The sequence below is a fragment of the Vicinamibacterales bacterium genome (genome assembly GCA_041659285.1).
In the GTDB taxonomy this organism is placed as follows: Bacteria; Acidobacteriota; Vicinamibacteria; order Vicinamibacterales; family UBA2999; genus 12-FULL-67-14b.
The window spans coordinates 57672-115101 of record JBAZYO010000009.1 but is presented as its reverse complement, the minus strand read 5'-3'; the positions used below and the strand labels follow the sequence as shown (position 1 = coordinate 115101).

Sequence of the window (57430 nt, the reverse complement as noted above, 5' to 3'; positions counted from 1 at the left end):
CGAGGATCTGCCGTTCGCGCCGGGAAAGCGGGTCGTTGGTGGTCATGCTAAAAATACCGCAAGTGCTGAATATTTAGCACACCGGCGTATCCAGTGCAACCCTTCGGAACTCCAGACGCAAGGGATGATTGGGGTCAGGCCACGAAAATCGCCCTTCCTCACGGGTCACAAGGGCGATTTTCGTGGCCTGACCCCAATCATCCCTATACTGCTGGCGTGAAACCCCCGATCGACGCGACCCTCGTGTGGCAAGGAGACCTGCGATTCAGCGCGCGCGCCGGCACCACTGAAATCACGCTCGATAGCGACAGCACCGCGGGGCCGTCGCCTGTCCAGGCGCTGGCCATGGCCCTGGCCGGCTGCATGGCCATCGACGTCGCCGACATCGTCACCAAGGGCCGCCATCCCTTCTCGGCTCTTGAAGCGACGATCACAGGGCACCGCCGCGAGGAGCCGCCGCGCCGCTTCACCGGCTTCGACCTGCATTTCAAGATCACCGGCGCCGTGCCGGCGCAGGCGGTGGAGCGCGCCATCCAGTTGTCGCACGACAAGTACTGTTCCGTGTGGCACTCGCTGCGCGAAGACATCCAGTTCGACACCTCGTTCGAGGTCCTGCCCTGAGCACGGCCGACCGCAAGGTCTATCTCGACTGGGCGCGCGGCGTCGCCGTCATCATCATGGTGCTGGCCCATGTCAACGACGCGTGGACGCGCGAGGCCGACCGGCAGGGCGGGCTCTACATGCAGACGGTGTTCGTGGCTGGTCTCGCGGCGCCGCTGTTCCTGTTTCTCGCCGGGCTGTCGTTGTCGATGGCGGCCTCGGTGCGGGCCGCGTCCCTCGCGCACGCCGGCGCCGCGCACCTGGCGCTCAAGCGCGGCGCCCAGGTCTTTGCCCTCGCCTTCCTCTTCCGACTGCAGTCGCAGCTGCTGGGGTGGGGCGCCCTCAGCAATTTCCTCAAGGTGGACATCCTCAACGTGATGGGCCTGGCGATGATCGCCGCGGCGCTGATCTGGCGGGCGTCCGAATCGCGCGCCGCCCGCATGGTGCTGTTTGCCCTGGCGACGACGGCGGTGACGATGGCGACGCCGCTCGTTCGCGAAGCAGGCATGCTGGCGGTCTTGCCCGATCCGATTGAGGCCTACATCCGCCCGCTGCCGGGCCGCACGAACTTTGCGCTGTTCCCGTGGGCCGGCTTCCTGCTGGCGGGGGCGATCGTGGGTGAGGCCATCCACGCGGCGCGGACGCGCCAACAGGAGATCCGGTTGCAGCTCGTGCTGCTGGCCGCGGGCGCCGCCGGCATCGGCCTGGGCTACGCGGCGTCCTTCCAGCCATCGATCTATCCGGTGGCGAACTTCTGGACGAGCTCGCCGACCTTCTTCTTCATCAGGCTGGGTATCTGCACGGCGATGGTGCCCATGGCCCGCGGAATCGATCGCTTCCACGTGTTCATGCGCACGCGGTTCCCGCACATCTTCTCAATCGACACGCCCGGCCGCGTCACGGCGACGCTCGGGCGCTCTTCGCTCTTCGTCTACTGGATTCACGTCGAGATGGTCTACGGCGTGCTGGGCCGGCCGTTCCGGCGGGCGCTGCCGCTGGACGCCTCGCTCACGGCCACGATCGTGCTGTGCCTGATTCTCTACGGCATCGTGCGGGGGAAGGATAGGCTCATGGCCGGCGTGAAACTCACGGGCCCCTTCCGTATCTTCGCGCCGGTCCTCAAGTAGTTCCCGACCGGTAGTTCCCTCCCGTCAGAATGCGAGCAGGTAAGTCATCTTCGCAATCACCGCCCGGCTGATCATCGCGCCGCTCCGCGAGTCGTGCCGTTCGTTGTAGACCAGGTAGATGTCGCTCAGCGGGCGGTGGATGATGTCGAGCCGCACGTTCGAGCTCCACTGGTTGGTGTCGGTGTTGTACTGCACCAGCGCGTTCACGAATACCTTGGTGCTGAAGTAGTAGTTGACGCGGCCGGTCACCAGGTGCGTGACGAACGAGCCGGAGGTCAGGTCGATGTCATTGATCTGATCGCTCAGCGACAGGTTCAGGTGCTGGTTCATCCGGAACGTCCCGCCCAGCGTGTAGTTGCGGCGGTAGCCGTCGTAGAACTCGCCGTTGCCGTAGCGCAGGTTCATCGAGAACGGCGCCGCGCTGTTGGTGTTGGCGAGAATGAAGTTCTCCTTGAACTCATAGCGGCCCGGCTCGACGAAAATGCGCCGCCGGCTGTTGATGGTGAACCGGTCGTCGATCACCTCGACGTTCGGGTTGATGCCCACCTCGATGAACGTGCTGTTCTGCAGCGTGATTGGCCAGTGCCAGTCCATGTAGCGCGATTCGAGCCCGCCGCCGTTGCGCCTGGTGAAGTTCTCGATCTGGAAATGCGGGAAGGTCTCGCGCAGCCAGCGCCGGAAGCGCTTCGGGCGCAGGTGCGCGCCGAGGTAGCCCTCGGCGTTGTCGACGCCGACCCGCGGCACGAAGCCCATCTCGTCGTTGAACCGCGCGCCAATGGTCTGGAACATGCCGCGCGTTTCCCAGACGTTGCCGCGGTAGCCGAAGCTGCTCTTCGAGTAGAAGTCGTCGCCCGAGCCGGGAATGCGCTCGGCCGGCGTCGCGCTCTTGGCCGCGGCGAAGTTCAGCGTGAAGTCGCGGAAGAAGCGGAAGTTGGCGTCGGCGCCGAACCCGCGGTTGTGATCCGAGCCCTGCGGATCCTTGTTCAGCATCATCACGCCGATGTCGGAGTTGGCGAGGATGTCACGCCGCAGCCGCAGCGCCGTGAAGTTGGTGGACGGGCTGAGGTCCTTCTCGCGCTGCTGGATGTTGAGCGCGCCGACCGACCAGCCGCCAGCCCGCCCGGTGATGCGCGAGCCGGCCAGCAACGGGATCGAATCGCCGGTCGGCGACAGGCCAATCTGCCGGCTGAAGAAGAAGATCATGTCCTGCGACGCGTTCTGGCGCCCGCCGTTGGCGCCACCACCGCCGCCGGTGTTGCCGGCGCCGAACTGGAACACGCCCGAGTTCTCCAGGAAGAAGTCGCGCTTCTCCGGGAAGAACAGGCTGAAGCGCGTCAGGTTGACCTGCTGCTCGTCGGCTTCCACCTGCGAGAAGTCGGTGTTGACGGTGAAGTCCCAGGTCAGGCCAGAGGTGACGCCGTACTTCACGTCGAGGCCGGCGTCGTAGTCCTTGTCCACGGCGACGCCCGCCAGCTTGTTCAGGTTGGCCAGGGCGTACGGCTTGACGCGGATGTTGGCGCCCGGCCGCAGGCCCTGGAGGCCTTCGACTGTGCCGGCCATCGACACCCGCGACAGCTGATGGATGCGGCGCAGCGGCGACCAGTAGCTGTTCTCGTTCAGGCGGCGGAGGCGGCGCTGGAAGTTGATGCCCCAGGTCTGCATCGCCTCGGGACCGAACTTCAGCGTCTTGAACGGGATCGCGATCTCCGCGTACCAGCCGTCTTCGCCGATGCGGGTGCCGACGTCCCAGATGCCGTCCCAGTTGGCGTTGTTGTCGCGGCCCTCGTTCGACATCTGCGAGTCCCACTTCGCCCCCATCGGGTTGATGGCGAACTGGTAGCCGTTGCGCTCGTCGTGGAAGGTATCGATCACCACCTGGAAGCCGTCGGCCGACCCGGTGTTGAAGTCCTTGCGCAGTTCGTTGACGATGATCTGGCCGGGCTCGGGGTCCTTGGCGAACACGCCGATGTAGAGCGCGCGGTCGTCGTAGAGCAGCTTCACTTCGGTGTCGAAGGTCGCCGCTTCGCCCTCGCGCGGATCGTTCTGCACGAACCCCGTGGCGAGCGGCGCGCCGGCCCACGACGCCTCGTCCAGCTTGCCGTCGAGCACGATCGGTCCCTGGGCCTGGGCCGCCTGCATGCGCCGATCGCGCCGGGCCGTGTCGTAGTCGATCCCGCCGTTCTGCGACGTCTGCGCGGCGGCGTCCAGGGCCGATGCGAGCAACAGCACCAGGGCGAGCGGCCGAACCAATAGCGTCATCGAAGTCATGGGCAGTAGTCTTGCGGGCGAATAACGGACCAACGTGAACCGTGTATCGTGTCCCGGATCAGCGCCGCCGAGTGTAACCGGTTGTAAACGGGCCGGGCACCGGGCCAGGGGTATTTGGTGAAGGTGCTGCTGACGGATAATCGAGCGCGATGCTCGAGTTGTTCCTGTGGTGGCTGCTGGCGGCGTTCGTTTTCGTGCTTGCCGCCGGCGTCATCGTCTACATCGTCGCGCGCTGGCTGTTCATACGGGTGGCGGAGCGCATGGCGGTCGAGGTGGATCGCCGGGTCGGCGCGGCCGCGACGCGCGCGTTCACGCACCTGGCCAACTATGCGAACGCGACCGGCATTCCGGCAGACGAGGTCAACCGCTTCTTCGGCGCGCACATCGATCGAGTCGCGCGTCTCATGGACAGCGCCATCAGGCTGCCCATCCTTGGTCCGATCGGGCTCGATGCCGTCATCGGGCTGGTGCCGGTGGTCGGCGACCTGGCGGGCACCGCCGTCTCGTTGACCCTCATCGCTCGCAGCCTTCGCTACGGTCCGCCCGCCGCGCTGGTGTCGAAGATGCTGGCTAACGTGGTCGTCGATCTCGTGCTCGGCTCGATTCCATTCGCGGGTGTCCTGGCGGACATCTGGTTCAAGTCCAACGATCGCAACGCCGCGCTGATGCGCGAATTCCTCTCCAGTCACGGCTAGCCCAGGTGATCGCAGAATCGCGCCGGTATCGCGGCGCTCCTGCGTCAGCGGACTATTGCGGTGCGGCCGTCACCGCCGGCTTCGCTCCGGCACCGTTTGCCGGCATGTCATTCCAGAACAGCAACCCGTTGAACACCATCCCGTGTTCGCCGAACGTCTGCCAGCGGTAGATCGGGTTGTTCGCGTACAGGATCACGCGGCCCTTGCCGGACGGCGCGTCCACGACCATGGGCCGGTTCCGCGTCTGATCCGGGTTGCGCATCAGCCCGCTGAGCACGCCGGCCTCGCCGCCGATGAAGCGCGCGAGCACCTGCGGCCGCTCGGGCGAGGAGCCGGCAAACTGCTCGAACCCTGCCGGGGGTCCCGCCTGCAGCAGCGGACCACCTGCATAGCGCACGGCCAGCGTCTTCTGCGGATAGCCGAACATCACCGGATGATTCGGCATCAGGATCTCGCTGTTCACGTACGGGCCGGGCGCGTAGAAACCGGGCGCCGGGCTCTGCGCGTCCACGCCCTTGGCCAGGCCGAATTCGGCGGGGAAGTAGCTTGCCACGCCTAGCGTCATCAGCACGCCGCCCTCGTCCACGAACTTCTGGAGCTCGGCCGCGCCCGCCAGGCCCATGCCGCCGCGCACGTCGTCGGTCTCGGCGTAGAAGCCCATCGTCTTGAACTGGTCGTTCTTCCTGTAGGGCAGCGGCTTCGACAGTTTCGGCTGCTCGTAGACGATCGACTTGCCGCCGCTGGTCTGGTGCGGCATCACGATTACGTCATACTTCGCGCGCAGGTTCGCGCCGGCCTGCACGTGGTCCTTGTGAATGAGGTCGAACGGGATCTCCCACCGATCGAAAGCGAGGCGCACCCAGCCCACCTTCTCGGTGTTTGCCCATGTCGTGTACATCGCGATGCGCGGGAGATCGACGTCCACCGTCTGCACGTCGGTCGGACCCGACTGCAGCGCCACGGCCGACAGGCCGAGCGCCTCGATCTCCTTGCGCGCGCGGTCGGAGCCGGGTATCAGGAACGATCCCGCCGGAAATTCGTCGCCGCCGACCTTGAACGCGGCCTTCGCCGCCTTGATCGCCGTGTCTTTCAGCCGGTAGCGCAGCGTGATCAGGTTCAACGAGCCGTTGTGCCGGACGATGTACACCGGGTCGTTGGAGCCGATGGCGCCGTTGTGATCAGCCAGTACGCCGAGGGTCGTGACATCAGCCGTCAGCAACGTGGCCGGCGCGTCGAGGATCGACTTGTCCTCGATGGTCTTCACCTCGATGTTGTTGGCCATCCCCATCGTCCACGCGCTGTCGTCGTAGGTGGTCAGCGAGGGATCGGGATAGTTCTGCTTCTCGAGCAGCGTCTTGGCCAGCGGGCCGTACGGCTGGTTCAGCTTCACGAGGTAAGAGCCGGCAGGGAAGGTGCCTTCCTTGACCTTGATCTCCGCGGTGGCGCGATGGACTTCGATGGCCTGCCGGCGGATGAGGTTTGCGACGCGGTCCACTTGCGTCTGGTCACGCTGGCCCGCGGGAATGACGAACGCATGGGGCGGCTTGTCGGCGCCCTTCGCCATCGCGTTCGCCGACTTCTTGTAGTAGTTCTCCACGACCATGGTCGGGAACTTGGACGTGAGCTCCAGCGCGGTGAGCACGCCGGTCTGGGCGTAGTTGATGGAGTTGCGGATCGACCAGTCCACTTCGCCGGCCGGCGCCGGCATGGGCCGGAACCACTGCCGTGTCGTCTGCGCGCCCGACAGCCGCGCCTTCTTCGTGTTGGCGCCGCCCTGGTTGAAGATCTCGTACATCCGCAGCATGCCGTTGTGGTTGGCGGCGGCGTAGCCGAGGTACCCCGGCGACCACATGTCGACGAACCCGAAGTGCCACACGCCGGGCATGCCGTAGCCGGTCATCTTGTTGACTTCGTAGTTGGCGAAGAACGGGAGTTCCGTGTAGAGAATCGGGTCGAGGTTGGCATTCTGCGGCGGCTGTCCGCTGAACGTGTACATCAGCGTCTGCGCTTCGTGGAGGTCGTGCCAGATCGGCGGCACCCAGTTCAGATACCAGTTGAGATGCGCCCGCAGCGAGTCCACGCCGTAGTTGATGTCGCGGTTGTTGTCGTGGAAGACGTACTTGCCCCAGTATGGCGACCCGCCGTAGTTTTCGCCGCCGTCGTACAGTTCGTCCACCTTGTAGGCGTAGTACCAGTCCACGTAGCGGTCGCGTCCATCCACGTCGGTGGCGCCCGTGATGCTGACGATCACGTTGTCGCGGATCTGCTGGATGTAGGGCTCTTCGCTCACCGCGAGCCGGTACGCCAGTTCCATCACGGCTTCAGGCGGATTGGTCTCGGCGCTGTGGAGCCCGGCACTGACGTGGTAGTGCGGCTTGGTGGTGGCGATGAGCTGCTGCACCTGGGCCGGCGTTAACCCACGGGGGTCGGCCAGTTTGCGCGTGTTCAGGCGATTGGTCTCGAGGTTCTTGATGTTGGCTTCCGACGAGACGTACACCACCATGATGTCGCGGCCTTCTTCGGTCTTGGCCACCACTTCGGTCTTGAACCGGCCGGGCAGGGCCTTTTCGATCGCGCGGAAGTAGCGCTGCTGGTCGGCCACATAGGTCAGCTTCTTCTCGGTGCCGATCTGGTATCCCAGGATCTCCTTCGGCGTCGGCACACCCGCCCGCTTGGGCAGATGATCGACCAGCGGCGACAGAAACTCCGGCTTGGTTGTCGCTTTTTTCACAAACTCGGCGAAATCGGTATCGTTTGAGGTGACCGGGGCGGCCGGTGCCCGCCTGCCCTGGGCGGCCGGTGCCCGCCTGCCCTGGGCGGCCTCAGAGGGTTCGGCGGAAGGAGAGGCGCCAACGGCCAAGGCGAAGAGGATAAGAAGGCCGAAAGCGCGATTTCGGTGCCTTAGGGCGATCATTTTTATAAACCCTTCATATTCAAGTACTTACGGGAATACATCTGACCGATTCCGACCGAAATGCCCACAATATTGGGCAAAAGCCATTGAGCGGGCGCGGACGCGATTATAGAATCTGCCTCTTTGGACAGACTCTTATGATCAGCGTAGCCGCTATCCGGATGCAGCAGTTCGGCGTGCAATTCTATCAGGCGTCCCTGACAGCCAGTGACATCGACAAGCTCGTGCGTTTCGAGGTGTTGAGCTATCAGGATCAGGGGCAGGCAGGCGTTCGCGGCAAGAAAAAGGGTGCGCAGTCCAAGATCAACTGGGACCTGCTCGAGCGCCGCATTGCCTCGAATGAAAAGGCGTACCAGCGCCAGATTATCCGCAAGAAGATCGACGAACTGGTCCAGTACTACGAGCAGTGCCGGCAGGCCCGCGATCTGCCGTCCATTCCCGGCGCCGTGATCATCTCGTGCGACGAGAAGCTGAGCTTCGAACCCTCGGAGAGCGGCTCCTCCCTGGGCCGCCTGAAGGTGCCTGAACGCGAGGGCATCCTGCGCGCCATCGACGGCCAGCACCGGCTGCTCGCCTTGCACGCCGACATCGATCGGTTCGGCGATGAGCCCTTCACGGTGCCGGCCATCATCTTCGACCGCGTGCCGGAAGATCACATCGTCCAGATGTTCGTGACGATCAACGCGAAGCACACCCGCCTCAATGCCTCGCACCTCGTCTCGCTGTCGGGCCGGCAGCTGTATCGCGACGAATCGCTGGCCGCCGCGCACGACGTCGTGCGCGCCTTGAACGATCGCGAAGAGTCGCCCCTTCACGGCGACATCAAATTGCTCGGCGTCGGCAAGGGCCGCGTCGGCCAGGCGCCGCTCGCGCAGGAGCTCAAGAAGCTCTTCGCCGATGAGGCCGCCCTCGGCGGCGCCCGCAAGAGCCAGGAGTTCCGCGAGGAATCGAAGAAGTTCTTCGTCAACTATCTCAAGCAGATTGCCAGCATCTTCGAGTCGGCCTGGAACGGCCGGAAATACAGCATCAAGTCCGCCACCGCCCTGCGCGCGTTCATCCGCGTGGCGCCTGACGTGCTACAGAAGATCGACCAGCAGCATGCCGACCGGACCGACTTCCGCGCCATTGGCCGCGTCATCTCCCCGTGGGGCCGCCGCATCGGCGCGCTTCGTTTCGAAACCGACGGCGCCTGGAAGCGCCAGGGGACGACGGTGGACAACCTGACCAAGGAATTGCGCCTGGCGTTGCAGTACCCGGAGGGTGCGGCGGGCTGATCGCGAATCTGTGATCGCGCCCACAAACCTGTGGGCGTCGTGCAAGCATTGGCCGCGTGATTTCAAGGAAAACGGCCTGAAAACGCACGGCACAGACTTTGGATTAAGGGTGGCTGTCGCCAGTCTGTTTACTACGGCATTAGTGCTGTAGTAGCTGGGGGGAGCCAGGTTGGCGGCAACTTTTGGGCGGCGGTTCCAGCAATGGGATCGCCGCCCTTAGTCATTTCTGCGGACTTTCCGCTACACTTCCAGCCCAATCCAACGAAGGCCGTGATTGCGATCACGGTTTCGTAAGCCCGCGGTCAGCCGCCGCTCCTGTTCTTCTGGAAACTGGCCGAAAACCGCGCGGCACTGACCTTGATATGTCATCTGTTGTCAGTTCGTGAGCACTACAGAGCCATCGAAGTTGGCGACGAGCTGCTGATGTTGCGTTACCGAGTTCGTCCTGTCTAAGTCGGAAAGGCTTATTCGAGGCTCTTATGGGAATGCGATCAACACCGTTGCCGGAAACGATCGGGCGCTTCAAGGTGGAGGCGTTGCTCGGTCGCGGCGGGATGGGCGAGGTCTACAAGGCCTTCGACCCCACCCTGCAGCGCACCGTGGCGGTCAAGACCGTCAGGCCCGACATTGACCGGGCCGAGTACCTCGAACGTCTGATGCGCGAGGCCCAGGCCTGCGCCCGCCTCTCGCACCCGAACATCGTCACCGTCTACGAGGCCGGCCAGATCGACGGCGTGGTCTACATCGCGATGGAGTACCTGCAGGGCGAAAACCTGTCGCAGGTGCTGGAGCGCAAGGACCTGTCGTTCGAGGACAAGATTCGCATTCTCATCCAGGTTCTGGAGGCGCTGCATCATGCCCACGGCCTCGACGTGGTGCATCGCGACATCAAGCCCAGTAACATCCACCTGCAGTCTCGCCGTAGCTCGTCTGATTCACCGCGAGCGGAGGCGGATGGCTCGGTCAAGCTCGTCGATTTCGGCCTGGCCCGCATGCTCCAGGCCGACACCCTCACGGCATCGGGCAACGTGCTCGGCACGCCGCATTACGCCTCGCCGGAGCAGTTGAAGGGCGAGCAGATCGATCGCCGCACCGACATCTATTCGACCGGCGTGATGGCCTACGAAATGTTGTCGGGCCGCCGCCCGTTCGAGCCCGACAATGACAGCATCTCGTCGGTGATCTTGAAGGTCATCCAGGAGGTGCCCGCGCCCATGGACACCGACATGAGCCGGATGCTGCCGGAAATCGAGGGCATCGTCTCCCGCGCCATGGCCAAGTCGCCGACGGAGCGGTTCCAGACCGCGGACGAGATGCGATCGGCGTTGATCAACTTCCTCGACCAGTCGCGGGCGCGAATTTCGGCCATCGAATCCCGCGGCGCCGCCTCGACCATCGTCGTGCCGGCTGGCGAGCCCGTCAGGACCCTCGTGGATGCGCAGGCGCGGCCCTCCCGAAGGCTATGGTGGGCCGGCGGTGCGGCCGCCGCCGCAATCGCCATCGCTTTGATGGTCGGCATGCCGGCCTCGGGCACCGAGAGCGCCTCGGTTCCCCCTGCCGGTGACCCGTCGCCCGCGGCAACCGTCGCCACGATTGTCCCTGCCGCCACGGCTCCGGAGCCGCCCCCGCCCGCGGCCACACCGAGCATGGGTTCACCCGCGATGAAGTCGGCCGACGCGGTGGTCACGGTTCCGGTCCGCGAGGTCACGGCCAGGCAACTCTTCGCCAGCATGACCGGCACGCCGTCAGCCGGACTGCGGTATCGGCTCATTCAACAGTCGCCCGACGGCGCCGAAGTGGATGTCGATACCGCGACCACCTTCCGCTCCGGCGACAAGCTGAAGCTGGCATTCGAGTCGAACATCGACGGCTACCTCTACGTGGCATCGCAGGGATCCAGCGGCAACTGGACGGTCCTGTTTCCGAGTCCGCAGATCAACGGCGGCCGGAATGCGATCAAGCGGGCGGAAGAGTACAGCGTGCCGCCGGATGGCTGGTTCATGTTCGACGCGAACACGGGAACGGAGCACCTGTTCGTGTTCTTGAGCCGCGAGCCGCTGAACCAACTCCCAGGGTTCGGACGCCCCGTGACGAAAGCGGAAACCCTGACCGCGTCTGTGGTGCAAGACCTGCAGCAGAGCATCCGGTCGCGCGACCTCGTGTTCGAGAAAGACAAGTCGAGCGCCGGCAAGCCGGGCATTCAACAGGCGACCTACGTGGTCAATCGCGCGGAAGTCGGCAAGGCCGTCACTGCCACCATCACGCTGACGCACCAATGATCAGGCTGCTTCTCGTGTTGTTGATGTCGGCGACCGTCGCCGGGCAGTCCCAGGCGCCGGCCACGCCCCAGGCGCCGCCCTTCGACGCCGCTCAGGGCGGGCAAACGCCGCGCGACCTGGTGCTCGCGCCGGCGAAGCCGACGCCGGTCCGCGACGGCGTGCCGCGGGGCTACGCCGTGATTGTCGGCGTCGCCCGTTATCAGAATCTCGACGCCTCCAGGCAACTGCAGTTCCCCGAGAGCGACGCCGAATCGATGTATCGCGTCCTGATCAACCACGAGGGTGGGGCGTTTCCGCCGGAGAACGTGCACTTCCTGAAGGGCTCGGCGGCGACCTTGGCCAACGTCCGCCGCGAACTCGAGGAGTGGCTGCCGTCGGTGGCGCAGCCCGCGGATCGCGTGGTCGTGTATTTCGCGGGGCATGGCTTCGTCCAGGACGGCAAGGGCTACCTCGCGCCCTGGGACGTGGATCCGAACCGGCTCGAGGCCACGGCCTATCCCATGGCGCAACTCGGCGACGTGCTGGCCAACCAGGTCAACGCGAACTGGAAGGTCCTGCTGACCGACGCGTGCCATTCGGGCAAGATCAACGCCGAGACCACGAACGATGCGCTGGAGCGCCAGTTCAGCGCCTTGCCGACGAGTTTTCTCACGCTCACCGCGACGGCCGAGCGCGAGCAGAGTTTCGAGGATCCGAACCTGTCCACCGGTTACGGGTTCTTCACCTACTTCCTCGTGCAGGCGTTTCGTGGCTACGCCGACAGCGATCCGTGTGACGGGCGCATCACCGCCGACGAGCTGATCGAATACGTGCGCTCGAACGTCCGCCGCTACGCCCGGGACCGCCAGCTGTCGCAGACGCCGACGGCGCGCGGCGACTACGAACCCGACATGTTGCTCGGGGTCGGGCAGGGGTGTTCCGCCGAAGGCGCCAAGGCGCCGTCCATGCTCGGCACCGCCGTGGTCGAGACCAACATGGACGATGTCGACCTCTACATCGATGGCGCGCTGGTGGGCCGCATCGCCAAGGCCAAGCCGCTCGTCGTGCCGAGCCTCCCGAGCGGCCTCCACGAGTTCCGCGGCGCGCGCGAGGGCTACGAGCCGGACCGGCAGCAAGTGATGATTGCGCCGGGCCGGGAAGTCACCGTGACGCTGCGGATCCGGTACGTGCGCCAGATCAAGAAGCCCGCGCTGGACCTGAACGAACAGGGCGAGAAGCTGCTCTTCACCCGCCGCTCGTCGATGAGCCTGATGAACCTGGTGCCGGTGGAGCGCCGGCAAAGCGAGGCCGACCTCAAGAAGGCCGCGGCGCTGTTCGAGAAAGCCCTCGCCACCGATCCGGCGTTCAGCCTGGCCGCCTATCACCTCGGCCAGGTGAACCAGTTGCTGCTGAACCATGAAGAGGCCGTCGCCTACTTCCGTCGTGCCATCGAGATCGACCCGACCCACGTTGACTCGCGGATCGAATGCGCGGCCGTCCTCATCGAGCAAGGCGACCCGGACGCCGCCATTCGCGAGCTGACCGAAGTGCTGCGGCTCGATGCCACGGACGACGAGGCCTATTCGATGCTGGCGCGCGCGTATTGGGACAAGGCGGCGTGGGGCCGGGCCGTCGAGCACGCCGACCAGGCCATCAAGCTCAAGCCGTCCAACGCGCAGGCGCACTTGTGGAAGGCCGACGCGTTGCGGCACATGGCGGCGGAAAGCACCGATCGCACCGTCCAGGTCAGTCTCTATGCGGACGCCCGCACGAACTACCGGACGTTCCTCGACCTGACGAATTTCTCGACCGGTCTCGGCGCCAAGCTGGCGTTTCATTTCATCGGACTGGGGGTGGGCAACCGCGCGCACGCCGATCGCCAGGGCGCCTACGACAGCCTGCGCAGCGCCGGCTTCCTGGGTTTGTGCCTGTCCGAGCAGAAGGTCGGGAACCCGCTGAAGGCGCGTGACTACTGCAAGCGCGCGCTCAGCCATGCGCCCAAGGATCCGATCGCCTACTTCCTCCTGGGCAACGTCAACCGCGACCTGTTCAACTCGCGGCAGTCATGCAGCTACCTCGCCGACGCCAGGGACAGTTACACCAGGATGCTCGACATCAATCCGTACCTCGACGAATCGAAGAACGCGCGCAACTACGTCGGCCAGATCGACGGCATCTTGCCGCGCAGTGGGTGCCGCCAATGAAAATGTCCGTTGCCGCGCTGCTTACCGCAGCATTAACCGCCACCCTGGCCGCGCAGGGCGGCAGCCTTCGCATCCTGGTAATCGAGGGGGAAGATGCGGTCAACATCATCCAGCAGAAGACGGCCGTGCGCCCCGTGGTCGAAGTGCGGGACCGCAACAACCTGCCGGTGCCCGGCGTGCTGGTGACGTTTTCCATCGAAGGCGGCAAGGCGGCGACGTTTGGCGGCGCCTCGACCTTGACCGTGGCGACCAACGCCGCCGGGCAAGCGGCGGTGACCGGCCTCACGCCGTCGGCGGCTGGTGCGTTCCAGATCCAGGTGCAGGCGGCGTTTCAGGGCCAGGTCGCCACCGCCACCATCGCGCAGACCAACGTGCTGACCGCCGCGCAGGCAGCGGCCCAGGCGGCCGGCGCCGCGAGCGGCGGCAGTTCCGCCGGCACGGCGGGTGGCGGAACCACGGGCGGAACCTCCGGCGCAGCCGGCGGTGGTGCGGCCGGCGGCGGCGGACTGTCGGCCACCACGATTGGCGTCGTCGGCGCGGCGGTGGGCGGCGGCGCCCTTGTCGCCACGCAGGTCGCCGGCAAGGACGAACCCGTGAAGGGGGCGTTCAGCGGACCTGTCACCGGGCAGATCGTGAGCACCATCGCCGGCATCAGCAGCTGCGTGGTGACGCGGGCGTTGAACGCCACCATGAAGATTGACCTGGACTCGCAGTCGTCCACCACCGTCGTCGGCCGCGCCGAGATTTCTGGCACCGACGCGGTGGTCTCGCAAACCTGCAATGGTCCGACGCATACCGACACGTTCACTCAGCAGCACCCGATTACCGGCTCGCCGTCAGCGCTCGGCTTTCGCGACCAGCGAACCGAGACCCGGCCCGCCGATTTCGATGCCAGCCAGACGGTGACGTCGACGACGATTCTGTCGTTCCAGGGGACGCTCTCAGGCGGCGTGATCACCGGCACGTTGATCTTCGAAGAGAAGAGCGAGACCGTGGGCCGCGGCGACGTCGTTCGCGAAAGCGCCAACGGTACCTTCGCCGTGACCCTGCGGTGAAGGGAACCACGACGCACGAATAACGAACAACAAGAGGACTGCGACCATGCATCCACGGCGATTCCTGTCCGTTGCCACGTGGGCTCTGGGCGGATGGCTCGCGGCCGCGCCCGCGCTCGCGCAGGCGCCGCCGGTACTCACGCTGGCACAGGCGGTGGACGAGGCACTGGCCAGGAACGAGCGGCTCGTCAATCAGGCCGACACCATCGCCCAGGCCGATCTCGGATTGCGGCTGGCCCGCAACACCTTCCGGCCCAAGGTGACGCCCAACATCTTCGGCTCGTTCGGGCGCACCGACGTGAGCAGTCAGACCTACCGGGTCGACGTCTCACAGAAGCTCGTGACCGGCACCGAACTGCGGCTGGGTGCGGGCACCGTCTCGGCACAGATACCGGGACAACCGGGCTCGTCAGAGGGCGACGTGCTGTTCTACAACGCTGACACCACGCTCACGCTGACGCAGCCACTGCTGCGCGGCTTTGGCCGAAGCGTCGCCCGCCGCTCGCTGACCAGCGCCGAGATGCGCCGCGCCGACGCCGATCGCCAGCAGTCGATGGCGGAGCAGCAGGTTACGGTGGACGTGGCCGCGGCCTACTACCGCGTCGTCTCGCAACAGGCGTTCGTCGAGGTCGCTCGCCAGAGCCTGGAGCGCGCGCGCCGGCTCCGCGATGCGTCCGAGGCCAAGCTGGACGCGGGCCTCGTCTCGCAGCTCGACGTGTTGCGGTCGCAGCAACTGGTCGCACAGGCCGAGGTCCAGTTCTTCGATACCCAGGCCGGCGTCGAGGAAGCGCGCGACCATCTGACCTTCCTGATGGGCCGGACCACGCCCGATCGCTTCGAGGTCCAGGCCACCATTCCGCGGCCCTCCGCCGATCCCATCGACGTCGGACAGGCGACCACGCTGGCACTCGCCAACCGCCTCGACCTCCAGGGCCGGGTCTCTGCCAGGGACGATGCGGAGAACCAGATACGGTTTACCCGTAACCAGCTGCTGCCGCAGGTTGACGTCAACCTGGCCCTGACCCGGCGCGAGACGGCGCCCTCGTTCCGCGGCAGCTTCGGGCTGGAGGGTTATCAGTTCGCAACGTTCTTCACCATTGCCATGCCCGTCGATCGGACGGCGCAACAGGTTGACTACCAGTCAGCGGTCCTCGACCGCGACCGCCGTCGCCGGGAGGTCACGACGCTCGAACGCCAGATTGGCGATGATGTGAAGCACGCCATCCGGGAGCGCGACCGCCTGCTGCGCGGCGTGCTCTCGGCGGAGACGAGCGTGGAGATTGGCCGGCGTGAAGTGGAAGTGGCGCAACTCCGGTACGAAACGGGCCTGTCCAACAACCTCGACGTGGTCACCGCCGAAAGCGGCCTGCTGGCCGCCGAAGGACGTCGCATCCAGGCCCTGGCCGACTCCGCGGTGGCGCGGCTGCGGCTGCGTGCCCTCCTTGGCGTCTTCAATCCCCGCACCGACGTGGCCGACTCGACGGCCGTGGTGCCGATGACGTCTAATCTGTCGAAGTGAGTAGAGCCGGCGCGTTCTTCCGTGCGGCGGGTACCGTGCCCAGGTTGGGCCTGGCCGCGTTGGCGGCGGCCGTGCTGGTGGTGACGGCCTGGTGGTGGCGCGGACCGTCCGCCGACGCAGCGTTGATGGCCACGGTTACGCGCGGTGAGCTCACGGCGACCCTGACCTCGAGCGGGACGCTGAAGCCGATCCAGTCGATCACCTACCGTTCTCCCGTTCCCGGACGCGACATCGAGATCCGCGAGCTGGCCCCGGAGGGCAGCAAGGTCGAGCGAGGCGACCTCCTGGTCCGCCTCGACACGACCGACCTCGAGGTGGAGCTCGCGCGCATTCGCCAGGAGCTGCGCCAGGCCCAGATGGACCTGCAAGTGGCGGAAGGCGAGTGGGACGAGGCCGGCGCCGAAGTCAAGGCGGTGACTGAAGGCGAGGGCGCGCTGACCGTGGAAGAGGCTCGCACGACGCTTCTGCGCGCCCAGAAGAAGGCCGAGCGCCTTCGCGAGGAATACGCCAACCTGCGGCCGTTGCTCGACAAGGGGTTCATCACGCGCGACGAGCTGGCGCGCACCGGCGATGAGCTCGAGCAGGCCGAAGACGAGCTGACGCTGGCGCGCAAGCGAACCGACATCGTCGTGCAGTTGTCGCATCCGCGCGAGCAGAAGCGGGCGGCCCTGCAGCTGGCGCAGAAGGCATCGCAGCTGGGCCACGCCCGGGCGCGCGTCCAGGAGACGGAGCTGCGCTCGAACACGCTGTCGCGGTTGATCGACGGATGCACGATTCACGCTCGCGGCCCGGGCATGGTCGTCTACGAGGAGTTCCTGAATGCCAACCCGCGGCGGAAGCTTCGCATCGGCGACCGCGTGTTCGCGACCCAGGGCATCGTCACCATTCCCGAAGTGAACCGCATGCTGGTGGAGGCGTCGATCGGCGAGGCCGAGGTCCACCGGGTCCGCGCCGGACAGCCGGCGCGGGTGCGGGTTGAGGCATTTCCGAATCTGACGCTCATGGGAAGAGTGACGCGAGTCGGCGCCCTGGCCAGCGCCTCCGCCGCCCGCCCCTTCGACGACAAGCGCTTCGACCTCATCATCACCCTCGATCCGACCGACGCCGAGCTGCGCCCCGAGATGACCATTCGCGCGGATGTGATTGTCGGTTCGCGAAAGGATGTGCTGCTGGTGCCGGTGACCGCGATCTTCAACAAGGATGGCCGGCATGTGGTCTACCTCAACACGCTCACCGGGTCCGAGGCGCGGCCGGTCGAGATTGGCGAGTCGGACGATCAGATCGCCGAAGTGATCTCCGGCGTGAAGGAGGGCGATCGCGTGTCGCTCACCGAATCCGGATCGCCGGCCCAGGCCCCAGCCCGCGGCAATGCCCTTCAACCTCGCTGAGCTCACCGAGTACCTGAGGATTGCGACCGAAGCGCTGGGACGGTACCGGCTGCGGACGGCGCTGAGCGTCCTTGGCGTCGTGCTCGGCGTGGCCGCCGTCATCGCGATGATGTCGGTCAGCGAGGGCGCGGCCCGTGAGGCGCTCGCGCAAGTGGATGCGCTCGGACTCGACAATCTCGTCGCGCAAAGCACCGGCGGCCTCAACGCCCGCGGCACCATGAGGCGGAGCCTGGCGGCTGCCGATGCCGCGCGAGCCGTGACGCTGGTACCCTCGGCGCGGGTGGCCTCACCCGTGGTGTCCCGGTATCTGAAGGTCGGGCGGGCCGATCAATCGCAGACGTCGCAGATCCTCGGTGTCACCCCCTCGTTCCAGCAGATCCTCCGCCTGGGCGTCGCGCGCGGCCGCTTCATCTCGGAAACTGACGAGGCCACGGTCTCGCGGGTGGCGGTGATCGGGGCGAGCCTGGCCCGCCAGCTGTTCGGCTTCCGCGATCCCTTGGGCGAGACCATCACCATTGCCACCGATCACTATCGGGTTGTGGGTGTACTGCGCGAGCAGGGGACCGATCCGCAAGCGGGCGGCACGATGGGGTGGCACAACATCAACCGTGGCGCCTTCGTGCCGTTGCCGACACTCACGGGCCACACCTTTGCCGTCGCACCAAACCAACCGGTGGATGAAGTCTGGGTTCAGGTCGCCGACGGAGAGCGATCGGAGGCGCTTGGCGAGGTGTTCCGGCGGCTGCTGCTGCAGACCCGCGCCGCCGACGAGTTCCACATCGTCGTCCCTCGTGAGCTGCTGGCGCAGCGCTATCGGACGCAGCGGACGTTCAGCGTCGTCGTCGGCAGCGTGGCCGCCCTGGCGCTGCTGGTCGGCGGCATCGGCATCATGAACATCATGCTGACCTCCGTCGTGGAGCGAACCCGCGAGATCGGCGTGCGGCGCACGGCGGGGGCGCGCCGGCGAGACGTGACCATGCAGTTCCTGGTGGAAACGCTGTTGATGACGATCGGCGGCGGCATCGTCGGAATCGCGGTGGGGGCAGTCGTGTCGATGGGGATCTCCATGTACGCCGGCTGGAGCACGCATGTGTCGCCGGCCGCCATCGGGCTGGGATTCATGGTGTCGTGCCTGGTCGGCCTGGTCTTTGGGATCTATCCCGCAATGAAGGCCGCCGCGCTCGAGCCCGTGGACGCGATGCGCTACGAATAGCGAGCTCGCGGGGGAACGGTCCTTCAGGCAGATCCGAGGTTGCGAATGGTGATGCCGGCGGCCTCCAGCCCCTGGCGAACGGCGCGCGCCAGGTCCGCGGCGCCGGGTGTGTCCCCGTGCAGGCAGATGGTGTCGGCCTCGAGCGGAATCACCGACCCGTCCAGCGCCACGACCTGCCGATCGCGGACCATCGTCACGGCGCGGCCAACCACGGCCGTCACGTCATGGATCACGCTGCCCGGCTTGAGGCGTGACGCCAGCGAGCCATCACGCTCGTAGGCGCGGTCCGCAAACACTTCCGCGGCCACTCGCAGTCCCGCCTGTTCGCCGGCCTTGAGCAGCTCCGAGTTCGGCAACCCAAACAGGATCAGCGTGTGGTCGAAAGCGGCAACGGCGCGCGCAATCGCGTCGGCGAGCGCGCGATCGCGGCACGCCATGTTGTAGAGGGCGCCGTGGGCCTTGACGTGCTGCAGTTGCACGCCTTGCGCGCGCGCAATCCCGGCCAGAGCGGCCACCTGGTAGAGGACGAAGTCCTCGACTTCTTGCGGACTGGCCTTCATCTCGCGCCGGCCGAAGCCGACGAGATCAGGGAAGCCGGGATGCGCGCCGATGGCGACACCCTTCGACCTGGCCAGGGCCACGGTGGTTCGCATCGCGCCCGGGTCGCCGGCGTGGAAGCCGCAGGCGACGTTGGCCGAAGAGATGCTCTCCATCAGCGCGGCGTCCTGCCCCATGGGCCAGGGACCGAACGACTCGCCAAGGTCGGAGTTGAGATCAATTCTCATTTTGTCCTTGACCGACCATTTTAGTCGGCAATAAGCTGTGTTGGAACTTGAGACATGGTGTCTTCTGAAATCAGCACCAGAAGGGTACTTGGTTTGTTATGTTCGTTCGATCGTGGGTTCTCGCCGTCCTGGTTCTTTCGAGCTCCGTCTCCCTTGCTTTCGGGCAGTCTCCTCCGGTCCTCGGCGTTCTGCTGCTGGCCCACGGCGGGCAGCCGCAATGGAATGAACGGGTGACCGCCGTCGCGCGGGTCATCGATCAGCGGCATCCAACCGAGGTCGCCTTCGGCATGGCCTCGCGCGCCTCGATCCAAGGCGCACTCGATCGACTCGCGCGGCGCGGCGCGACGACGGTGGTTGCCGTGCCGCTATTCGTCTCGTCACACAGCTCGGTCATTACCAGCACCGAGTTCCTGCTCGGGCTACGCCCGGTGGCGCCGTCCGACTTGAAGCTATTCGCGAAGATGGATCATGGCTCCCATGGGGCTTCGGTAGACGGCCGCGGCAGCCACGATGCCGCCGCCGATCCCGAGTCGCCGGTGTCGGTTCAACTGCCCGTTCGGATGACGGCGGCCCTGAATAGTCATCCATTGATCGGCCAGGTGGTGACGGACCGCGCGCTGTCGATCAGCACGTCGCCGGCCGGCGAGGCGGTGATCCTTGTCGCCCATGGCCCGGTGCCGGACGAAGACAACCGCCGCTGGTTGGAGGACATGGCCGTCCTGGCCGGGCAGGTGCGGACCGCCGCGCCGTTTGCCTCGGTGGACTACATGACCGTGCGTGACGATGCCGGACCGGCGATCAAGGACGCGGCGACGAAAGAGCTTCGGTCAAAGGTGGCGGCCCAACGCGCCCTCGGACGCCGCGTCCTGGTGGTGCCGCACCTGCTGTCGTTCGGTGGCATCGAGCAAAGGCTGCGCCAGCGCCTGGAGGGCCTTGACTATACGATGACCGCGCAGGCGCTGATGCCGGACGACCGCATCACGCAGTGGGTGCTGGCGAGCCTTCGCTGACCCCGGACGCTGTATGATCCGCCGCATGCGACAACTCCTGCTGGCGGCACTGTTCACCCTCGTGGCGTCTTCGACGTGGGCCCAGCCTCCCCAACGACAGACGCAGGAAGACGACTACACCCGTTACGAGCTCCTGGGGCCGGACACGGCGCAGTTCCGGATTCTCTACGAGGTGACCGCGACCACGGCTGGCGCGCCGTACTTCTTCAACGCGATTCGGCGCGGCAGCGTCGCCACTGACGAGCGCGTGACCGACATGATGACGGGGCAGACGCTCAAGTGGGAGGTGGTGAGTGGCGCGCAGGCTCGCGCCGAGGGGCACCCCGCCGCGGACCTCGAAACCGAATGGCTGAAGGTCCACCTGGCGCGGCCGGTGCCGAAGGGCGGGGAAGGTCGCGTCCTGATCGACAAGACCTACAAGGACGCCAAGAGCTACTACCGCGATGGCGACACCATCGTGTTCGACCGATCGCTTGGGATTCGCCGCAACGCGGTCGTGCTGCCGGCGGGCTACCGGCTGATCAGCTGCAACGTGCCGTCGCAGGTGATGCCGACGGCCGATGGCCGCGTGATGATCACCTTCATGAACGCCGGCCCGGCGGCGGCCCCGCTCGTGATTCGCGCGAAGCCTGGCCTGGCGCCGTTCTCGCCGAAGCTGCCCGCCACGCGGGGTGCGGCGTCGTCGGCGTCGCTCGCGCCGCAGGCGGCGAGGCTGTCGGACCGGGCGCACCAGGACAGGGAGATCGTCTATTTCCCGAACGACCCGTCGACGCATTCCTTCAGCCTGTATCACGACTACACCGAGTCGAGGCCCGGAGTGGCTCACTACTTCAACGTGGTCCGGGCCGGCAGCTCGGTGGCCAACCCTTCGGCGGTGTTGCTCGACACCGGAGAAGTCCTGAAGGTCGAGACCCTCGGCGGCGCGGAGCTGAAGCGCCGCGGTCTCGATGCCGGCGAGCCGGTCACCGACACCACGCAGATCGTGGTGATTTCATTCCCGGCGGTGAAACCCGGCCAGTCGGCGCGGCTCCGGATCACGGAAACCTACACCGATCCCAATCGCTATTTTGTGGACGGTGACGAGCTGGTGTGGGACCGCGCTTTCGGCCGGCCGCGGAACTCGGTGGTCCTGCCAGCGGGATGGACGGTGGTCGCGAGTTCAATTCCCGGCGCGATCTCGCAAGACGCCGATGGCCGGCAGCGGCTGTACTTCGAGAACGCGCGCAACGACGAGATCCAGGTGCTGATTCGCGCCCGGCGGGCGCCGCACTAGGCGAGCATCTGCAGGAGGAGGGCCTTCTGCGCGTGCAGGCGATTCTCGGCCTGGTCGAACACCACCGAAATCGGCGATTCGATGACCTCGTCGGTCACCTCATCGCCGCGGTGCGCGGGCAGGCAATGCATGAAGAGGGCGCCCGGCTTCGCCAGCGCCATCAGGTTCTCGTTGACCTGGTAACGCTGGAAGGTCTTCTTGCGGTCGGCGTATTCGACTTCCTGGCCCATCGACGTCCACACGTCGGTGTAGATCGCATCCACGTCCCGCACCGCGGCCTTGGCGTCGGTGAACTCCGTGAGCCCGGCGCCTTTCTGTGACACCGCCGCAGCCTGGTCGACGACTTCGTCAGGCAGCTCGTAGCCCTTGGGCGTGGCGACGTGCACCGCCATGCCGAGCATCATCGCCACGTGCACGAGCGATGTGCAGACGTTGTTGCCGTCGCCGACGAACGCAATCCGCCGGCCCTCGAACGAGCTCCACTTCTCGGCCAGCGTCTGCATGTCGGCCAGCGCCTGGCAGGGGTGCTCTTCGTTGCTGAGCGCGTTGATCACGTGCAGCTTCGGGGTGATCTCCGCGATCTGCGAGAGCCGCTCCTGGGCGAACGTGCGAATGACGACGGCGTCCACCCACCGCTCCAGGTTGCGGGCCACGTCCTGGATGGGCTCGCGGTCCGCGTGCATGACGTCGGCGGGAATTTCGACGATGTCGCCGCCGAGCTCGCGGACGCCGATGGTGAAGGTGACGCGGGTGCGGAGGGACGGCTTCTCGAACAGCAAGCCGACGTGCTTGCCGTTGAGGGCGGCCGCGGTCGGCGCCTTCATGCCCTTGACCCGTTCGCGCTTGAGCCGGGCGGCGAGCTCGAGCACCGTGGCCAGGCGATCGGGATCGAGATCGAGAATGGAAAGGAAGTTCTGCACGCCCAGGGTCTACGTCCTGTACTCGGCGTTGATCTTCACGTACTCGGCCGACAAGTCGCAGGTCCACACCGTGGCCGTGTGCGCCCCGCCGGTGCCGAGGTTGACCTCGATGGCGAGATCCGTGCCGGTCAGGTAATCGGCCGCCTGCGGGGCCAACTCGTCGAATGGACGGCCGTTCTCGAACAGCACCAGCGAGCCAATCTGGACCCGGGCGCCGTCGAGCACGAACGCGGCTCCCGACCGGCCGGCCGCGGCCACCAGGCGGCCCCAATTGGGGTCCCCGCCGTGGATCGCCGTCTTCACGAGCGGCGAATTCGCGATCGCCCGCGCCGCCATCCACGCATCCGCGTCGGTGGCGGCGCCGGTCACGGTGATCGCGACGAGCTTGGTCGCGCCTTCGCCGCCGCGCACGATGCCGAGCGCGAGTTCGTGGGCCACGGTACGGAACGCCTCGAACAACACCGGGTAGAGGTTCTCGCTGATCTCCACACCGCTGGCGCCGTTGGCGAGCGCGAACACGCAATCGTTGGTGGAGGGCTCTCCGTCAACGGTGATCGCATTGAACGTGAACCGGCTGGCGTCGGCCAGCGCCCGGGCCAGCATGCCGGGGTCGACCGCCGCATCCGTGGTGAGGTAGCCGAGCATGGTCGCCATGCGCGGCTCGATCATCCCGGAGCCCTTCGCCATGCCGCCAACGCGGAACGTGCCGATGTCGGTGCGCACCTCCACGGCATATTCCTTCGGGAACGGATCCGTGGTCATGATCGCGCGCGCGGCGTCGGCGCCCCCGCCGGCGCTGAGCGCGGCCGCGGCCCGCGGAATGCCCGCCCGCAGCTTGTCCATCTTCAGGTTGACGCCGATGACCCCGGTCGACGCGACCAGCGTCTCGCGCACGTCGCCGCCAACGGCGGTCGCCGCCAACTGCGCCATCTCGCGGGCGTCGAGCATGCCTTGCGGTCCGGTGCAGGCGTTGGCGCAACCGCTGTTGGTGATGATGGCGCGGGCGCGGCCACCGCTGGCGGCGAGATGTTCCTCGCACACGAGCAGCGGCGCGGCCTTGGCCAGGTTCAAGGTGAAGATCCCGGCGGCATTGGCCGCCACGTCGCTCACGACGAGCGAGAGGTCGGGCTTGCCGCTGGCCTTGATGCCGCAGTGCAGGCCGCTGGCGCGAAAACCAGCGGGCGCGGTGATGCCGCCGTCCACGGCGCGGATGTCAGCCACGGCTGCTTACCACCGAGGCGCCAAGGCCGGCACCGGTGCGAGCCTGTGCGCGATGCACGTCGAGCACGATCGCGTACTGCCCGCAATTGCGGAACAGCGGGCAGGAATGGCAATCGTGCGCAATCTTCTCCGGCACCCAGGTGTGCGGCACGATCGAAAAGCCGAGCCGCACGAAGAACCGGGGGTCGTGCGCGAACGCGCACAGGCGCGTGAACCCTTCACGGCCGGCACGCCGGCCGAGCTCATCGACCATCTGGTGGCCCAGTCCCGACTGGCGCGCCTCGCGGCTGACCACCAGCGAACGCACTTCGGCGACCGTCGCCGACAGCGGGGCGAGCTCCGCGCAGCCGACAATCCGCTGACCCTGGGTCGCGACGACAAATCGGGCCGCATGCGCCGCCAGTTCGTCCAGCGTGCGGGGCAGCAGACGGCCTTCCTCGAGGTGCGCGGCGATCAGGGCGTGCAGGGCCGGCGCGTCAGCCAGGGTGGCCGCGCGCAACGCCGTCGCTGGCTTGGCCGGCTGAAAGCGCTTCGCCGCCGTTGCGCGGCGCCCTGTTCCCGGTCCGTTATCCACTACCACACGCATCGTCACGCTTTCACCCCTGCCGTCAATCCCTCGACCCTGACTGACGCCAACGCACCATCGAGAATGCCGATGGCTTCTTCGATCTCCGCCGGTGACACCGTGAGCGGCGGCAACATGCGCACCACGCGCTCGGCGGTCCGGTTCACCAGCAGGCCCGCCTTCAGCGCCGCCTCGACCACCGGCTGCGCGTCCACCGTCAGCTCGAGCCCGCGCATGAGGCCGGCGCCGCGCACGGACTGGACCACCGCGTGCTGGCGCTGCAAATCTCCGAGCCGTTGCCCGAACAGCTCGCCGGCATCGCGAATGTGCGGCGCCAGCGCGTCGAGTTGATCCAGCACGAACAAGGCGGTGCGCGTGGACAGCAGGTTGCCGCCGTAGGTAGTACCGTGGTCGCCCGGGAAGATTTGTGCGGCCACGCGCTCGGCGACCAGGGCGGCGCCGATCGGGATGCCCGATCCAATCGCCTTGCCCACGGTGACCAGGTCCGGCGTCCAGCCGAGTGACTGGTAGTGAAACGGCCAGCCGGTTCGTCCGAGCCCGCACTGAATCTCATCCGCGATCAGCAGCGTGCCGGTCTGCTTGGTCACGCGGGCGATGGCCGCCGCGAACTCCGGCGACAGCGGCCGCACGCCGCCCTCGCCCTGGATGGGCTCGGCGATGACGGCGGCCGTGGAGTCGGTGACCGCGGCTTCGAGACCGGCGATGTCGTCCGGCGCCACGAAGGTGACGCCGGGAATCAGCGGCTCGAACGGCTCGCGGTAGTGCGCGTTGGCGGTCACCGACAACGCGCCCATCGTCCGGCCCGAGAAGCCATGCTCCAGCGCGACGAAGGCAGTGCGGTTCTTGACGCCCTGCGAGTACCAGAAGCGCCGCGCGAACTTGAGACACGCCTCGACGGCCTCGGTGCCGCTGTTGCAGAAGAACGCCCGCTGCAATCCGGACAGACTCGCGAGCTTGGCCGCGAGCTGCCCCTGCAGCGGGTGGTAATACAAGTTCGAGGTGTGAATCAGCGTCTTCGACTGGTCCGCAATCACGGCGGCCAGGCCGGGATGCGCGTGACCGAGCACCACCACGCCGATCCCCGAGATGAAGTCCAGATAGGCGCGGCCGTCGACGTCGAACAGGCGAGTGCCCTCGCCGCGGTCAAACACCACGGGCTGTCGCTTGTAGGTCTGAAGCACGTGCTGTGCTTCCAGGGCGGTCACGGTTTGTGCGTTCGTCGTCACGGCTATTTCACGATCCTCGAGGTGGCGGTGGTCTTCTGCAGCGCCACGGCCTTGGCAATCCGGTTGGCGTCACGCCCGTCGATAATCACCACGCTGCTCGCGCCCTCGAGCGCGGCTTCGCACGCGGTCAGCTTGGCGACCATCCCGGCATTGGCGGTCCCCGACGTCACCAGCTTGGCGATGTGCGTCGCATTGAGACGCAGGATGGTTTGCCCGCGCTTGTCGAGCACGCCCGCGGTCGCGCCGGCGATCACGAGGCGCTTGGCCTTGACCCGCGCGGCCAGGCTGCCGGCGAGCGTGTCGGCGTTGACGTTGAACAACTGGCCGTCCTTCGACGCGCTGATGCAGGCGATGACCGGCACATACCCGGCCTGGCAGAGCAGCGCGAGCAACTCCGGCGCCGGGGCCGTGGCCGGGGTTCCGACCATGCCCAGGTCAACGGTGTCGCCGCTGGTCGCCTTGTGCGGCGCGGCCTTCTTCACCGGCGCGACGCCGGCATCCGCGCCCGACAGTCCGACCGCGCGGCCGCCGGCGGCATTGATGGCCGCCACGAACCTCGTGTTGATCGAACCCGCCAGCACCGAGACGACAATCTCCAGCGTTTCCGGATCGGTGACCCGCAGCCCATCAACCTGGCGCTTCGGGATCCCGACCTGCGCGAGGGCGGCGTCGATCTCGCGGCCGCCGCCGTGCACGACGATGAGCGGGCGCTTCTTCGCCGCCCGGGTAATCACCTTGCCGATGGCCGACAACCGTTCGGGGCCTTCGATCAACTCGCCGCCGAGCTTGAGCACGACCGGCCGCCTCACAGCAGGCCTGCCTTCTGATCGAACCCGAACATCACGTTGAAGTTCTGGATGGCCTGGCCCGCGGCGCCCTTCACGAGGTTGTCGATCACGCTGACCACGAATACCCGGCCGCCGGCTTCGTCCACCTTCCACCCGATATCGCAGAAGTTGGTGTGGGCCACGTGCTTGATCTCCGGCAGCGCCTCGCCGGTCAACCGGACAAACGGCGCGCCGGCGTAGGCGCGCTCGAAGGCAGCGGCCACCGCCGCCGCGGTCGTGCCCGGCGCCAGCCGCGTGTACAGGCTCGACAGAATCCCGCGGTCCAGCGGCACCAGGTGCGGCACGAACGTCACGTTCCGGCCAAGCGCCTGTTCCATCTCCGGCGTGTGCCGATGGCCGAACGGGTTGTAGGCAGCGACGCTGCCGTAGTTCTCCGAGAAGTGCGTGCGCTCGGACGGCGCCTTGCCGGCCCCGGAAATCCCCGACTTGGCGTCGATAACGATGTCGGCGCCGGACAGCAGCAGGCCCGCCTGCTGCAATGGCAGCAGCCCCAGCAACGACGCCGTGGGGTAGCAGCCCGGGTTGGACAGCAGCGAGGCCGTGCGAATCGCCTCGAACTCGAATTCGGTCAGGCCGTAGGCGACGCCGTTGGGCTGGGCTTTCGTCGCCGGATACCAACGCGCGCGCGCGGTCGCGTCACGGAGGCGGAATGCGCCCGACAAGTCGATTACCCGCAGGCCCGCGGCGAGAAACACCGGCGCGATCTCGGCCGAGGCCGCTTCGGGCAGTCCGAGGAACACCGCGTCGGCATTGCCGACGATGGCGGTGGGGTCGAGCGGCACCACGGTGCCGTCCCAGATCCGCGCCAGGGCGGGCAGGCGGCGGGGCGCGCTCGTGGACTGGGAGCCGGTGGCCGCGGTGATGGTGACGTTCGGGTGGCGGGCGAGCAGGCGGATCAACTCCTGGCCGGCGAAGCCGGTGGCCCCAGCCACGGCGACGCGGATGGGCGCATGTTGGCCCCGCTGGTCCCCTTCCGTTTCGTTCACCACCTGTGTGTCCATCACCCTGTCTCGACGGAGCGCTGAAAAGTTATGCGCCCAGAAGAATACTTATACATAGCTTATTCAGCGCTGTCAACACGAAATTGCACGTAATCCACGCTCTTGAGTGTATACTGATTCACCCGAACGCATAAATATGAAAGCCCAGCGCCTCTCCGCCATCCTGGACGTCGTCGAGCACGAGGCCGTGCGCAGCCAGGAACAACTGCGCCAGCGCCTGGCCGCTCGCGGATTCGTCGTGACGCAGGCCACCCTGTCGCGCGACATCAAGGAACTGGGGCTGTTGAAGCGCTCGTCGGACGGCGCCTATCAGCCGTCGTCAATTGAGGAAACGCCGCAAACCACGGCATTGGGCACGTTGGCGAAGGCGCTCACGGAGTACCTGATCAACATCGAGCCGGTGCAGCAGCTGATCGTGTTGCGGACCGGCGCCGGCCAGGCGCAGCTGCTTGGGCTGGCGATCGATCGGTCGCGGATGCCTGAAGTGGTGGGGACGCTCGCCGGCGACGACACCATCCTGATCATTGCCCGCGACGCGAAGAACGCGCTGGCGGTGGTCAAGAAGTTGAGGGACCTCGCCCGGTGAAGAACATCATCGTCCTGGCGTATTCGGGAGGCCTCCGATCGTCGGTGGCCATTCCGTGGCTGACGGATCGTCATGACGCGGAGGTCGTCGCGGTGACGCTCGACCTCGGGCAGTCCACCGATCTGGCCGAGATTCGCGATCGGGCGCTGGCGGCCGGCGCGGTGCGCGCCCACGTGATTGACGCCCGCGACGAGTTTGCCCGCGACTACGTGTGGCCCACGCTCAGGGCCGACGCGCTGTCGGAGGGCCGCTACCCGATGGCCACGGCCATCTCGCGGCCGTTGATCGCGAAGAAGCTCGTGGAACTGGCGCACATCGAAGACGCCTCGGTGGTGGCCCACGGATCATCGGGGCGTGCCGGCCCCCGCCTCAACCAGCCCCTGCGGTCGCTCGATCGCGGGCTGCGCTCGATCGACTGTGCTGCTGGGGTGACCGCCGCGCAAATCGCCGAGTACGCTGACCGCCTGGGCATCTTCGTGCCGGGGCCTGCGGCGGATCGGATTGACGACAACCTCTGGGGCCGAACGATTGGGCGCCCGGCCGACGACGCCTCGCAGGAGGCGCCAGAGGCGGTGTACAAGGTGACGCGCGGATTGGCGCAGGCGCCCGACACTCCCGCAGTAGTGGAAGTCGCCTTCGAGCGCGGCGCGCCAACCGGCATCAACGGCGTGGTGATGCCGCCGGCGGAGCTGATCGAGAGCCTGTCGACGATTGCCGGCGAACACGGCATCGGGCGATTCGACCGGGTGAAGAACCGCGCCGACGGGACGCGATCGCGAGTGCTGTATGAAGCGCCGGCCGCCGCCGTGCTTCATCAGGCCCGGCGCGAGCTCGAGCGTCTGCGTTCGTCGGAGAGCCTCAACCGCTTCTCGCCGTCGGTGGCGACGGCTTACGCGGAGGTGCTCGGCCGCGGCGAGTGGTTCGGCCGCCTCCGCCCAGGCCTGGACGCCTTCGTGTCGGCGACCCAGGAGGGCGTGACCGGGTCGGTCCGTGTGAAACTATTCAAGGGCGACAGCCGGGTGGTCGGCCGGACGCTGAATCCGGTTGAACCTGTCTGAACCTAACTGAACCTTTCTGAAACCTTTCTGAACCTGCTTATGTCCCAGCACCTCTGGTCCGGCCGCTTCGATTCCGCTCCGGACCCTGCCGCGTTCGATTTCGGTGTGTCGTTTCCATTCGATCGCCGCCTCTTCGAAGACGACGTGACCGGTAGCCTCGCGTGGGCGGAGGCGCTGACACGCGCCGGCGTGCTCGACGCCGCCGACGCCACGGCGATTGCCGGCGCGCTCACGGCCATCCTCGAACAGGGGCGCCAGGATCCGTCGTGGGTCACGGGCAACGACGAGGACGTCCACAGTTTCGTGGAGCGGCAGTTGGTGGCGCGCGTGGGCGACGCCGGCCGCCGCCTGCACACCGGCCGCTCGCGCAACGAGCAGGTGTCGGTCGATCTGCGCCTCTACCTGCGGCGCCGGATTCCGTTGCTGCAGCAGAAGCTGCGCGCGGCGATCGCGGCGTTTGCGGACCAGGCCGAACGGGCCGGTGATGCGCTGATGCCGTCGTACACACACATGCGCCGCGCCATGCCGGTCCTGGTGTCGCACTTTCTCCTGAGCCACGCCGCTGCGCTCCGCCGCGATCATCATCGGCTCGAGATCGCGCGTGAAGAGGCGAACGCGCTGCCGCTCGGCTCCGGCGCGATCGCCGGCACCGGGTACGCCGTTGACACCGAGGTGCTGGCGGCGAGGCTCGGCTTCGCGCGCGTCGTGGCCAACAGCATGGACGCGTCGTCCGATCGCGATTTCGCGGTGAGCTTCCTGCACGCGGTGTCGCTGTCGATGGTGCACCTGTCGCGGATTGCGGAAGACTTCATCCTGATGACCGGCGAGGAATTCGGGTTCTTCGAGCTGGCCGATTCATCCGCCACGGGCAGCAGCATGATGCCGCAGAAGAAGAACCCCGATCCGCTCGAACTGGTGCGAGGCAAGTCGGGCCGCGTGATCGGCCATCTCACCGGGTTCCTGGTCACGATGAAGGGCCTGCCGACCGGCTACAACAAGGATCTGCAGGAAGACAAAGAGCCGCTATTCGACTCGGAAGACACGCTCGCCGTGTCGCTGGATGCCACCGCCGCCGTGATCGGCAAGCTGACCTTGCACGCCGAGCGGACCGGACATGCCGCGTCGGGACTGCTCCTTGCCACCGACGTCGCGGACTACCTGGTGGCGCGCGGCATGCCGTTCCGGCAGGCGCACGAGGTGGTTGGCGCGATGGTCAGGACGTTGCTCGCGCAAGGGCGCGACTTCGAGGCCCTGTCGCTGGATGAATGGCGGCAGTCGAGCAGCCTGTTTGGCGACGACGTGAAGGGGCGCGTGACGGCGGCGGCCTCGGTCCGCGCCAGGAAGACGCCACAATCCACCAATCCCGACGCCGTTTCGGCGGCCCTGGCCGACCTGCGCGCTTGGCTTGCCCGGGGCACGGGCCTCTGATATATTCCGGATGCCCTGCGCCCTGCGGTCTATCGACCGAACAGGCGCTTCCCGCACTCAACACGACCCTCGGCCGCTCTCGCGTTTGCGGCCCATGGACCAACGGTTCGAAGCAGTAGAAGACCAGTACCGATGCGGCTTGGCGGGAAGCTGATCGGGTTTTCGGGGGAGTTGCATGCAAGACCGCCGGTATCGGCCCGGCGACGTGTTGGACGACTATTGTCCGCGCGAGCGCCGCATTACGGACCACGCCGTCGTGGCCATGGTTGACGAAAACGTCCAGCGAACGCGTTGCGGCAGTTGCGACGCCGAGCACGAATACAAGGAGGCCAAGGTCCCGGCGCCACGCCGCAAGACACAGCCGCCCGCGCTGTTCGCGCAAGTGCTGGATGGCCTGCAGGGCTCGACCCCGCGTCCCCAGTCACCGCCACCGCCGGTTCCACTCGTCACCGATCCTGGAACGGGCGCCGCACCGCCGGCGGCCGAGCCCGCGCCGCCGCTCGCGGCAAACAGCGCGAATGCCGACACACCGCCGGCAGGCAATGACGATCAGGCGCGCGAGGGCGGTTTCCGCCGTTCCCTGATACGCGCCACCTTCCCCAAGATCGAAGGCGCGACCCCGGCGCCCCGCGCCCTCCCCGAATTCACCATTCAAACGCTGAACAACCGAGGCCGCACCAACGGCAGCGCGCAGCGCAATGCCGGAGGCGGAGGCCAGGGCAAGTTCCGTGGCCGGCGCCGGCCCGCCGGCGGCGGCAGCCAGGACAACCTCGGCCCGATGCGCTTTCGCGAACACGGCCACGGCCAGGGCGGACAGGGCCAAGGTCAGGGTCAAGGTCAGGGCCAGGGTCAGGGACAAGGGCCGGGCGGCGGACGCCGCCGCCGTGGCGGGAAAAAGAACCGCTGATGGCAGACTTCACGGGCAAAGTTGGATTGATCGTCGGCGTCGCGAACCACCGCTCGCTGGCATGGGCCATCGCGCAGGCCACCGCGAGTGCGGGCGCGCAGCTGATCCTCACCTACCAGGGACGTTTCGAAGAACACGTCGAAGAACTGGCGGCCACGCTGGATCCGAAGCCGTTGGTGCTGCCCTGCGACGTCCAGAGTGACGACGAGATCGCGGCGGTGTTCACGAAGATCGAGCAGGAGTTCGGCGGGCTGGACTTCCTGGTGCACGGCGCCGCGTTCGCGTCGCGCGATGAGATCACCGGCGGGTTTTTGAAGACGTCGCGAGACGGCTTCAGGCAGGCCCTCGACATCAGCGCCTATTCGCTAATCGCGCTGACGCGCGGCGCGCAACCGCTGATGGCGGCGCGGGGTGGCGGCAGCGTGCTCACGCTCACGTTCCTTGGCAGCGATCGTGTGTTTCCCAACTACAACGTGATGGGTGTGGCCAAGGCCGCGCTCGAGTCGTCGGTGCGCTACCTGGCGGCCGACCTGGGCCCGCAGAACATCCGCGTGAACGCGATCTCGGCGGGACCGGTGAAGACGCTGGCCGCGGCGGGCATCGGCGGGTTCTCATCGATCCTCGGCGTCGTGCGCGAGAAGGCGCCCCTGCGGCGCGCGATCGAGACGTCAGAGGTGGGAGACGCCGCCGCGTTCCTGCTGAGCAACGCCGGACGCGGCATCACCGGTGAAGTGATGATGGTGGACGCCGGATTCCATATTCTCGGAATGTAGCTAGTACTCCTCCGTGAGGATCCTGGTGGTCCTCACGCCAATCCCCTCCAACAAGCCTTTCGTATCGCTGACCAGCTGCGGCGGCCCGCAGATCAGGCACACCGCATCGGTCGATGGCAACGCCGCGCGCAGAAGATCCTGGTCGAGGCGGCCCCGGCGTCCCGGCCAGGCGCCCGCGTCATCGCGGGTGACCGTGAAGTAGACCTGCACGCGCCCGGCGTCCCGCAGCGCGTCGAGCTCCGGCCGGAAGGCAAAGGCCTCCGGCGATCGGGCGCTGTAGACGATGGCAATCGGCGGCAGGTTGGCGTGCGACAACCGTTCCATCAACATCGAGCGCAACGGGGCAATGCCGGTGCCCCCCGCGACAAACAGCAACGGGTCGGACACGGAACCCTGGGGCAGTCCGAAGCTGCCGAAGGGGCCCTCGACATCCAGCATGGTGCCCGGTGCGGCCAGTTCAAGGTGGGGATCCAGCGCGCCGCCGTCGTCGATTTGCAGCAGCAGCTGCATGATGCCGGTCCGCTCGACTTCCCACGGCGCCGAGGCAATGGAGTAGGGTTTCCGCAACGGCGAGCCGTGGAGGCCCACCATCACCGCCTGGCCGGCGGTGAACGCGAACGGCGACGCGCCGGCGTCGAGCCTGATGATGCGGGTGCGGGACGTCGCGTGAACGACTTGGCGTACCGTGAATGCGGTCGAAGGCACCGCCTCTTACAGTACTCCGAAGCCCGCCCGTTGAATGTCGATCTCGGTAATCTCCTGCGGTGGCGACGGCAGCGGGACGCTCACGGCCGGGAGGCCATCGGTGCCGGTGGCCGCCGGCTGGACCTGCACGCGCTGCTTGCGGCGCGTCTTGTCGCGATACATGCGGCTGTCGGCGGTGGCCAGCAGCGCTTCGTAGCTGTCGCCGTCCTGCGGATAGATGGCGGCGCCCACGCTGATGGCCAGCGGCAGGCGGCGCCCGGGCCGCGCCTCGAACAGCACTTCGTCCACGGTCCGCTGCAACTCGAGCCGCTTGCGGTCCGCTTCTTCCGCGCCGCAGCCCGAGAGGACGACGATGAATTCGTCGCCGGCGTAGCGCACGCAGATGTCGTAGGGGCGAATCGCGGAGCGGAGCACCGTGGCCACTTCCCGCAGGGCGCGGTCGCCGACGTGGTGGCCGTGGTTGTCGTTGATTTCCTTGAAGCTGTCGAGGTCCATCACGAGCAGCGCCACTTCGGCCTTGAGGCGCTCGGCGCGGGCCAGCTCGCGGGTCAGGTGCATGAACATGAAACGCGTGTTCGGCAGGCCGGTGAGCGGGTCGGTCAGCGAGTCTTCCTGGGTCTGCTCGAACACGATCGAGTTGTGGATGACCGCGGAGGCCTGTTCGCTGACGCGGTCGAGCAGGCGGCGGTGGTCGTCCGTGTAGAAGTCGGATTGGGTCGAGTACACCGCCAGCGTGCCGATGAACCGGTCGCTGAAGACCAGCGGCGCGACCAGCGCCGATTGCAGCGTGGTGGCGATCGCGGTGAGACCGGCCGCCTCGAACTCCGCGCTTGGGCGGGCGTTGACCAGCGGACGACGGTTGCGGGCGACCCAGCCGGTGAGGCCCTGGCCGGCGCGCACGGTCATGGTGCCGATGGCCTCGGCTTCGACGCCGGTGGCGAAGCGGCAGCGCAGCGTGTCGACTTCCTCGTCGAACAGGAACAACGCGCACGACGAGAAGGGCACCAGGTTCGCCAGCTTCGACGAGATCAGCGCCATTGTGTCCGAGACGCCCAGGCTGGTGCCCATGGTCTGCGCGATCTCGTAGAGCGCGTAGATTTCCCGGTGCGCCAGCGCGATGTCTTCGAACACCGTGCTGCTCTTGGGCGATTCCGGCTGGAAGCCGACGGCCGGGCGTCCGCGCTCGTTGGTCGGCTCGAGCGACAGGCGGCGAGGGGTGGCGGTGTCGATGGTGCCGGCCGCCGCCGCCATTTCCGCCTCCATCTTGACGAACATCGCCACCACGGTGGGGTCGAGCGCGCGCCCGGCTTCCTGCTGGAGCAGGGAGAGGGCCGCGTCGTGCGTCATCGCCTTGTGGTACGGCCGATCCGAGGTCAGCGCGTCGAAGTAGTCCACCACCGACAGGATGCGCGCGCCGAGCGGGATCTCCTCACCCTTGAGGCCCTGCGGGTAGCCCTTGCCGTCCCAGCGTTCGTGGTGGCTGAGAATGAGGGGCGCCACCGGGTACGGGAACGGCACGGCGCTGATGATCTCGGCGCCGACCTGCGGATGCACGCGGATCTTCTGGAATTCTTCCTGCGTCAGCGGGCCCGGCTTCGACAGGATGTGTTCGGGCACGGCCAGCTTGCCGATGTCGTGCAGCAGGGCGGCGGTCTTGACGCCCTGGATTTCGGTGTCGGACATGCCGAGGCCGCGGGCGATGCCCGTGGCATACACCTGGACGCGGCGGATGTGCGACTGCGCGGTCTGGTCCTTGGCGTCGATGGCGAGCGCCAGGGCTTCGATCGTGGCGAGGTGCAGGTCCGCCATCTCCTCGACGTGCCGGCGTTCGTCGTCGATGCGCCCGAGGTACACCTTGTAGGTGCGGTAGGTGAGGTAGAGCATCGGGGCGGCCAGCAACGACAGCCAGACGCCGGACGTCATCACGGCCCACACGGCAATGGCGGCGGCGCCGGCGCCAACAAAGTAACTGGGCGCGCTCCACAGGAAATTCTGGTTCCACACGGTCCAGAACGGCTGCTTGGTGGCCAGCGCCACGGCGACCGCGATCAGGCACGTGTTGAACACGAAGTACATCGTCGCGGCGCCGAGGAGCGGCCTGGCGAGTCCAGGGACGTCGTGGGCGAGCGTGCCGGGCACGCCGCCGAGCGCCTCGTAGGCAAAGCCGGCGGCCTGCACGGTGATGGCGAGGCACGCCATGCTGAACAGGGTGCGGTAGACCGGGTTCTTCACCTTCATCCGGAAGGTGCATTGGCTCCACGCGCTCGTGACCGCCACCAGCATCGTTTCGTTCGGCCCGAGCAGCATCAGCGCGGCGAAGTCGACGGCGTATGACACCGACATCGTCGAGCCGCTCTTGGCGAGGGGCAGGCTGACCTTGAATGCAGAGGTGACGGCCGAGGTCAGGAGGAGGACGGTGAACAGCAGCGGATTGGCGAAGGTCGACTTTGGCCCGAGCAACACCACAAGCAAGGCGCCGATCGCGACGGTGGCGCCGATATAGAGCCGGGCAGGGAGCGGCAGGGCGCGCATGTGCGCTGGCTAATTCTTATAAACCCCACACCGCCTTGGATCGGGTGGTTTCCGCAACAGACCAAACCGAACCGAAAGACGAATGACCGGGGCGCTGGGGAGCGCGTGACTTATTCACGACAAACGGAGCATACATGACCATAAAGTCATATCGCAACATGAATCTCTTCAAGGGCGTGGGACTATTGCTCTAACATGCTTATTCGTTGATACTTAAGGCGAAAATAAGTAACGGTTTTGTTGTGCAAAGTTGCATGTGAAACCGCATTCGATGAGACATTAGCTGACAATATGGACCATCGCGAACGGTCCGGCTCAGCTTCGGCCGCGCCGCCGGCCCGCGCCGGGTGCCGGCTCGAGGCCGTACTCGTCGATCTTTCGGTAGAGCGTGCCGCGGCTGATGTCCAGCACCTTGGCGGCTTCGAGCTTGTTCCACTCGGTGGCTTCGAGCACGCGAATGATGTGTGCGCGTTCGTTATCGCGAAGCGAGGGAAGGCGGTTGGAGGTCTCTTCCGGGCGCGCCATGGCGTGGCCGTGGAGAAATTCGATGTCGGCCGCGCGGATCGATCGTCCTGGCGCCGACAGCGCGGCGCGCGACACCGTGCTCTCGAGTTCGCGGATGTTGCCGGGCCAGTGATACGAGACCAGCAGCTCCTGCGCCTCGGTCGAGAATAGCTTGGCGTCGAGCGGCAGGCCGTTGGCCGCGCAGTAGCGAGCCAGGAACCGGTTGGCCAGCACGGGAATGTCAACCGCGCGCTCCCGCAATGACGGCAGGCGAATCGCGAACGCGTTGATGCGGTAGTAGAGGTCCTCGCGGAACCGGCTTTCGCGCACGAACATGTCGAGCGGGCGGTTGGTGGCCGAGATCAGGCGAAAGTCGACGTGGATTGACTTGTTGCCGCCCAGCCGCTCGAACCGGTGCTCTTCGAGCACGCGCAGCAGCTTGGCCTGCGCCATCAACGACATGTCGCCGACTTCGTCGAGGAACAACGTGCCGGCGTTGGCCAGCTCGAGCCGGCCGGGCTTGCGGTCGTGGGCGCCGGTGAAGGCGCCTTTTTCGTAGCCGAAGATTTCCGACTCGAACAGGCTGTCGGGCAGCGCCGCGCAGTTGACCGCCTGGAAATTCTCGGGCCCGCGCCGTGACAGTTCGTGGATCATTCGCGCGACCACCTCCTTGCCGGAGCCGGTGGGCCCGAGGATCAACACCGCGATGTCGGACTTGGCGGCGGTGCGGATCCACTCGAAGATGGCCAGCATCTTCTCGTCGCGGCCGATCATCTCGCGGAAGCGCTGGACCGACGGCGAGGCCTCTTCGATGCCGAGGTAGGCGCGCCCCTCGAGGAAGGTGTCGAGCAGCTTGGCGACTGGTTCCGCCTCGGGGCGGACCGCGTCGTAGGTGGGCGGATCGACCGGGTTGCGGCGGAGGACGCCGAACTCGACCAGCTCGTTGATGCAGTTTTCGACGTCCAGCCGCATGCGCCCGAAGGTCTGCATGAGGTGCTCGGCGTCGAACTTCTCCTCGGGCCGCGCCGCGAGGAAGCGCAGGATGCCCGCGCGCAGCGGCGACTGCACCAGCGTCTTGAACCGCGTCTCGATGTCGGGCGGTTCGGCCCGGTGGCTGCCGGCGCTGGCCCGGCGCGCGGCGAAGGTCAGGTCATCCACGGGAGACCTCGGCGGCGGGCGGCGCCGCGGCGGACCGGTAGTACTGGCTCTGGTATTGCTCGACGAGCTGCTTCATTCGAATCGCATCGGCCTTCCGGTGCCCATGACACGACACCGGCGTGGTCCCGCCGGTGGTCTCGATCAGCACGTTCGAGAAGAACAGGTTGGTGTCGATGCTGACCGACGCCACGTGGGCCACATGGATCGAATGTTCTTTTCGGCCGACCAGCTCCGGCGTGTAGTGCACGACCGCCGTTGGGGTGATCAAAACCTGCGTCGGGAACAGCCGGTTGCCGCGAGACAGGCGGCTGGCGCGGAACACGTCGCCGTCCGCGAACGGCTGGCCCTTCCACCAGAAGAACAAGACAAAAGCCAAGGCCACGGCGGCCGGCACACCGGCCAGCGGGATCCAGACGCCGTTCTCCACAGCTCAGATGCTACTCCAAAGGCCGAATCGATGGGCGATCCGCCCGCTCCCGCCCCGGGTTTTGGAATACCCTAGAAGCAATGCCATACCGGTCCCCGGGCGCGCCCAAAGGTCCCAAGTCGTTTCTCAAAGGCAAGCCGATTCGCTACTACCGTCCCAAGGGGAGCGCGGCGATCCGCACCCTCATCGACGAGGGCTTCCAGGCCTTCAACGCGGCGCGGCTCGGGGAAGCGTGCCGGATCTTCGGCGACAAGATGCTGGGCAAGCAGCACGACACGACGATCGCCCTGACCATTGCCGGCGCGATGACGCCCGCGGGCCTTGGCGGGTGCGTGATCGAGCTGATGGAGCGCGGGCTGATCGACTTCATCATCAGCACGGGCGCGAACCTCTACCACGACCTGCACTACGCCCTGAATTTCACCCTGCGCCGCGGCTCGCCGTTCGTGGACGACCGCGTGCTCTACCACGAAGGCGTGATCCGCATCTACGACGTGCTGTTCCCGGCACAGGTGCTGCTCGACACCGACACCTTCATCCGCGACTTCCTGGTCGCGAGCGGCCTCGAAGGCCCGATGTCGTCGGCGGAAATGCACGAAGCGCTGGGCAAGCACCTGTTGAAGGTGCGGCCCGGCTGCGCGAAGTACTCGGTGGTGGCCTCGGCCGCCAAGTACGGCGTGCCGGTCTACACCTCGTCGCCGGGCGACAGCTCCATCGGCATGAACGTCGCCTACCACGCGATGATCAATCACAGCACGCTGCAGGTGGATCCCAACAAGGACGTCAACGAAGTCTGCGCGATCATCCAGGCTGCGGAGAAGAACGGCTGCTTGATCCTCGGCGGCGGGTCGCCGAAGAATTTCTACCTGCAGGGCCAGCCCACGCTGTGGGAGGTGTACGGCATTCCCAAGGGCGGCAACGACTACTTCATTCAGATCACCACCGACTCGGTGGTGTGGGGCGGCCTGTCGGGGGCGACGCCCGCCGAAGCGGTGAGCTGGGGCAAGGTGAATCCGAGCGTGCTGCCCGATACCGCGGTGGTCTACGCCGATTCGACGATCGCCTTCCCGTTGTTCTGCGAGTACGTCGTCGGCCACCAGAACGGCCGCCGCAAGCGGAAGGCGTTGCTGCGGCAGCGAACGGCCATGCTCGCCGACCTCGAGCGCGAGGCGCGCAAGCAGATCAAGAAACGCGAGAAGAAGGCCAAGGCCTGACGCCTGAGGTATGGGAACCCTGTGGTCGGAGCTGGGCCCGGTCGCCGAGTCTGCGGCGGACCGCCCGCGAGTCTACGCCGACGCCAACGTGCCGTCCGGCGTCGTCCGATTCATGCGCGAGCACTTGCAGTGGGACGTCCTTTTTGTGATGGAACATCCAGACCTTCGGCGGGCGCGCGACACCGAGCACTACCGGCTGGCCCGCCAGCTTCGCCGGACGCTGGTGACGCTCGACCGCGATTACCTTGACGACCGGCAGTTTCCGCCGCAGCACGGCTCCGGCGTGCTGGTGATTGCCGCCGCCGACGAACGCGGACTGACGCGGCTGCTCGAGCGCGTCGATCGGCAGTTGTTCGCCGCGGCGCCGTTGCCCCTCGACGGGCGCAAACTGCATGCCCACATTGACTGGCGGCCCGAACATGCGTGAACTGACGCTCGGCGTCGATCTCTCGGATCTCGTGGCGCGCGTCGTCGTGGTCAACGACGGCGGGCGCGTCCTCGCGCGCGGTGAGCTGCCGCCGTCGGTCAGCCACCTCGCCCACCTCGCCCACGGCGTCCGCGATGCCGCTCTCCGCGCCATTGCCGGCGCCGGCGCCAAGGTCGCGGCGCTGGCCGTGGCGCTGCCGCAGGCCGGCGATCCGGTGCCGGCCGACATTGCCACCGCCCTGGCTGAGGCGGCGCCCGGCGCGCGGGCGGTCATTCCCGTTGCCGCCGGCACTGCGGCGGCGATCGCCGAGCAGTGGTGCGGCGCCGCGCGCGGGCTCAAGCAGGTGATCACCTGCTCCATTGGCGAGCACGTGACCGCTGGCCTGCTGGTCAACGGCGAGCCATGGCTCGGCGCGCACGGCCTGGCCGGCTCGGTCGGCTGGCTGGCGCTGAACCCGGTTGAGCGCGAAGACTACCGGCGCTGGGGCGGGCTCGAGGCCGAGGTCGGGGCCGCGGGCATCGTCCGGCGGCTCGTCTGGCGCATTAAGTCCGGCGACCGCTCCGCGGTCACCGACAACGTCGGCGGGGATCTCACGCGCATCACCGCGGACGACGTGTTCCAGGGCGCGCGCGCGGGTGATGGCGTGAGCATCTCGGTCGTCCGCGACACCGCGAAATACATCGGCATGGCGGTGGCGAACCTGGCGACCATGCTGGACCCGGAGGTGGTCGTGCTCGGCGGCACCATCGCCGTGTCGGGCGACCTGATGCTCGAACCGATCCGCCTCGAGTGCACTCGCCGCCTCCGGCCGGCGCAGGCTGAGCGCCTGAAGATCGTGCTGTCCACTCTTGGCGCCGACGCGGTGGCCATCGGCGCTGCGCGCGCCGCCGCGCACCCTCCCGCATGATGGTGCTCGCCGGCGCGGACCTGGTCCTGCCGGATCGCGTGGTCGAGCGAGGCTCCCTCGTCATTCACGACGGTCGCATCGAGGCCGTTGAGGCGCGCGTGATCGACGGACCGGCGGGAAGCACGCGGGTCGATTGCTCCGGGTACCTGATCGCCCCTGGTTTCATTGACGTGCACGTCCACGGCGTCGAAGGCATCGACGTGCTCGACGGCGGCAGCGCCGTGGCCGAGGTGGCCGGACGCCTGCCGAAGTTCGGCGTCACGGCGTTTTGTCCGACGTCAGTGGCCTGCACTCCCTCCACGCTGGCTGCACTGCTCGCCGCGGTGCAGGCCGCCCGGGCGTCTCGCGCGCCGCGCTCGGCCCGCGTGCTGCCCGCCCACCTGGAAAGCAACTTCATCAACCCCGACTGGAACGGCGCGCAGCCACGGCGCTGCCTGCGGCTTCCGCCGGCGCCGACGGTGGAACTGAGTAGTGGGCAGTCAGCACGGGAGTTCAGCGCCGCCGCCATCCTGGACGTGATTGCGGCCCATCGATCGGCGGCCGGCATCATTACGCTCGCGCCGGAACTGCCAGGCGGATTGGATCTGGTCCGGGCCCTGGTCGCCGCCGGGCATCGCGTGTCGATCGGCCACACCGGGGCCACCTACGACGAGGCGCGCGCGGCGATCGAGGCGGGGGCGCGCCACGCCACGCACCTGTTCAATCGCATGTCGTCGATGACCTCCCGCGGCCCGGGTGTGGTGGGGGCCGTGCTCGAGTCCGACGCGGTCGCCGCGGAGATCATCTGCGACGGCTTCCACGTGCACCCGGCGCTCGTCGCCCTCGCCGTCCGCATGAAGTCAGCCCGCCGCATGATGGCCATCACCGACGGCACGTCCGGGTCGGGCCTGCCAGTCGGCTCGCGCTCACGGCTGGGCGAGCAGACAATCATCGTCACCGAGCGCACCGCCGAGCTCGAAGACGGCACGCTCGCCGGCAGCATCCTGACGATGGATGCGGCGTTCAGGACGCTGGTCAATCGCGTGCGGGTGTCCCTGCCTGACGCGGTCCGGATGTGCGCCACCACGCCGGCGTCGGAGCTGGGGCTGGTTGAGGTGGGGTCGATTGCCGCCGGAATGACGGCGGACCTGGTCGTGTTTGGCCCGGACCTGACGGTGCGACAGACCTACCTCTCGGGCGTGCCCGCCTTGGAACACTGATCGCAACCTGTCCGTCTATCTGCCTGAGGTGCTCATGAGGTCCACGATCCATCGCCCACTGCCCGTTGCAGGCGTGTTGCTGCTCGCGTCCACGGTCCTGGCGGGCTGCGAGGTCAACCTCAATACCGAGGGCCTGTCGGCGCGGGAGACCAAGAATTTCAAGGTCACGGGCCAGCCGCAGGTTGAGCTCGACACCTTTGACGGCGCCATCGAGATCCACTCGTGGGATCGCCCCGAGGTCGAAGTGGAGATCGAAAAGCGCGCGATGGAGCAGTCGCTGATCGACCAGATCAAGGTCGAGGCCACCCAGCAGGGCGACAAGATCGTGCTCAAGGTCACCGGGCCGTCGCGCACCGAGTTCGGCGGCGTCACCATCGGCGTGCACATCTCGCCCACCGCGCGCCTGCGCGTCGTGCTGCCGCGCTCGAGCAATCTCGTCGCCCGCAGCGGCGACGGTTCGATTCGCGCGGAAGCCATCGACGGCAAGATCGTGCTCAATACCGCGGACGGCAGCGTGACGGCGACCCGGTTGTCCGGCGACATCCAGGTCCGGTCGGGAGACGGCTCGATTCGCCTCGACAAGGTGAGCGGCAAGCTCGACCTGGAAACCGACGACGGCAGCATCGGGCTGGAGGCCAAGCCCACCGTCCTGCACGTCAAGACCGGCGACGGCTCGATCCGCGCCCAGATCGACGTTGACACCGTGATGGCCGACAACTGGGACCTCACCACCGGTGATGGCAGCGTGACGCTCACCCTGCCGTCGAGCTTCAATGCGGAGCTGGACGCCGAAACCAGCGACGGCTCGGTGCGGACGTCGCACCCGATGCTCGACGATGAACGCGATCAGCGGCGGAGCGGTGAAGACGGCGACGACCGCCGCGAGCGCCGCCGCACGCTGCGCACCCGCATGGGCGACGGCGGTAAGACGCTCCGCGTGCGGACCGGCGACGGCATCATCCGCATCGAGCGCTGAGGCGCTTGACAGCAGGTCGAGCGCCGTGTGAGCATCAGCACATCGTGATCGTCATGTCCACCCGCGCGTGTTGTTGTTGTCGTGAAGCTCTGGCTTCCGCGCCGCGGTCTGTACACATGAACGTGATCTCCTAGTTTTCACGTCCACGAACTCGAGTTCAGAACGGCCCGGAAGCCCAGTGCCTTCCGGGCCGTTTGCTTTTGCAGGCGGCCCGGCCGGCGCTTCCGGTTTTTCACGGTGCGGTGGCGAAGTGGCAAACGCGGCGGCCTGCAAAGCCGTTATTCGAGGGTTCGATTCCCTCCCGCACCTCCAGCCTTCGCTCAGATGTCAGGGCGAAGGCTGCCCACCATAGCGGCAAGGTCGCGACCCCGCCGACATCTGCCAGACCAACGACGGCGTCGAGTTGACACGGGGCGCGTGCCCGGTCGATGCGCCGACGACCTCAACGTGCTGTCGAACTTCGTGGCCGACGCCCCGCGCGTGCTGGGTTTCGACCCGTTCGCCAAGTTAGCCGACTGGCTCGAGCGCGAGCAGCGGTGCGCCGACAAGCCAGCCGCCGTGGCCGTGCCTTCAGGCTTGGTGGAAGGCGCCACGCGCTGGAAGGGATCGGCGCGATCGGCCTCAACGTCCGCGCCGACAACCCCGCGGCCATCCGCGTCTACGAGTCCCTCGGCTTCGTGCGCCACTGCCCGTTCATCGAGGCGCTGGCGACACATCCGGATCGCTAGTCGCTGTATCCTCAGGGCCGAGGTGTCTATGGCCACGTTGTCGAGAGCGCTGATCGCTGTCCTCCTGTTGGGCGTTGCGGCCCAGGTGCATGCCCAGGCACCTGCCGCGCCCAGGACCGAGCTTTATCGCTTCGTGATGATCCAGGCGGCACCAGGCAAGCTGCCCGATCTCCTCGCGATGTACCGGCAGCGCATCCCGGTGGTGACGGCCGGCGGCGACGAGGCGCCGATCCTGATCCGCCACTCGCAGGGCGACCGATGGGATCTGCTGGTGATCTTCCCGAGCGGCAGCTTCACCGATTACTACAGCCGTGAGCGGGTCGCCCGCCGCGAGACTGCGGCGAAGGACTCCGGCCTCGACGGCGCGGCTTACCTGAAGCAGATGTACGACCTCATCGCGTGGCACGAGGACGTCTTCGTGCAGGGACCGCCGATCGCCGAGCTGCGCGCCTACCTCAAGGACATGAGCCTCGCGCACCTCGAGATGCTGCAGGCGCTCGCGGGCAAGCGCGACGAGCTCGTCAAGGAACGCGAGATGGAGAACACCTTCAACACGCTGCGCGGCCGTCCGGCCACGTTGATCTTCACACACGAGCAGGGCGCGGCGTGGGACGTCATCACGCTGGACGCGTGGCGGGACTGGCGGCAGTACGGCGAGTTGCAGATGATCTCGGCGGACGTGTCGGACGCGGCCGCGAAGAAGGCGGGCTTCGCCAACGCCGATGCGGTGGGCGTCTACATGCGCAGTCTTATCTCGACGCACCACGACACGCTGGGGCCGATCGTGAAGCCGTAACGCCGGCGCCCTCGGCCATCACGCGGGCGCTTCGGGCATCAACGCAGGGTCACGGTCACCGTCGTCGATCCGGTCGCCTTGATTGGGTCTTCGGCAATGGCGCGCTGAAGATTGGCGTACTCGGGATGCCGGCTCTAGCCTAGGCGCGCGGCGACGGGTTCGCGTAGACGCTGGGATCGGCGACGCCCGCCGCGGCAAACGCATCGCGGCGCTCGCGGCACTTGCTGCACAGTCCGCAGTGCATTGGCAGTGCACCCGATGCACCCGCCGCTGGGTTCATGCACGACAGTGTCAGCTCCAGCGGCACGCCGAGCGCGACGCCTCGCCGGATCACCTGCGCCTTCTCCCAATCGAGAAACGGCGCGGCGACGTCGATGGCGTGGTCCAGGCCGAGCGAGAGGGCGGTGGCCATGGCCGCGAAGAAGGCGGGCCGGGCATCGGGGAACGGATTGCCGGCCAGCGGCCCCAGGGCGATGCGGTGCGCGCCGGTCCGCGTCGCGACCACGGCCGCTTTCGTCAACAGCACGAGGTTGCGTCCGGTCAGGTAGACGTCTTCGTCGGGTGTGTCGTAGGCCGGCGGCACGCCGCGAATGGCCCAGTGCGTGGGCGGGTAGACATCGCGCATCGTGAACTCGACGCGGTACAGCGGCAGCACCTTGCCGTTGAAGGCCGGCGTCGTGAGCAGGCGCTCGATCATGGCGAGCTCGCCCTGCTCCCACGCGAGCCCCACGCTCACGTAGACCGGTTGGACGGCGGCGCCCTGGGCTTCGTGCGCGGCCAGGACCGCGCTGTCGAGCCCGCCCGAGAGTAGGACCAGCGTGTTCATGCGGCTATGATCGAGCCTCGTGATCATAGTCTTTGATCTGGACGGCACGCTGATCGATTCGGCGCGCGACCTGGGGGAGGCCGCCAGCGAACTGGTGCAGGGCTTCGGCGCGCCGCCGCTCTCGGTGTCGCAGGTGGTGACGATGGTCGGCGACGGCGCGCCCCTCCTCGTGCGGCGCGCGCTGGAACGGTCGGGGCTCAATCCCGACATGCCCGGCGCCCTCGAGCGGTTCCTGCAGATTTACGATCGGCGGCTGATGGACCACACGGTGGCGTACCCAGGCATCCACGAGGAACTGTCGCGGGCGGTGGCGCGCGGACCCCTGGCGGTACTGACGAACAAGCCGTTGGGGCCGTCGATCGGCATCCTCGAGGCGCTCAACCTGCGCGGCTATTTCACGCGCATCATCGGCGGCGATGGCGAGTACGGGCGCAAGCCCGACCCGGCCGGCCTGCTCGCGCTTCGCGCGCTGGCCCCGGGTGAGCCGGTGGTGATGATTGGGGATTCGCCGGCCGATGCGAAGACGGCCGGCGCGGTCGGGTGTCCGTTCGTGTTCGCGCGCTACGGGTTTGGCGCCGCGAAGTTTGCGCCCGAGCCGCCGCCGACGCGGTTGGTCGTGGACCACCCGCGGGAGCTGTCCGCGGTGCTGGATCTCATTCGGTAACCAGGAGCTTCGACGCCGCCCGCGCGCCAATCGTGATGCGCGCCTCGTCCGGCCCCTTCAACTGCACGCTGTCGGACACCTCGTCGCGCGCCTCGACTTCAATGGTCTGGCCCGGCTTGAGGTTGTGGCTTTCGATGAACCGCAGGAACGCGGCGTCCTGATCGGTGACGCGCGCAACGGTGACACGGGTGTGCAGCGGGCAGGTCAGCAGGGTCTCGAGCGCGCGGTGGGGCAGCTCACCATCGGCGGTGGGGATGGGGTCGCCGTGCGGATCCACTTCGGGTTGGCCCAGCATCTCGTCGATCCGCTCGATCAAGCGGTCCGACACCACGTGCTCCAACTGCTCCGCGTCATCGTGCACTTCGTCCCAGTTCATGCCGATCACCTGGACGAGGAACAGCTCGATCAACCGGTGGCGGCGCAGCACGCGCGCGGCGAGCTTCTGGCCGGCGGAGGTGAGGCGCACCCCGTTGTACGGCTCGTAGGTCACGAGTCCGGACTCGGCCAGGGCCTTGACCATGGTGGTGGCGGTGCCGGGCGCGATGCCGAGCGAGGCGGCCAGCTGGCCCATCGGCATGAGCTTCTGGCCCGCCGCCAGGTGGGTCTCGCCGACATAGATTGCCTTGAGGTAGTTTTCGACGGTGCTCGACGGAAACATCGATTTTTCAGCATGTTACCAAACTTCTCCGCATCGGCGACTTGACTTTTTGCACGCTGGCGTGATTTAATTTTGAGTAATCAAAATCAATGATGTACTTCCTGCTGCTGATCGTGATTGGGCTGGTGGTGTTTGCGCCCGTTTACGGGGTGGCGGCGCGGGTCCGAAAGTATCGGCTGGCGCTGGCGCGCGAGCGCACGGAGAACGCACTCAAGCACCTGCTGCGGCAGGCCACCGAGGGCCACACCTCGTCGTTTGCGTCATTGCAGGGCGTGCTGCGCATGGGCGATCGCCAGTTGATGGCGCTGACGCAGCGTCTCGAGCGTGAGGGCCTGGTGCGCTCGGAAGGCACGCAGTTCCAGCTGACGCCCGGCGGCGAGCGCGTCGCCCTTCACGTCTTGCGCGCTCACCGCTTGTGGGAGCTGTATCTCGCCGACGAACTGGGCGTCCCGATCGATCGCGTGCACGAGCAGGCCGAGCGCGCCGAACACGGTCTCAGCAAGGAACAACTCGATCGGCTGTCGGCGGCGATGGGCCATCCCGAACTGGATCCCCACGGCGATCCGATTCCCACCGGCGACGGACTGGTCCCCGAGTCACCGGGCACTCCGCTCGCCGCGTGGCCGCCGTCCACGCCGGGCTGCATCGTGCACCTCGAGGACGAGCCGCCGCTGGCCTTCGCGCAGCTGTCGGCCGAGGGGCTTCGTCTCGGCCAGGTCGTGCGCATCATCGACCGGTCGCCGACCCGCGTGGTGCTCAGCGACGGCGAGAACGAGTATCGGCTGGCGCCGATGGTGGCCGCTAACGTTCACGTCGTCGCGGTGACGGCGACGGAACCGGTATCGACGGCGTGGCCGGAAGGGGTGATCCCCCTCACCGGCCTCCCCTCCGGTGCGTCGGCGGAAGTGGTGGCGCTCGATCCGGCGTTCCGCGGTTTCGCCCGCCGGCGCCTGCTCGACCTGGGCTTCACGCCGGGGGCGCGCATCCGCAGCGACCTGGCCACCTTTGCGGGAGACCCCCGCGCGTATCGGCTGCGCGGCACCACCATTGCGCTTCGGCGCGAGCAATCGGATCACGTGCTCGTCAAGCGGCTGGCCTGACGAAGGACTGAGACCCCATCATGAGCGTCGAACACAACTGCGAAACCTGTCCGGTGCACGCGGAGATGGCCCAACTGGGCGCCGCCGTCGGGGCTTACGATCGGGTCGTCGCCCTCGCCGGCAATCCCAACACCGGCAAGTCCACGCTGTTCAACTCGCTGACCGGCCTGCGCCAGCACACCGGCAACTGGCCCGGCAAGACGGTGACGCGCGCCGAAGGCGGCTTCCAGTTCGGCGGCGTGCGCTACAAGCTCGTGGACCTGCCGGGCACTTACTCGCTGCTGTCGGCCTCAGACGATGAGGAAGTGGCCAGGAACTATCTGCTGTTCGGACGTCCGGACTGCACCGTGGTGGTCGTGGACGCGAGCGCGCTCGAGCGCAACCTCTACCTGGTCCTCCAGGTGCTGGAGATCACCGATCGCGTCGTGGTGGCGGTGAACCTGATGGACGAAGCGAAACGTCGCGGCGTCAGCGTTGACACGCGCAGCCTCGCGCGCGACCTGGGGGTGCCGGCGGTTCCGATCGTGGCGGGCACCGGCGAGAACATGATGGCGCTGCTCGGGGAGGTGGCCGCGGTCGCGTCGGGGGAGACGGTGACCCAGCCGCTGCGTTCCAAGGGGACGCCGGAGTTCGAGCGCGCGGTCAGCACGCTGGTGCCGATGATCGAAGCGGCGGCGCCGGGCGTGCCAAACGCGCGATGGATCGCCATTCGCCTGCTCGATGGCGACGTGCCGGTCGAAGAAGCGCTGGCCAGCGGCCGGCTCGCCGAACTGGTGGTCCGCCAGCAGGCGCCTGACGCTCGCTTCAGCCGCAAGATCGCGCTGCAGGGAGCGCAGTGAGCGAGCGCCTGGCCGCCACCACCGGCGACATCATCCGCGAAGCCGCGGCGCTGCGCCGCTCGCTGGAGGCGGGCTTCCGCGAGGAGGTGGTGACGTCGCTGTACGGTGAGGTCGAGCGCATCACGCGGCGGGCCGTGCAGGATTCCGGATCGCGGCCGCTGGAACTCGATCAGCGCATCGACCGCATCGTCACGTCGCGGTGGCTCGGGCTGCCGCTGATGCTGGTGGTCCTCGCGGTGATCTTCTGGCTGACCATCGTCGGCGCGAATGTCCCGTCGCAGATGCTGGCCCAGGGGTTCTTCTGGTTCGAGGACCTGGCGGCGGGCTGGTTCACGCAGCTCGGCGTGCCGTGGTGGATCACCGGTTTCGTGTGGCACGGCGTCTATCGCGGCCTGGCGTGGGTGATCAGCGTGATGCTGCCGCCGATGGCGATCTTCTTCCCGCTCTTCACCATTCTCGAGGACCTCGGCTATTTGCCGCGCGTCGCCTTCAACCTCGACTACCTGTTCAAGCGGGCGGGCGCGCACGGCAAGCAGGCACTGTCGATGGCGATGGGCTTCGGCTGCAACGCCGCCGGCGTCATTGCCACGCGGGTGATCGACTCGCCGCGCGAGCGGCTGGTCGCGATCCTGACCAACAACTTCGTGCCCTGCAACGGCCGCTTCCCGACGTTGATCATGCTCGCCACGGTGTTCGTGGCGGCGGCCTTTCCGCCGGCGGTGGCGTCGCTGGTTGCCGCCGGGTCGGTGGTGGCCATCGTCCTGGTCGGGGTGGCGTTCACGCTGGCCGTGTCGTGGGCGCTGTCGCGGACGGTGCTGCGGGGCGAGGCCTCGGCGTTCACCCTTGAACTGCCGCCATACCGCCGGCCGGCCGTGGCGCGCATCCTCTACACGTCGCTGATCGACCGCACCCTGTTCGTCCTGTGGCGCGCCATTGTCACCGCCGCCCCGGCCGGCGCGGTGATCTGGCTGCTGGCCAACATCTCACCGGGCGGCGTCAGCCTTGCCACCCGGACTGCCGTCTTTCTCGATCCGCTCGGTTGGGCCATCGGCCTCGACGGTGTCATCCTGCTGGCCTACATCATCGCCATTCCGGCGAACGAGATCGTGGTGCCGACGATGTTGATGGTCTACATGTCCCAGGGCATGATGACCGAGCTCGATTCTCTGGACGGCCTGCGCGTGCTGCTGGTTGACGAGCACGGCTGGACGATGCTGACCGCGGTGAATCTCATGCTGTTCTCGCTGCTGCATAACCCCTGCGCGACGACCATCATCACGATCTACAAGGAAACGCTCAGCGCCAAGTGGACGACCATTGGCGCCCTGATGCCGCTGGTCCTGGCGTTTGCGGTGACCTTGCTGACCGCCGCGATCGCCCGCATGTTCCTCGGTTTCTGAATGTCGCTGCGAACGGCGTTCGACTCGCCCGAACGCAAGCGCGCTCACGCGCGCGCCCTGTTCGCGACCATTGCCGATCGCTACGACTTGATCACCGCGGTGCTGTCGTACGGACAGGACGCGCGGTGGAAGCGGCGGCTCGTGCGCCTGGCCCAGGTCAAGCCCGGCGAGCGTGCGCTCGACCTGGCCTGCGGCACCGGCGACATCGCGTTCGCGGTGGCGGCCAAGGGCGCGCGGGTGACCGGGCTCGACATCACGCCACGCATGCTCGAACTGGCGGCGCGGAGATCCGGGGCGGCGACGTTCCTGGCCGGCGACATGACCAGCCTGCCGTTCACGTCGCAGACCTTCGACCTGGTCACCACGGGCTACGGCTTGCGCAACGTGCCGGACCTCGACACCGCGATCGACGAAATCGCGCGCGTGTTGCGTCCCGGCGGGCGGCTGCTGTCGCTCGATTTCAATCGTCCGCGGTCGGCCGTGGTCCGCGTCGCCTACCTGTCGTACCTCACGGTGGTCGGGTCCGCGCTCGGCTGGCTCCTGCACCGCGACCCCGACACGTATCGCTACATCCCGGCTTCGATTCGCCGCTACCCCGGCGCCGAAGGGGTGGCCGCGCTGCTGACATCACGGGGCTTCAACGTCCGTGTCATCCCGCTACTGTTTGGGTTGATGTCACTGCATCTCGCCGAACGCCGCTAACGCTTCCCGGCCAGGGGCCGATGAAACAGACAGGACACAGACGAACGCCGTGCAGATGTATGCACCCGCGTTCACTCCTGGGCACTACCGAAGGCACCAACCCCTTGGCACCTGAGGCACCCTAGGCACCTTAGGCACCTTAGGCACGTTAATCCGTGGCTCTAGTCGACTCCCTCCTCACCGCAATGGTGCGCGCCAATGGCGACGCGCTGGTGATGCACGTCGGTGAGCGCCCGTACGTGGTGGCTGGCGCCGGCACCATCGACTTGTCCACGCAGACGCTCCACCTCGAGGCCATGACCGGCATGCTGCAGCAATTGCTACCGGTCGTCGCCCAGGATTCGCTCGAGGAGTTCGGCGCCGTGGAGCATCACCTGCCGTCGCGCGAGGGCGATGCGTTTACGGTTGTCGCGGCGAGGGGCGGCGACGATATCTGGATCGAGATCCGCCGCCGGCGCAACGCGGCGGTGACGGCCGCGGCGCCGCCTGTCGCGGCCCCTGTTCCGGTCGCGCCACCGGTTGTCGTCGCGGTGCCCGTTGCGGAACCGGCGGCACCTCCGGTAGTGGAATCGAGCCCGGCGCCGGAGATCGCGGCTGCTGTCCACGTGCCCGCGCCGATCGCCGCCGAGCCGCCGCTGCCTGAGGTGGTGACGGCCGTTGAGACTGCACCTCCCGTTGAAGCGCCGATCGCTGAGATCGCCGCCGTGGCACTGACTGAAGAGCCGTCCGCTGAAGATCTGGCGATCCAGATGCTCGATCAACTGCTCTCGCAGCCACCCGAACTGACGGAGGTCGAGGAGTTCGAAGCAGCGGTCGCCGCCGCCCCGAGTCCGGTTGAAGCTCCCGTTGCTCCAGTAGAACACGCTGCACTCGCGGCACCAGTTGCGCGCGTTGCACCCGAAGCACCCGCCGCCCCCGAATTGGCCGCGGTTCTTCCAATGATCCGCACGGTCCGCTTTGAGGTCCCCGCGCGCACCGCCACTCTTCGCGCGGCCGGCGTCGAGCGGTTGTTGCGGCTGGCCGCGGCCCGCGCGGCTTCGACCCTGTTCGTCGCGTCGGATTGCCGTCCCGCGATTCGCGTCGAAGGCGACATTCGTCCGCTCGACGGCGAGCCGCCCCTGTCCCGCGCCGAGGTCGAGGCCGCGGTGCTGGAACTGGTGCCCGCGACGGAGCAAGAGGCGGTCGGCCGCGGCGAATCCACGGAGTGGATCACCGAGTTCCCCGAGTTGGGACGGGTCCGCTGCATCACCTTCACCGATCATCGCGGCCCCGGCGTGGTGTTCCGCATGATCGAGACGCGCGCGGCCACGGCCGAGCAGTTGGGCCTGTCGCGCGAAGTGCAGGCCCTGGCGACCGAGCCGCAGGGCCTGGTGCTGGTGGCCGGCACGCGCGGCACGGGCAAGTCCACGCTGGTGTCGGCGCTGGTGGACCTGGTGAACCGGCAGCGGGCCGAGTATGTGGTCACCCTCGAGCGCCAGATCCGGCTGGTCCACGACAATCGTGCCGCCATCGTCAGCCAGCGCGAGATTCGCGGCGGCGCCGAGGAAGCGCTGAGCGCCGCGCGGGCGGCGTTGCGTGAGGGTCCGGACGTGCTGGTGGTTGACGACCTGGCGTCGTCGCAGATGGTGCCGCTCCTGCTCGAGGCCGCGTCAGAGGGGCTGGTCTTCGTGTCGATCACGGCGCCGTCCACGACCGACGCCGTTGAGCGCTTCACCGAGCTGGCGCCCGCCGACATGCGCGCCGGCGTTCAGGCGGCGATGGCTGAAACGTTCCGGGGCGCCGTGGCGCAGGTCTTGTTGAAGAAGACGGGCGGGGGCCGCGTGGCGGCTCGCGAAGTGCTGCTGGCCACCGCGCCGGTCACGCGCGTCATTGCCGACGGCGTGCCGGGCCAGCTCCGGACCGCGCTCGAGGGCGGCCGCAAGCACGGCATGGTGCCGTTGGCCGATGCGCTGGTGTCGCTGGTGCAATCAGGCGTGGTGGACGTGCGGGAAGCATTCCGCAAGGCGCCCGATCGCGATCGCCTGCTGGCCGGCCTCAGGCGTGAAGGCATCGATACGACGGTGGTCGATCGCCTCGCCTAGACCGGGCCCCGCGCGCGGCAGCCGCGCGTGGGTGGCTAGACCAGCCAGGGGCGGAGCTCTTCCAGCAACATCTCGATCACATCTTCTTCGGTGAGCTGCACGAGCGGGTTGCTGCCCTTGATGGAGCGATCCGACTGGATGATGCGGCTGCCGCGCACGCGGGTGACCGTGACCAGCGGCTGAGGCGGGTCCGCGGTGGTGTCGAGTTCGAGCTGGATGCCGTCGTCACGCTGCCGTTCCGATTGCAGGCGCACGCCGCCGGCCGGTGTCATCACCTCGAAGTGGAGGCCTTCGGATTTCAGGATGTTGGCGAACATCTTGAACACCGGGATGGCCGCGCTCTCGAGAAAGGTCTCGTAGACCCTGGTCGCGTCGGCCACCCGGCCGCGGCGCTCGGCCTGATCTCTTCGTTCCTGCTCGATCGCAGTCTTGACACGCTTCCGGACGACAGCAACATCAGCCATTGCCCTGATCTTACAGCCTTCCGGCTTCGCTTCTGCTACGGCGGACCAGTCGGGCCGCTAGACGACCCGGCTGTCCCGCAAGCCGGCGATGGCGGCCGCCGAGTATCCCAGCTCCGCCAGCACCGCATCAGTGTGCTGGCCGAGCACCGGCGGCGCCGACCGCAAGCTGGCCGGAGTGTCCGACAGCTTGATCGGCGCGCCGATTACGCGGGTGGCCCCGATGGTGGGATGCATCAGCGTCTGCACCATGTCCCGGGCGGCGAGTTGCGGGTCGTTCAGCATCTGGCCAATGTCGCGGACCTCGCCGTTGGCGACGCCGGCGGCGTTCAGTCGCGCGATCCACTCGGCGCTGGTCGCGGTCCGGAACACGCGATCGATCGGCGGTCGCATGGCGTCGTAGTTGGCCATGCGGTCCCGATTGGTCGCGAAGCGGGAGTCGGCGGCCAGTTCGGGGAGGTTCGCCGCCAGGCAGAAGCGCTTCCAGATCTCGTCGTTGCCGACCGCGATCACGATCTCGCCATCGGCGGTGGTGAACGTTTCGTAGGGTGCGATGGTGGCGTGACGGTTCCCCTGCCGCTTGGGGGTCTCGCCGGTGGCGAACCAGTTGGCTGCCTGGTAGGTGAGCAGCGCGGCCGTCGTGTCGAGCATGCCGATGTCGACGCGCTGTCCCTGACCCGAGCGCTCGCGCGCGAGCAGGGCGGCGGTGATGCCCTGCGCGCAGTACAGGCCAGCCACCATGTCGGTGATGGCGACGCCGAGGCGATAGCCGGGCCGGTCCGGATCGCCGGTCACGCTCATCAATCCGCCCTCGGCCTGCATGACCGCGTCGTACCCCGCCTCGTCGCTGCGCGGCCCGGTCTGGCCATAGCCCGAGATCGAGGCATAGACCAGGCGCGGGAAGCGGTCGTGCATCGCTTCCCAGCCGAAGCCGGCGCGCGCGAGCGTGCCCGGCCGGAAGTTCTCCACCAGCACGTCGGCCTTGGCAATCAGCTTCTCGAGCAGGTCGCGGCCCGCGGCCGGCTTGTAGTCGAGGGTGACGCTTTCCTTGTTGCGGTTGATGCTCAGGAAGTAGGCGCTTTCCGCGCCGACGAACGGCGGGCCCCAGTGCCGCGTGTCGTCTCCCTTGCGGGGCTGTTCGACCTTGATGACGCGGGCGCCGAGGTCGCCGAGCACCATCGTGCAGTACGGGCCGGACAGGACGCGCGTGAGGTCCAGTACGGTGAAACCAGAGAGGGGTCCGGGCATGGGAATCTAAAGTTCTCGAAGTCGTTGTGAGATGCGCGCGAGGTCGCTCAGCAGCGCATAGGCGGTCTGCGTCAGGCTGCCCGATCGTTGGACGATGCCGACCTCGCCGAGGAGGTCGGTGTTGAGATAGAGCGCGTTCTCGACATCCTGGAGATTGGCGAGGGGATCGCTGCGGTCAAGGACTTCGGGCTCCACGCGCGCCCGGACCTTGCCGCCCTGTCGCGTCGCCGACGCCACCAGCCGGATCCGCCGGTTGCGGCTGAGGGCGTCGCGCACGTCGAGTCCGGTGACGTCGCGAATCCCGGTGCGCGCGACGTGGTGGGGCGTCATCGCGCTCCCCATCAGCACGTTGACCAGCGCCGCGGTCTTGGCGGCGGCGTCCCAGCCGTCGATGTCGAGCGACGGGTCGGCTTCGGTAATGCCGCGCGCCTGCATTTCGGCCACCGCCAGGTCGAACTCCTTGCCCCGCTCGAGTTCCGACAGGATGAAATTGCAGGTGCTGTTGATCACGCCGCGGAAGCCGTCGATGACAATGGCCGGCATCGTCTCGCGCACGAGGTTGAACACCGGCACGCCGTCCATCACCGCGCCCTCGAAGAAGAAGATGCGGTCCACCGACTCGGCCAGCGCCTCGAGCTCGTGGTAGGCGAAGGCGGCGGGCCCCTTGTTGGCGGTGACGACGTGGGCCTGGCCTTCGAGGGCGGCGCGCACGTGCGACACCGCCGGCTCGCCGCGATCGATGTCGAGCACGGTCGTCTCGATGCACACCAGCCGCCCCTCGGCGGCGTCGTCGGCCATCGCGTCGGCGACCTGCCGGATTACGTCGATGCCGCTGCGCTCCCGCGGCGATGCGTCCAGCCGGTCCAGGGACTGGTTGGACTCCACGTAGGCGAGGGCCCGCGTCACGTCGATGCCCTCGATGTCGATCGCCGAGCCGTGGTGCCTGGTCGAGATGCCGACCACCTTCCAGGTGAAATCGAGACGGTCGGCGGTTTCGTCGAGCAGCCGGAGGAACCGGCGCGCGACGTTGCCGAACCCGATCAGGACGAGCGGAAGCTCCAGCTGACTCATGCTTGCGACGCGGCGCGTGGCGTGGCCGGCAGGGAGGCGAGCAACTCGCGCAGCCGCTCCAGTCCGGCGCGGTTGTAGGCGGGCGGCTCGCCGAAGCCCAGCCGCAGGTAGCCGTCCATGCCGAAGTGGTCGCCGGGCACGATCAACACGCCCTTCTCCTCGCGCAGGCGCGTGACCAGCGTCGTCGAGTTGATCGGATGCTGGTAGCGCAGGTAGACGATCGCGCCGGCCTCCGGTGCGATCCACTCGAAGCCGCCGGCGTTGCGGAGCCAGTCTTCGATGAGCGGCAGGTTGGTCCGGAGGATGCCGCGCGTCCGTTCGAGCAACCGCGCCCGGCGGGCGGGCGCCAGCGCGACCCGCGCGAGGCGATCGCTCAGCGCGCCGGGCGCAATCGTCACGTAGTCGTGGTACGACCAGAACGCCGCGACCAGCGGCGGCGGCGCCACGATCCAGCCGATGCGCAGGCCCGGCAGGCCGTACGCCTTGGACAGGCCGCTGGTGATGATCGCCCGGTCCGAACGGCCCCACATCGAGGCGGTCTCCTGCCCGTCGAGCTCGGCGCCGCGATAGACCTCGTCGGACAGGATCCACGCGCCGTGGCGGTCGGCAATCCGCGCCACCGCGTCGAGATCGGCGGCGGTGAGGCGGGCGCCGGTCGGGTTGTTGGGGTTGCAGATCACGATCATCCGGGTCTTGGCGTTCACCAGCGCCTCGAGCGCCGGGAGGTCCACCCGCCAGCGGCCCGCGGCGCGGTCCTCGATGAACCGCCACTCGCGGACGGTCGCGCCGAACGCGCGCGCCAGGCCCCAGGTCTGCATGTAATTGGGGACCAGCATCACGACCTCGTCGCCCGGCTCGATCAGCCGGAACGTCGTGATGAAGTTGGCCTCCGACCCGCCGTTGGTGACCTCGACGTGGTCGAGGCCGGCGCCGGGGTAGAGCCCGGCGATGGCGGCCCGCAGCTCGATCGTGCCATTGGACTGCGAATAGACCAGCGGCTGGTCAAGGAGACCGTCCAGCCCGATCGCGTCCTCGATCAGCTCCCGGGAGGTGAGCGGACGCACTCCGCTTTCCGACAGGTTGAATTCAACCAGGTTCTCGAAAGTGGACTGCATTCGTTCCATGTCGAATTGTTCGAGCTTCATGCCCGGCAGTTTATACTTTCTCCTGACCCTGATGCGCGACGACCCAATCCCGCGCTTCGTCCGCGTTCCGGCCGGCGAGTTCTCCATGGGATCGGACGAGGGCGCCGCCGACGAACGCCCGATGCACCTTGTGCACGTGGACGCGTTCCACGCGTCCATCCACCCGATCACGGTCGAGCAATACGCGGAGTTCACGAAAGAGGCCACCTACGGCGCGCCGGCCATCCGCGACTTGCCGCTGGTGGTGACGCCCGCGCAGGAGTCGTCATTCCGGGAACTGGCCGCCCCTTACCTCTGGCGGGGCGGCGAACCCCCGCGCGAACGATTACGGCACCCTGTCACTCTGGTCACTCACGCGGATGCCACCGCGTACTGCCGATGGTTGAGCGGCCGCGTCGGACGCCTGGTGCGGCTCCCCACCGAGGCCGAATGGGAACGCGCGGCACGCGGCGGCCGCGCCGGCGCGCGCTACCCCTGGGGTGACGACGTCGATGCGTCGCGCGCGAACTTCCTGCCCGATCCGGCTCTCAAACGGCATCGCGGCACACGGCCGGTCGGCTGCTATCCGCCGAATGAGAACCAGCTGTACGACATGGCCGGCAACGTCTGGCAGTGGGTAGCGGACTGGTATCGCGCCGACGCCTACCGCCACGGCGATCACCGGAACCCGCGCGGTCCCGGCAACGGCACGCTGCGGATCGTGCGCGGCGGCTCGTGGGTGACCCATGACGTGGATCAACTGCGTTGCGCCCATCGCCACAAGGTGCCGCCCGACACCTACGCGTACAGCATCGGGTTTCGCGTCGTGTATTCGGATGATGGCTCCAGCGCATGAGCTTTCTGGTGCCTGGGCGCTGTGGCACACTGCATCCATGAAGACCGTGGCCTCCGCACTCATCGCGCTCGTCGTGGCGACCGCACCTGCCGGCGCCCAGGCGCCGGCGCCGCAACCGTCGTTGATCGAAGTGTCGGGCGAAGGCATCGTGACGGCGGTGCCCGATCAAGCGTGGGTCCGCATCGGCGCGGAGAGCCGGTCGAAGATTTCGAAAGACGCGCAGGCCCGAAACGCGGAAGCGATGACCGCCGTGCAGCAGAAGATGTCGGCGATTGGCATCCCGAAAGACGCTGTTCGCACTCTCGCCATCGACCTGCAGATGGAATACGACTACGCCAACGGGCGGCAGACGGCGCGCGGCTACGTGGCGCGCCACACCATCGAGGTGCGCGTGGACGACTTCGCGAAGCTCGGGGACGTGCTGGATGCCGCGGTCGGGTCCGGTGCGACCAACCTCCACGGGCTCCGATTCGACGTCAAGCGCCGGGAGGCGCTCGAGCGGGAGGCCCTGCAGCTGGCGGTGGCCAACGCCATGGGCCGGGCCGAGGCGCTGGCGACCGGCGCCAGGCGCTCGATCGATCGCGTGATGCGCATCGAGGAATTGTCCGTGAACCGCGGGGGCGAGGCGCCGGTGATGGCCATGCGGATGAAGGCGGAGGATGCGAGCACGCCGGTGGCGGCAGGTGAGTT

The 57430-nt window shown here is 67.5% G+C and carries 52 protein-coding genes and 1 tRNA gene (2 of these 53 only partly in view); 33 read left to right on the top strand and 20 right to left on the bottom strand.

Annotated elements, in window-relative coordinates; genetic code table 11:
• A protein-coding gene (locus WC815_15835; protein ID MFA5910251.1) for a BlaI/MecI/CopY family transcriptional regulator crosses the window boundary here: on the bottom strand, window positions 1-46 show its start. It extends 332 nt beyond the left edge of the window; the window shows 46 of its 378 coding nt (coding positions 1-46); the start codon lies at window positions 44-46; its stop codon lies off the left edge, out of view.
• A gap of 170 nt (window positions 47-216) precedes the next feature.
• Between WC815_15835 and WC815_15830 the strand changes: the two genes are divergently transcribed.
• Both WC815_15830 and WC815_15825 read left to right on the top strand, forming a co-directional pair.
• Entirely contained in the window at window positions 217-621 is a 405-nt protein-coding gene (locus WC815_15830; protein MFA5910250.1) for an OsmC family protein, read from the top strand.
• Window positions 564-1727, top strand: coding sequence for a heparan-alpha-glucosaminide N-acetyltransferase domain-containing protein (locus tag WC815_15825; GenBank protein ID MFA5910249.1), 1164 nt, complete (start codon window positions 564-566; stop codon window positions 1725-1727). Before WC815_15830 ends, WC815_15825 begins: the two co-directional genes overlap by 58 nt.
• 24 nt (window positions 1728-1751) lie before the next feature.
• On the opposite strand, the gene WC815_15820 is transcribed toward WC815_15825, so the two are convergent.
• On the bottom strand, window positions 1752-3986 hold the full coding sequence (locus WC815_15820) for a DUF5916 domain-containing protein (protein MFA5910248.1): 2235 nt from the start codon (window positions 3984-3986) through the stop codon (window positions 1752-1754).
• 158 nt (window positions 3987-4144) lie between these two features.
• On the opposite strand from WC815_15820, the gene WC815_15815 reads away from it, so the two are divergent.
• Window positions 4145-4690 carry a DUF4112 domain-containing protein gene (locus WC815_15815; protein ID MFA5910247.1) on the top strand — a complete coding sequence of 182 codons (546 nt, stop codon included), beginning with the start codon at window positions 4145-4147 and terminating at the stop codon, window positions 4688-4690.
• A 52-nt stretch (window positions 4691-4742) separates the two neighbouring features.
• Here WC815_15815 and WC815_15810 read toward each other — a convergent pair whose 3' ends face one another.
• Window positions 4743-7421 carry a M14 family zinc carboxypeptidase gene (locus WC815_15810; GenBank protein MFA5910246.1) on the bottom strand — a complete coding sequence of 893 codons (2679 nt, stop codon included), beginning with the start codon at window positions 7419-7421 and terminating at the stop codon, window positions 4743-4745.
• Window positions 7422-7741: 320 nt separating this feature from the next.
• On the opposite strand from WC815_15810, the gene WC815_15805 reads away from it, so the two are divergent.
• From WC815_15805 to WC815_15775, 7 genes are all read left to right on the top strand, one after another.
• A complete protein-coding gene (locus WC815_15805; protein MFA5910245.1) occupies window positions 7742-8878 on the top strand; it encodes a DGQHR domain-containing protein in 1137 nt (378 codons plus the stop codon).
• A 485-nt stretch (window positions 8879-9363) separates the two neighbouring features.
• The gene (locus WC815_15800; protein MFA5910244.1) at window positions 9364-11157 is read left to right on the top strand and encodes a serine/threonine-protein kinase; all 1794 of its coding nucleotides are present in this window, start codon (window positions 9364-9366) and stop codon (window positions 11155-11157) included.
• Window positions 11154-13340: a caspase family protein gene (locus WC815_15795; protein ID MFA5910243.1), complete on the top strand. Its 2187-nt coding sequence runs from the start codon at window positions 11154-11156 to the stop codon at window positions 13338-13340. The genes WC815_15800 and WC815_15795 overlap by 4 nt, the downstream gene beginning before the upstream one ends.
• A complete protein-coding gene (locus WC815_15790) occupies window positions 13337-14395 on the top strand; it encodes a hypothetical protein (protein ID MFA5910242.1) in 1059 nt (352 codons plus the stop codon). Before WC815_15795 ends, WC815_15790 begins: the two co-directional genes overlap by 4 nt.
• A 46-nt stretch (window positions 14396-14441) precedes the next feature.
• Window positions 14442-15914, top strand: a complete 1473-nt coding sequence (locus tag WC815_15785) for a TolC family protein (protein MFA5910241.1) — start codon at window positions 14442-14444, stop codon at window positions 15912-15914.
• Window positions 15911-17302 (top strand): efflux RND transporter periplasmic adaptor subunit, encoded by a 1392-nt coding sequence (locus WC815_15780; protein MFA5910240.1) that lies wholly within the window; start codon window positions 15911-15913, stop codon window positions 17300-17302. The genes WC815_15785 and WC815_15780 overlap by 4 nt, the downstream gene beginning before the upstream one ends.
• Window positions 17283-18515 carry an ABC transporter permease gene (locus tag WC815_15775; protein ID MFA5910239.1) on the top strand — a complete coding sequence of 411 codons (1233 nt, stop codon included), beginning with the start codon at window positions 17283-17285 and terminating at the stop codon, window positions 18513-18515. The genes WC815_15780 and WC815_15775 overlap by 20 nt, the downstream gene beginning before the upstream one ends.
• Window positions 18516-18538: 23 nt before the next feature.
• On the opposite strand, the gene WC815_15770 is transcribed toward WC815_15775, so the two are convergent.
• Complete coding sequence (locus WC815_15770) at window positions 18539-19300, bottom strand: 5-oxoprolinase subunit PxpA (GenBank protein ID MFA5910238.1); 762 nt, start codon at window positions 19298-19300, stop codon at window positions 18539-18541.
• 98 nt (window positions 19301-19398) lie between these two features.
• Here WC815_15770 and WC815_15765 point away from each other — a divergent pair, with 98 nt between their 5' ends.
• Together WC815_15765 and WC815_15760 are read left to right on the top strand one after the other, a co-directional pair.
• Window positions 19399-20310, top strand: coding sequence for a CbiX/SirB N-terminal domain-containing protein (locus WC815_15765; protein MFA5910237.1), 912 nt, complete (start codon window positions 19399-19401; stop codon window positions 20308-20310).
• 25 nt (window positions 20311-20335) lie between these two features.
• A complete protein-coding gene (locus WC815_15760; protein ID MFA5910236.1) occupies window positions 20336-21583 on the top strand; it encodes a hypothetical protein in 1248 nt (415 codons plus the stop codon).
• Here the strand turns inward: WC815_15760 and argF are convergent.
• Genes argF through argC form a run of 6 tightly spaced genes read right to left on the bottom strand, consistent with a single transcriptional unit; the run spans window position 21580 to window position 27385 of the window.
• The gene (gene argF / locus WC815_15755) at window positions 21580-22503 is read right to left on the bottom strand and encodes an ornithine carbamoyltransferase (protein ID MFA5910235.1); all 924 of its coding nucleotides are present in this window, start codon (window positions 22501-22503) and stop codon (window positions 21580-21582) included. The genes WC815_15760 and argF overlap by 4 nt on opposite strands.
• Window positions 22504-22512: 9 nt before the next feature.
• Window positions 22513-23724, bottom strand: a complete 1212-nt coding sequence (gene argJ, locus WC815_15750; protein MFA5910234.1) for a bifunctional glutamate N-acetyltransferase/amino-acid acetyltransferase ArgJ — start codon at window positions 23722-23724, stop codon at window positions 22513-22515.
• On the bottom strand, window positions 23717-24310 hold the full coding sequence (locus tag WC815_15745; GenBank protein ID MFA5910233.1) for a GNAT family N-acetyltransferase: 594 nt from the start codon (window positions 24308-24310) through the stop codon (window positions 23717-23719). The genes argJ and WC815_15745 overlap by 8 nt, the downstream gene beginning before the upstream one ends.
• Window positions 24311-24312: 2 nt before the next feature.
• Window positions 24313-25536 (bottom strand): acetylornithine/succinylornithine family transaminase, encoded by a 1224-nt coding sequence (locus WC815_15740; GenBank protein ID MFA5910232.1) that lies wholly within the window; start codon window positions 25534-25536, stop codon window positions 24313-24315.
• A 2-nt stretch (window positions 25537-25538) separates the two neighbouring features.
• Window positions 25539-26345 carry an acetylglutamate kinase gene (gene argB / locus WC815_15735; GenBank protein ID MFA5910231.1) on the bottom strand — a complete coding sequence of 269 codons (807 nt, stop codon included), beginning with the start codon at window positions 26343-26345 and terminating at the stop codon, window positions 25539-25541.
• Entirely contained in the window at window positions 26342-27385 is a 1044-nt protein-coding gene (argC, locus tag WC815_15730; protein ID MFA5910230.1) for an N-acetyl-gamma-glutamyl-phosphate reductase, read from the bottom strand. The genes argB and argC overlap by 4 nt, the downstream gene beginning before the upstream one ends.
• A gap of 136 nt (window positions 27386-27521) precedes the next feature.
• On the opposite strand from argC, the gene WC815_15725 reads away from it, so the two are divergent.
• From WC815_15725 to WC815_15705, 5 genes are all read left to right on the top strand, one after another.
• The gene (locus WC815_15725) at window positions 27522-27971 is read left to right on the top strand and encodes a hypothetical protein (protein ID MFA5910229.1); all 450 of its coding nucleotides are present in this window, start codon (window positions 27522-27524) and stop codon (window positions 27969-27971) included.
• On the top strand, window positions 27968-29029 hold the full coding sequence (argG, locus tag WC815_15720; GenBank protein MFA5910228.1) for an argininosuccinate synthase: 1062 nt from the start codon (window positions 27968-27970) through the stop codon (window positions 29027-29029). Before WC815_15725 ends, argG begins: the two co-directional genes overlap by 4 nt.
• A 39-nt stretch (window positions 29030-29068) precedes the next feature.
• Window positions 29069-30457, top strand: coding sequence for an argininosuccinate lyase (gene argH, locus WC815_15715; protein ID MFA5910227.1), 1389 nt, complete (start codon window positions 29069-29071; stop codon window positions 30455-30457).
• A gap of 175 nt (window positions 30458-30632) precedes the next feature.
• Window positions 30633-31364 (top strand): hypothetical protein, encoded by a 732-nt coding sequence (locus WC815_15710; protein MFA5910226.1) that lies wholly within the window; start codon window positions 30633-30635, stop codon window positions 31362-31364.
• The gene (locus WC815_15705; protein MFA5910225.1) at window positions 31364-32137 is read left to right on the top strand and encodes an enoyl-ACP reductase; all 774 of its coding nucleotides are present in this window, start codon (window positions 31364-31366) and stop codon (window positions 32135-32137) included. Before WC815_15710 ends, WC815_15705 begins: the two co-directional genes overlap by 1 nt.
• Here WC815_15705 and WC815_15700 read toward each other — a convergent pair whose 3' ends face one another.
• The 4 genes from WC815_15700 to WC815_15685 form a co-directional block, all read right to left on the bottom strand.
• Complete coding sequence (locus WC815_15700) at window positions 32138-32842, bottom strand: FAD-binding oxidoreductase (GenBank protein ID MFA5910224.1); 705 nt, start codon at window positions 32840-32842, stop codon at window positions 32138-32140.
• Window positions 32843-32848: 6 nt separating this feature from the next.
• A complete protein-coding gene (locus WC815_15695) occupies window positions 32849-35374 on the bottom strand; it encodes an HD domain-containing phosphohydrolase (protein ID MFA5910223.1) in 2526 nt (841 codons plus the stop codon).
• A 315-nt stretch (window positions 35375-35689) separates the two neighbouring features.
• On the bottom strand, window positions 35690-37036 hold the full coding sequence (locus WC815_15690) for a sigma-54 dependent transcriptional regulator (protein MFA5910222.1): 1347 nt from the start codon (window positions 37034-37036) through the stop codon (window positions 35690-35692).
• Window positions 37029-37463: a hypothetical protein gene (locus WC815_15685; protein MFA5910221.1), complete on the bottom strand. Its 435-nt coding sequence runs from the start codon at window positions 37461-37463 to the stop codon at window positions 37029-37031. The genes WC815_15690 and WC815_15685 overlap by 8 nt, the downstream gene beginning before the upstream one ends.
• An 80-nt stretch (window positions 37464-37543) precedes the next feature.
• Here WC815_15685 and speY point away from each other — a divergent pair, with 80 nt between their 5' ends.
• The 8 genes from speY to WC815_15645 all read left to right on the top strand — a co-directional run bounded on the left by speY (window position 37544) and on the right by WC815_15645 (window position 43710).
• Window positions 37544-38677 carry a deoxyhypusine synthase gene (gene speY / locus WC815_15680; protein MFA5910220.1) on the top strand — a complete coding sequence of 378 codons (1134 nt, stop codon included), beginning with the start codon at window positions 37544-37546 and terminating at the stop codon, window positions 38675-38677.
• A 10-nt stretch (window positions 38678-38687) separates the two neighbouring features.
• The gene (locus WC815_15675) at window positions 38688-39104 is read left to right on the top strand and encodes a DUF5615 family PIN-like protein (protein ID MFA5910219.1); all 417 of its coding nucleotides are present in this window, start codon (window positions 38688-38690) and stop codon (window positions 39102-39104) included.
• Window positions 39097-40011, top strand: coding sequence for an ROK family protein (locus WC815_15670; GenBank protein MFA5910218.1), 915 nt, complete (start codon window positions 39097-39099; stop codon window positions 40009-40011). Before WC815_15675 ends, WC815_15670 begins: the two co-directional genes overlap by 8 nt.
• Window positions 40008-41210, top strand: coding sequence for an N-acetylglucosamine-6-phosphate deacetylase (gene nagA / locus WC815_15665; GenBank protein MFA5910217.1), 1203 nt, complete (start codon window positions 40008-40010; stop codon window positions 41208-41210). The genes WC815_15670 and nagA overlap by 4 nt, the downstream gene beginning before the upstream one ends.
• A 34-nt stretch (window positions 41211-41244) precedes the next feature.
• The gene (locus WC815_15660; GenBank protein ID MFA5910216.1) at window positions 41245-42186 is read left to right on the top strand and encodes a DUF4097 family beta strand repeat-containing protein; all 942 of its coding nucleotides are present in this window, start codon (window positions 41245-41247) and stop codon (window positions 42184-42186) included.
• Between the two features lie 236 nt (window positions 42187-42422).
• Window positions 42423-42498, top strand: a tRNA-Cys gene (locus WC815_15655).
• Between the two features lie 224 nt (window positions 42499-42722).
• Window positions 42723-42914: a hypothetical protein gene (locus tag WC815_15650; GenBank protein ID MFA5910215.1), complete on the top strand. Its 192-nt coding sequence runs from the start codon at window positions 42723-42725 to the stop codon at window positions 42912-42914.
• A gap of 28 nt (window positions 42915-42942) precedes the next feature.
• Window positions 42943-43710 carry a hypothetical protein gene (locus WC815_15645; GenBank protein ID MFA5910214.1) on the top strand — a complete coding sequence of 256 codons (768 nt, stop codon included), beginning with the start codon at window positions 42943-42945 and terminating at the stop codon, window positions 43708-43710.
• A 139-nt stretch (window positions 43711-43849) separates the two neighbouring features.
• Here WC815_15645 and WC815_15640 read toward each other — a convergent pair whose 3' ends face one another.
• Window positions 43850-44536 carry a 7-cyano-7-deazaguanine synthase gene (locus WC815_15640; GenBank protein MFA5910213.1) on the bottom strand — a complete coding sequence of 229 codons (687 nt, stop codon included), beginning with the start codon at window positions 44534-44536 and terminating at the stop codon, window positions 43850-43852.
• 19 nt (window positions 44537-44555) lie between these two features.
• Here WC815_15640 and WC815_15635 point away from each other — a divergent pair, with 19 nt between their 5' ends.
• Entirely contained in the window at window positions 44556-45200 is a 645-nt protein-coding gene (locus tag WC815_15635) for an HAD-IA family hydrolase (GenBank protein ID MFA5910212.1), read from the top strand.
• Here the strand turns inward: WC815_15635 and WC815_15630 are convergent.
• Window positions 45190-45858 carry a metal-dependent transcriptional regulator gene (locus WC815_15630; protein ID MFA5910211.1) on the bottom strand — a complete coding sequence of 223 codons (669 nt, stop codon included), beginning with the start codon at window positions 45856-45858 and terminating at the stop codon, window positions 45190-45192. The genes WC815_15635 and WC815_15630 overlap by 11 nt on opposite strands.
• 89 nt (window positions 45859-45947) lie before the next feature.
• Here WC815_15630 and WC815_15625 point away from each other — a divergent pair, with 89 nt between their 5' ends.
• From WC815_15625 to WC815_15605, 5 genes are all read left to right on the top strand, one after another.
• Window positions 45948-46958: a metal-dependent transcriptional regulator gene (locus WC815_15625; protein MFA5910210.1), complete on the top strand. Its 1011-nt coding sequence runs from the start codon at window positions 45948-45950 to the stop codon at window positions 46956-46958.
• Window positions 46959-46978: 20 nt separating this feature from the next.
• On the top strand, window positions 46979-47797 hold the full coding sequence (locus WC815_15620; protein MFA5910209.1) for a FeoB small GTPase domain-containing protein: 819 nt from the start codon (window positions 46979-46981) through the stop codon (window positions 47795-47797).
• Complete coding sequence (locus WC815_15615) at window positions 47794-49197, top strand: nucleoside recognition domain-containing protein (protein MFA5910208.1); 1404 nt, start codon at window positions 47794-47796, stop codon at window positions 49195-49197. The genes WC815_15620 and WC815_15615 overlap by 4 nt, the downstream gene beginning before the upstream one ends.
• Window positions 49198-49899, top strand: coding sequence for a ubiquinone/menaquinone biosynthesis methyltransferase (locus WC815_15610; protein ID MFA5910207.1), 702 nt, complete (start codon window positions 49198-49200; stop codon window positions 49897-49899). It abuts the gene before it with no gap.
• A gap of 155 nt (window positions 49900-50054) precedes the next feature.
• Entirely contained in the window at window positions 50055-51980 is a 1926-nt protein-coding gene (locus tag WC815_15605) for an ATPase, T2SS/T4P/T4SS family (protein MFA5910206.1), read from the top strand.
• Window positions 51981-52015: 35 nt separating this feature from the next.
• On the opposite strand, the gene WC815_15600 is transcribed toward WC815_15605, so the two are convergent.
• The 4 genes from WC815_15600 to WC815_15585 are packed head-to-tail and all read right to left on the bottom strand — an operon-like array spanning window position 52016 to window position 55905.
• Window positions 52016-52444 carry a hypothetical protein gene (locus WC815_15600; protein MFA5910205.1) on the bottom strand — a complete coding sequence of 143 codons (429 nt, stop codon included), beginning with the start codon at window positions 52442-52444 and terminating at the stop codon, window positions 52016-52018.
• Between the two features lie 57 nt (window positions 52445-52501).
• On the bottom strand, window positions 52502-53689 hold the full coding sequence (locus WC815_15595) for a CaiB/BaiF CoA-transferase family protein (GenBank protein MFA5910204.1): 1188 nt from the start codon (window positions 53687-53689) through the stop codon (window positions 52502-52504).
• A gap of 6 nt (window positions 53690-53695) precedes the next feature.
• Window positions 53696-54760: a hypothetical protein gene (locus WC815_15590; GenBank protein MFA5910203.1), complete on the bottom strand. Its 1065-nt coding sequence runs from the start codon at window positions 54758-54760 to the stop codon at window positions 53696-53698.
• Window positions 54757-55905 (bottom strand): aminotransferase class I/II-fold pyridoxal phosphate-dependent enzyme, encoded by a 1149-nt coding sequence (locus WC815_15585; protein ID MFA5910202.1) that lies wholly within the window; start codon window positions 55903-55905, stop codon window positions 54757-54759. Before WC815_15585 ends, WC815_15590 begins: the two co-directional genes overlap by 4 nt.
• On the opposite strand from WC815_15585, the gene WC815_15580 reads away from it, so the two are divergent.
• Both WC815_15580 and WC815_15575 read left to right on the top strand, forming a co-directional pair.
• The gene (locus WC815_15580; GenBank protein MFA5910201.1) at window positions 55904-56740 is read left to right on the top strand and encodes a formylglycine-generating enzyme family protein; all 837 of its coding nucleotides are present in this window, start codon (window positions 55904-55906) and stop codon (window positions 56738-56740) included. The two genes, WC815_15585 and WC815_15580, sit on opposite strands and share 2 nt — an antisense overlap.
• Window positions 56741-56777: 37 nt before the next feature.
• A protein-coding gene (locus WC815_15575; protein ID MFA5910200.1) for an SIMPL domain-containing protein crosses the window boundary here: on the top strand, window positions 56778-57430 show its 5' portion. Its footprint extends 43 nt past the window's final position; the window shows 653 of its 696 coding nt (coding positions 1-653); the start codon lies at window positions 56778-56780; the stop codon falls past the right edge of the window.

Excerpts from the sequence above, each read along its gene's own strand:
- WC815_15820 (MFA5910248.1), bottom strand. The coding sequence starts at position 3,986 with ATGACGCTATTGGTTCGGCCGCTCGCCCTGGTGCTGTTGCTCGCATCG.
- WC815_15815 (MFA5910247.1), top strand. The coding sequence starts at position 4,145 with ATGCTCGAGTTGTTCCTGTGGTGGCTGCTGGCGGCGTTCGTTTTCGTG.
- WC815_15805 (MFA5910245.1), top strand. The coding sequence starts at position 7,742 with ATGATCAGCGTAGCCGCTATCCGGATGCAGCAGTTCGGCGTGCAATTC.
- WC815_15800 (MFA5910244.1), top strand. The coding sequence starts at position 9,364 with ATGCGATCAACACCGTTGCCGGAAACGATCGGGCGCTTCAAGGTGGAG.
- WC815_15795 (MFA5910243.1), top strand. The coding sequence starts at position 11,154 with ATGATCAGGCTGCTTCTCGTGTTGTTGATGTCGGCGACCGTCGCCGGG.
- WC815_15790 (MFA5910242.1), top strand. The coding sequence starts at position 13,337 with ATGAAAATGTCCGTTGCCGCGCTGCTTACCGCAGCATTAACCGCCACC.
- WC815_15785 (MFA5910241.1), top strand. The coding sequence starts at position 14,442 with ATGCATCCACGGCGATTCCTGTCCGTTGCCACGTGGGCTCTGGGCGGA.
- WC815_15775 (MFA5910239.1), top strand. The coding sequence starts at position 17,283 with ATGCCCTTCAACCTCGCTGAGCTCACCGAGTACCTGAGGATTGCGACC.
- WC815_15770 (MFA5910238.1), bottom strand. The coding sequence starts at position 19,300 with ATGAGAATTGATCTCAACTCCGACCTTGGCGAGTCGTTCGGTCCCTGG.
- WC815_15765 (MFA5910237.1), top strand. The coding sequence starts at position 19,399 with ATGTTCGTTCGATCGTGGGTTCTCGCCGTCCTGGTTCTTTCGAGCTCC.
- WC815_15760 (MFA5910236.1), top strand. The coding sequence starts at position 20,336 with ATGCGACAACTCCTGCTGGCGGCACTGTTCACCCTCGTGGCGTCTTCG.
- WC815_15745 (MFA5910233.1), bottom strand. The coding sequence starts at position 24,310 with ATGCGTGTGGTAGTGGATAACGGACCGGGAACAGGGCGCCGCGCAACG.
- argC (MFA5910230.1), bottom strand. The coding sequence starts at position 27,385 with ATGGACACACAGGTGGTGAACGAAACGGAAGGGGACCAGCGGGGCCAA.
- WC815_15725 (MFA5910229.1), top strand. The coding sequence starts at position 27,522 with ATGAAAGCCCAGCGCCTCTCCGCCATCCTGGACGTCGTCGAGCACGAG.
- argH (MFA5910227.1), top strand. The coding sequence starts at position 29,069 with ATGTCCCAGCACCTCTGGTCCGGCCGCTTCGATTCCGCTCCGGACCCT.
- WC815_15710 (MFA5910226.1), top strand. The coding sequence starts at position 30,633 with ATGCAAGACCGCCGGTATCGGCCCGGCGACGTGTTGGACGACTATTGT.
- WC815_15705 (MFA5910225.1), top strand. The coding sequence starts at position 31,364 with ATGGCAGACTTCACGGGCAAAGTTGGATTGATCGTCGGCGTCGCGAAC.
- WC815_15695 (MFA5910223.1), bottom strand. The coding sequence starts at position 35,374 with ATGCGCGCCCTGCCGCTCCCTGCCCGGCTCTATATCGGCGCCACCGTC.
- speY (MFA5910220.1), top strand. The coding sequence starts at position 37,544 with ATGCCATACCGGTCCCCGGGCGCGCCCAAAGGTCCCAAGTCGTTTCTC.
- WC815_15675 (MFA5910219.1), top strand. The coding sequence starts at position 38,688 with ATGGGAACCCTGTGGTCGGAGCTGGGCCCGGTCGCCGAGTCTGCGGCG.
- WC815_15670 (MFA5910218.1), top strand. The coding sequence starts at position 39,097 with ATGCGTGAACTGACGCTCGGCGTCGATCTCTCGGATCTCGTGGCGCGC.
- nagA (MFA5910217.1), top strand. The coding sequence starts at position 40,008 with ATGATGGTGCTCGCCGGCGCGGACCTGGTCCTGCCGGATCGCGTGGTC.
- WC815_15660 (MFA5910216.1), top strand. The coding sequence starts at position 41,245 with ATGAGGTCCACGATCCATCGCCCACTGCCCGTTGCAGGCGTGTTGCTG.
- WC815_15645 (MFA5910214.1), top strand. The coding sequence starts at position 42,943 with ATGGCCACGTTGTCGAGAGCGCTGATCGCTGTCCTCCTGTTGGGCGTT.
- WC815_15640 (MFA5910213.1), bottom strand. The coding sequence starts at position 44,536 with ATGAACACGCTGGTCCTACTCTCGGGCGGGCTCGACAGCGCGGTCCTG.
- WC815_15630 (MFA5910211.1), bottom strand. The coding sequence starts at position 45,858 with ATGTTTCCGTCGAGCACCGTCGAAAACTACCTCAAGGCAATCTATGTC.
- WC815_15625 (MFA5910210.1), top strand. The coding sequence starts at position 45,948 with ATGATGTACTTCCTGCTGCTGATCGTGATTGGGCTGGTGGTGTTTGCG.
- WC815_15620 (MFA5910209.1), top strand. The coding sequence starts at position 46,979 with ATGAGCGTCGAACACAACTGCGAAACCTGTCCGGTGCACGCGGAGATG.
- WC815_15610 (MFA5910207.1), top strand. The coding sequence starts at position 49,198 with ATGTCGCTGCGAACGGCGTTCGACTCGCCCGAACGCAAGCGCGCTCAC.
- WC815_15600 (MFA5910205.1), bottom strand. The coding sequence starts at position 52,444 with ATGGCTGATGTTGCTGTCGTCCGGAAGCGTGTCAAGACTGCGATCGAG.
- WC815_15595 (MFA5910204.1), bottom strand. The coding sequence starts at position 53,689 with ATGCCCGGACCCCTCTCTGGTTTCACCGTACTGGACCTCACGCGCGTC.
- WC815_15590 (MFA5910203.1), bottom strand. The coding sequence starts at position 54,760 with ATGAGTCAGCTGGAGCTTCCGCTCGTCCTGATCGGGTTCGGCAACGTC.
- WC815_15580 (MFA5910201.1), top strand. The coding sequence starts at position 55,904 with ATGCCCGGCAGTTTATACTTTCTCCTGACCCTGATGCGCGACGACCCA.
- WC815_15585 (MFA5910202.1), bottom strand. The coding sequence starts at position 55,905 with ATGAAGCTCGAACAATTCGACATGGAACGAATGCAGTCCACTTTCGAG.